This is a genomic window from Mycobacterium sp. NGS62, from assembly GCF_059812285.1.
Genome location: NZ_JCALCK010000004.1, coordinates 282,696 through 340,366 on the forward strand (window position 1 = coordinate 282,696; position 57,671 = coordinate 340,366).

Sequence of the window (57,671 nt, forward strand, 5' to 3'; positions counted from 1 at the left end):
GGCGCTGTATGCGAGGGCTCCGGAGCCCACGCTGGCGTTGGCCGAAACGTCAAGGTAGGCCGGTGCGATGACGTCGTGGTTCACCTCACCGGTTCCGGGATCTTGCGCGTAGGCCAGCGCCGCGGTTGACGACGCGAACAGGGGTGCGTTGGCCGACGCCAACGCCGCCCCCCGCGCCAGCGCCATATCCGGTTCTTCAGGCGCGCTCACCGGAAGCGAGACCAGCTCTTCCAGGCCGTGTTTGACCGGCACGATGTCTACGCCGCAGCCGACGATGAACACACCGCCCGGGCGCGACTCCAGCTCCTCCAGGCGCCCGATCATCTTGGCGAGCGCGGAAACCCCGGCGGGGCTGGGCTGCACACACCGGATCTGCTGACGCTGCAGATCGACGATCGAACCGTCGGTGACTTCCACCACGGCCACCGTCGCGCTGTCCGCCTCGGCGAATACCAGCGCGATGTACTCGTAGCCGACCGCCTGACCGACGGTCTGGGTCAGCGCGGCGGCCGCCAGCAGCGGAGATACCAGCATGACGTTGCGGGTTTCCCGGACGGCCAGTGCATCGCGCAGCGCGCGGACTTCGCTGGGCTCGGTCCATGTCACCCCGGTCGACATCAGCCGGTGGCCCCCTTCGGCGGCCGCTTGCCTGGTACCGAGGATCGCGCCGATCACCTGTTCGGGCGCCCTGAACGTTGCTCTATCGTCGGCGTCGGCAACTGCGAAGCTGTCTTCCTCGACGGTGACTCCGTCGGCGTTCTCGCCTTCGACCAGCACCATGCGGACCGTCGTGGGCGCCATCGACACGCCGAGTACGATGTCCACTGCTCCTCCAAAATTCTTTGCTGGCCAGAATCTGGGCGGAGGAGCACACCGTTTGGGCTGTCATCCACAAAACTTCCTGCTTATGAAGTTCTGCGCGGACCAAGACGACGGCACGGCGGCGTCAGCCTCCACCAAGCTTGGCCCTTCCACCCTACTCGACGTGCGCGAAACGCAAACCCGGATCGATTCACGGGCCACGTGGTCGGGCGGATTCCCGGGTCGACCCTACGGTCCGGGGTTCAGAAACGGATTGTCCGGAGCCGGGGCCTGATTCTGCGGGACTTGAATCGGAATGGGCACCGGCACCAACGGAATCCTCAGGTACTCCGTCGTCATGGGCACCGTCGTCGTCGTGGTCGTCGTGGTGGTGGGCGGCGGAGTCGTGGTCGTCGTCGTAGTGGTCGTGGTGGTCGTCGTCGGCTGATGCGTGGTCGTGCTCGGCGGTGGCCGATGCGTGGTGGTGACCGGCGGCGGAGGAGGTGGTTCGGCGCTGGTCGGTGGTGGCGGCGGCGCCACACTGGGCGTCGGCGCGGCGCTGGGCGGCGGTGGCGGTGCTGGGCTCGGCGACGGCGGCTGGGTGTTGGGTAATTGAGGCGGAGGCGCGACGCTGCTGGGCGCCGGCGGCGCATGGTGTCCGGTGACGCTGGTCAACGAATACGCCACCCCGCCGATCGCGAACATCGCGACCAACGCGCCGAAGCCAAACAGCAACTGCGGCAGGCGGTACCCACGTCGAGGACGGTCGTCGGGCGGCGGCTGCAGCGTCAGCAGGTACTGCGACGGCGGCGCACCGCCGCGATCGTCGCCATAGGGTTCGCCGAAGTAGGCGAGCGGCCCGTCGTCGTCGTCGGCTTCCGACCAGGCCAGCTCCCGTCGCGTCACCGGCGGGTCCTCGACAAGCACATCACCGGCGGGGATTCCGAAGTCGCCGGTGGGCGCGTCGAACGCCCCGCTGTGCGCGGCGAAACCACCGGTATTCGCAGCGAAACCGCCGGTGGCTGCGCTAGCCACCGGGGCCATCGCCGTCGATGTCTGGGCCTCGTCCGCTTCCTGCTCGCCCGGCTCGCGCGACGACAGCATCACCGCACCGACCGCCATAGCCAGCGCGGGCCGCACAGCGGTCACCACCGAGGCCTTCGCGTGTGATGAGAAACGTTGAGCGACAAGAGGAATGCTGGCGCCGCCGCCGGCCATCGCTACCGCCGCAAGATCCCCGCGGGCAATCTTGTGGCGGGACAACATCTCGTCGAATGCGGAGAACACACCGCTCAACCGCTCCTCGACGAGATGCTCTAGCTGGGTGCGCATTACCGCGACGACGGTGCGCCGTCCCGGAAGTTCGACTATCACTTCAGTCGCCGTCTCGGTCGACAACTGCTCCTTGGCGGTACGACACGCCTCGCGCAAGTCGGCGAGTTGACCGACCGCGGCAGTGCCGGCGGGATCGGCCTGGGCGGCATGGCCGATATCCGAAAGGACGTGAGCCAGGAGATCTTGGTCGATCTGGTCGCCGGAAAACGCTGAGTAGCGAAGTGTTTCACCGATCGGGATGAAGTCCGACTCTGCGTCGGCCAACGTGATGCTGGTTCCACCGCCGCCGAAATCCAGCAGGCCCACCACGCCATGGCCGGGCAGGCGCGCATCGGAATTCAACGCCGTCAATGCTGCAACGGCATCCGACACCAGCCGTGGTGCCATGCCGCTTCGAACGAAACCGGCGTGAGTACGCAGTGCAGCCCGTAACGATTGCACGGAGCCCGGACCCCAGTAGGCCGGAAGCGCGATCGTGATCTCGGATGTCGAGGCGTCGCCCCCGGCCGCAGAAATGATCGCATCCAGCGCTTCGACCAGCAACAGCGCGGGATCATGAGTAGAGCCGTCGGCGGACACCAAAGCCCGTGAGTCACCGACGCGTTCGACGAAGCCGCCGACCAATGTGCCGTGATCGGTCGACCTCGTGTCCGGCATAGGCGCACCGAGTTGTGGTTCGCGATCCGAAAACAGCGTCAACACCGAGCGGCGCGTAACGGGCGGACTTCCGTTACGCACCGCCACTAAGTTCGTGGTCCCGATCGACAACCCCAACGGGTCGTACATACAGTGAATACCTCGCATCGATAGCGGTCGGCGGGCAGCGTTCACGATAGCCGCGCTTGGACTGGATCGAGACCGGGTAAACCACGATCGAGACGCGGTGGATACGGTCTTGTTATCTAATGCCCTCGGGCCGTGCGAGTTACACCACTGTCAGCGGCAACGATTTGCGCGGCTGGAACTGGAACGTCGATCCGCCGCTGACCTTGGCTATCTGCACCTCCGGCAATTCCGGTGCGATGGCGTCGGTTTCGATCAATTCAGCTGTCCAGCCGGTACTGGTCCCGCTGACGCGCACCTGAAGATGTGGATCGACGGCAGTGGCGATCGCCTGCAGCGGTTGCACAGACTCCGGCGAACACAGCGAGATCCAGGCTCCGTCGTCGTGGGCGGGCGACTGATGCACCGTCACGTGGTTGTCGGGCAGCTCGGCCCGCACGTAGCCGGCGGGGTTGAGCAGCGGATGCAATTCGAAAACCTTCAGCGCGCCGTCAATGCCGTCGGGCAATGACAATGCGTGGTGGATGCGCTCGGCGGCCAGGCCGGCCAAGCCGATCAACTGACGGGTGCCCACGGACGCGGCTAACGCGGCGTCCGATCCGGCCCGCGCGCGCACCGCGATCGCGAACGACAGGTACAGCAGGTGCATCTGCAGGCACACTTCGTCGGCCATGCGGACCAGCGCCGAATGCGAGAAGGCACCGAAGTCGAGGTCGGAGAGCAGCGGGCCGGAGTAGTCGGCCAAACCCTCGTCGGCGGCATCGATTGCTTCGAGTTCCCATGTCGCAGCGCCGGTCTGGCGTACCACGTCCAACGCCGGAATGCCGTGGACGGGCGGGTAAGACTCGTCGATGATGACGGTCCACGCGCAGTGCGGATGCCGATCGGCCGGTTCGCGAGGCGGGCGGTGGATGGGACGCATCTGTGCCCGGGGATTGGTCGCCACCGCGGTGGCGTCGAAGGTCGGGTCCTCGATCGTGTGACACATACCGAAGACGTAGTCGTCGCCCATCGGTTCCACGTCGAGCAGCGCACCGCAGTGGTCGAGCTGGAATTCGCCGTGCCAGCGGTCGTGCACGGTATAGCGGAAGTCCATGAACTGCGGCGGCGCACCGATGTCGAGCTGCAAGCCCTTGAAGATGGTGGGCACGTCGTCGCCAACGTAATTCAGCGCCCGCTGCATCCGTTGGGTGTAGATCGGGCTGGCGCCGGCCCACTCCTCGATGGCGATCTGCAGCATTTCCTCGCGGCCGAATTCCTGGATGCACCAGGCCATGCCGGACCGGTCGATCATGTGACCGATCAGCAGCAGTTCCGGAACCAAGACGGCAAGTTGCTCACGGGACAATCGCGCGTACCGGGATGCGACCACGCTCCAAAAATAGTCGTGACTATGTTATAAAGTCAACTATGGCAGTTAGCGCCGGTGTCAGCCCTACCCGGCGCACCACTGCGCCACGCAAACGCGGCGACGACACCCGCGCGAAGATCATTGACGAAACGATTAGCTGCATCGTCGAAGAAGGTTTCACCGCGGCGACGGCCAAGCACGTCGCCGAACGCGCGGGCGTGACCTGGGGCGTGATCCAGTACCACTTCGGCGACCGCAACGGCCTGCTGATGGCCGTGGTCGACGAGGGCGTGACCAAGCTGCTGGAGAGCCTGGCGGCGGCCGACGTCGGTGAGTTGACGCTGCGCGAACGCATCGAGGTCGTCGTCGACACCGCCTGGCGTTGTTACAGCAGCCCGACATCGATGGCAGCCTTTGAAATCCTGCGGGCAACGCGTTGGGAGGAGACCTCACGACGGCATCTGCTCGAGATGAACTCCGCGATCGCCCAGCTGGGCAGGCTGGTCACCGATGACCCCGCCGATAGCGGTGTGGCCGAAGTCATTTGGGCCACCCTGCGCGGTGTGGTGCTGGCACAGATGATCGTCGGTGTGCCGGTCGACTGGCAATCCGAACGACGGGCGCTGATCGACATGGTCAGCCACTACCTGCAGCGCTGAGGCGCTGCAGGTCAGCGCTTAAGCTCGGCGCATGGAACTGCGGCAGCTGCGCTACTTCGTTGCGGTTGCCGAGGAGTTGCATTTCGGTCGTGCCGCGGAGCGGATTCACATTTCCGGGCCGGCCTTGTCTCAGCAGATCATTGCGCTGGAACGGGAACTCAAAGCTGAGCTGTTCATCCGCGACCGACGCAGTGTCCGGCTCACCGAGGCGGGACGGTCCCTGCTCGAGGACGCCCGCAAGATTCTGACGATGGCCGACGGCGCCGCGGAGCGGCTGCGCCGCGCTGCCGCCCAGTCGGCCCCACTGCGCCTGGGCTATGTCAGTTGGTTGCCCGACAATTTGGTCGCGTTGGTGGGCTCCGCGGTGACGTTGCGTATCGACGAGTGGGTGCTGCCGTCGCATGCGCAGGCAGCCAGGGTCGCCGAGGGCAGCCTTGATTTGGCGCTGGCCTGGGTGAGTGGTTCCGACGCGGCTGCAAATGGTTTGGCGGCGCATCTATTACGCGCGGAGCGCCTGCGCGCAGTTCTTCCGGGAGCCGGCTCGGGTGTTCCCATCGCCGCGCGAGACGTCACCGTGTTGCTCGACATCGACGAGTCGGCCTGGTCATCATGGAACCGATTCGCTGAGGGTTTCGCCGCCGAGTCGGGTGCCCGCATCGCCCACATCGAAGACGGTGGAATCGTCGGCGACGCGTTCTATGCGCACGTGCGGCGGCTGGGCGCACCGGTGCTCGCCTCGCCCAAACGTCACACCGCAGCCATCCCACCGCGGTTGGGCCAGCGGCCGGTGGCCGAACCGGCACCGCTGTGGACCTGGTCGCTGCTGCATCGCAGCGCCGACGACCGGCCCGGTGTGCGTGCGGCGGTCGAGTCGCTGCTCGCCTTCGCCGACAGCCAGGACTGGAGAAGGCCGCCGGCCGAGCGCTGGTGGACACCGGCCGACGACCCGCACCGCGACACGCTGCTGTCGTAAGGCGCGCCTACGACAGGTAGCAGATTCGTCGTGGACGGCTGGTCATCGTCGCGCTTCACTGATCACATGAACTATGTCGTGGATCAGCTGGGCCAGTTCGTCGTCGATGCGCGCTTGGGGGATCTGAGTGAACCCAACCTGGCGCTGATGAAGCGAAATGTGCTCGACAGCATCGCCTGTGCGCTGGGCGCACTCGACGGCGAACTCATTCCGGCGTTGCGCGCCCATGCCGAAGAATTCAGCAGCCGCCCGACCGCGACCTTCATCGGTGGTGGACGCGCATCGGTGGACCAAGCGGCGTTCTTCAACGCCGTCCTGGTGCGCTACCCCGATCTGCTCGACACCTACCTGACGCCTGGCGGACTGTGCCACCCGGCCGACAACTTCGGAGCGATCCTGGCGATGGCCGAACATGTCGATGCCAGTGGAGCGGATTTCCTGCTGGCGCTGGCGATCGCCTATGAGATTCAGTGTCGGTTCAGCGCGCAGGTTCCGGTGATGGCTCGTGGCCTGAATCACGCACTGCAGCTGGCGATGTCGGCCGCCGCTGGCTCAGCCAAACTGTTGAACCTCGACTCGGCGCGCACCGCCGACGCGATCGCCGCCTCGGCTGTCGACAATGTGTCATTGGCGGCGGCGCACACCGAGCCGGTGTCGAACTGGAAGGGCATATCGCCGGCAATCACCGGGATGCGCGCGGTCTATGTCACGAAGCTGGCCGAGCGTGGCATCACCGGTCCCAGGGCGCTTTTCGACGGGCCCCACGGCCTGACGCAGCTATTCGACCAGCCCATCGACCTGCACACCGATGACCCAGCGCTGGTCGCCGTCGAACAGACCTACCTCAAGCAGTACTGCTCGCTGATCCATGGCCAGGCCGTCATCGACGCCACGTTGAACGCCCGCGAGGAACACAGCTTCACCGGCGCTGACGTTGAGCGCGCCAGTGTGGAGGTCTTCCAAGGTGCATTCGACTTCGCCGGCGGCGGCACCTACGGCGACAAGGACCACCCGCTGACCAAGGAGCAGGCCGACTACAACTTGAAGTACCTCACCGCCGTCGCGTTGCTTGACGGGCAAGTGGGGCCCGAGCAGCTGGAAACCGAGCGTGTCCGACGGGCCGATGTGCAGGACTTGCTGACCCGGATCGCTGTCAAACCCGCATCAGACTTGACGGCCGCCTATCCAGAGCGCACCTCGACCCGCATACACATCGCCCTGCACGACGGTCGTGAATTCGACCGCGAGCAATCCGATTTCGAAGGATCACCGACGCGACCGATGTCCTGGGAACGGGTCGTCGACAAGTTTCACTGGCTCGGTGAGCCAATCGCCGGCGAAGCGCTTCGCGACGAGATCATCACCGCAGTGCAACGCCTGGACGAGATACCTGCCGCCGAACTGACCGGCCTGCTGTCGTCGGTGAGCCCGGTGCGACAGCGTCCTCGAACCCGCGCGCGGCTGTGAATCGCGATGTGCTGCAATGACCTGGTGAGCCCCCACGATCTCGCGGCCGACATCGAAGCGATCAAGCAAGTCAAGTACCGCTACCTGCGCGGGCTGGACACCAAGCACTGGGACGACTTCGCCGGCACGCTGACCGACGACATTGCCGGCGACTACGGGTCCTCGCTCGGTGAGGAACTGCACTTCACCAACCGCGTGGATCTGGTGGATTACATGCGCTCGGCGCTAGGCCCTAATGTCATCACCGAACACCGGGTGACTCACCCCGAGATCACGGTGACCGGCGACGAGGCGTCCGGCACCTGGTATCTGCAGGACCGCGTGATCGTCGCCGAGTTCGACTTCATGCTGATCGGTGCGGCGTTCTATCACGATCGCTACCAGCGTACCGCTGAGGGTTGGAAGATCAGTGCGACCGGCTACGACCGCACCTACGAAGCGACGATGTCGTTGGCGGGCATGGACTTCAAGGTGAAACCCGGTCGCGCGCTGGCCTGATTACTTGGCGATCGCGATGAGCGCGCCGGGGCGCAGCCAGCGGATGATCTGCACCAAGGTGTCGTCGTCGATGGCCACACACCCCGCAGTCGGCCCGCCGTCGGTGGTATGGAAAAAGAACGCGGCGCCGTCACCGGGAACGCGCGCCTTATTGACGCCCATCACCACCGCATGCTTGTACTGCGGAATCGGCAGGTTCTCGCTCGCAGAGGTGTCGAAGGGGCACTGCGATTTCTTGCACACCTGCATGGTGTTGAACGTGGGGCTCTTGTCATCGCCGTTCCACCAATGGTCCGGCCCAACTTGGGTATACGGCAGCCCGCCGCCCGGATTGGGCGCAGTGCCGAAGGCGGAGTCGAGCGAATAGATCCCCATCGGCGTGGCGGGATAGCCACTCTTGGCCTTCGGTGCCAGGCCCGCCGACCCGATGTGGGTGGGGATCCCGACGCCGATCGGCTGCCAGCCGGTGGCGCCGCGCTGGTAAACATCCATCTTGGCCGTCGAACCGCCCACGCCGACAACTGAAACCACCTGACTGGCATTGCCGACGGACTGCGCGAACCAGGGTGTGACGACCGCGGCGCTCAACGGCGCGTCTGCCAGCGCCAGCAGGGCCGCACCCACGGCAGCACAAAGCAAACCCAGCAGTCGGCGCACCATTTCATGATCAACTCCGCTCAACTTCAGGGTCAAGTAAAGGTTTAGCTTCAATTCGGTCTCTGGGCGGCCGCAAACCCACGCTCTCATCCTGCGGATCGCAGCGAACGCATATATGCTCGGCGCCGATGTCCTTGTCGGTCTACGACGAAATCGCTTGTTCCCCAATAATCCTCACGGCTATCTGAGAGCGCCGATGACATTTGACGAACAAAACACAACGCCACTCGCCGTACTGGACAAGGTCAGCGAACCGCCGTTGACGGTGTCGCTCGGGTCGGCGCTGTACACCTTCCCCGCAGGTTGCGACGTCGTCGTCGGCCGGGACCGCGATTGTGACATCTGCCTGCGCGACGGCGACCCCGCCAACCGCACGCTGATCTCACGCAAACATGCAATCCTGCGGTTCGCCGACCGTCAGTGGATGGTCGTCGACACGAGCCAGAACGGTGTTTTCGTCGACGGTGTCCGCGTCCGACAGCTCGCCATCCACGACGGCCAGATCATCAGACTCGGCAGCAAGCGCGGGCCGCAGTTGACGCTCAGCGTGCCGCCAGGACCTAACCGCACCCAGACGCAGCCCAGCGAGCCGGCTTTCATGGAGCGCACGATGCGGCTGCTGCTGCCGCCGCGGCCCACGCCGGTGCCGGCGGGCTCAGTAACGGTCGGCCGCGCCAAAACCAACGGCGTCGTCGTCGACGACGCTCTGGTATCCCACGTGCATGCGGCGCTGGTTGCCACCCCGGCCGGCGTCGAGATCCGCGACAACAACAGCAGCAACGGCACTTTCGTCAACGGCGCGTTGGTTACCCGAGCCTTGCTGCGGGACGGCGACATCGTCACCGTCGGAAACACCGACCTGGTAGCGCGCGGCCAGAGCCTGGTGCCGCGAACAGCACCGGCACACAACAGCGGGCTGACCGCGCACCAGCTGGCGCTGACCATCGACGGGCACCCGCTGATGGCCGACGTGTCGCTCACCGCGAAGCCCGGAACCCTGACCGCGGTGATCGGACCGTCCGGTGCAGGAAAATCCACGCTGGTCAAGCTGATCGGCGGTACGACACCGCCCACCGGCGGCGTCGTCACGTTCGACGGGCACGACGTGCACGCCGAGTACGCGTCGATGCGCTCCCGGATCGGGGTGGTGCCGCAGGACGACGTCGTGCACCGCCAACTGACCGTCGAACAGGCCCTGGGGTATGCGGCCGAATTGCGGCTGCCACCGGACACCTCAGCCGATGACCGTCGTGAGGTGATCGATCGCGTACTCGACGAGCTGGAGCTGACTTCGCACCGAAAAACCCGAGTCGACAAGCTCTCCGGCGGGCAGCGCAAGCGCGCGTCGGTGGCCATGGAACTGTTGACCGGCCCGTCGCTGCTCATTCTCGACGAACCGACCTCCGGGCTGGATCCGGCGCTGGATCGCCAGGTGATGACGATGCTGCGTCGGCTGGCCGACGCCGGCCGGGTGGTAATCGTCGTTACGCATTCGCTGACCTACGTCGACGTGTGCGATCAAATTCTGCTGCTGGCGCCCGGCGGCAAGACGGCGTTCGCCGGGTCACCCGCCGAAGTCGGGCCGACGCTGGGCACCACCCAGTGGGCCGACATCTTCGCTCAGGTCAGCATCGACCCCGACGGCGCGCATCAGGCATTCCTGATGCGACATCCGCCGGCCCCGGCGCGGTCACCGGCGACGGGCGCGGAACCGTTGGCCGCTGCGCCACGCACCAGGCGCGGGCATCAGATATTTACGCTGGCGCGCCGCCAAACCCGGCTCATCGCCGCCGATCGAGGCTACTTCGTGTTCCTGGCGCTGCTGCCATTCGTGCTGGGCGCGCTGTCGCTGGCAGTTCCCGGCGACACCGGGTTCGGTTATGCCGACCCCCGCGGGTCGGCGTCCGACGAGCCCAACTCGATTCTGATTCTGCTGAACCTCGCCGCGGTGTTCATGGGAACCGCGCTGACGATTCGAGATCTGGTCGGAGAACGCCTGATCTTTCGCCGCGAGCGCGCCGTGGGCCTCTCGGCGACGGCGTATCTGGCGGCCAAGGTGGCCATCTTCAGCATCGCGGCACTGATCCAGACGGCCATCGTCATCGCGATTGTGATGATCGGAAAAGGACTGCCGACGCGCGGAGCAGTCGTGCTGGGCCAGGGCGCCTTTGGGGCTGCCGCGGAACTGTATGTGACGCTGGCACTCACCGCGATCGTCTCCGCGATGGTCGGGCTGGCGCTGTCGTCGCTTGCCCGTTCCAGCGAGCAGATATTGCCGATGCTGGTGGTGACGATCATGGCGTCGATGGTGCTGGCCGGCGGTTTGATCCAGGTGACCGGGCGCATCGGCCTCGATCAGATCTCGTGGCTACTGCCGGCGCGGTGGGGTTTCGCGGCGGCCGCGTCGACCGTCGACCTGCGCGCCGTCGAACCGCTCTCACCCCCCGACCGGTTCTGGTCGCATTCGCCGCACTACTGGGCGTTCGACATGGCCATGCTGGTAGTCCTAGGTGCCATCGCCACCAGCCTGGTTCGGTTTCAGTTGCGGCTGGGGGGTGCGCGGCGGAAACACTGAATAGCGAGTACCGCGCCACGGTCTTACCATCGGCCGATGTCGGACTTTCCGCCGGGCCGGTATTCGCACGTGCTGGTCGGCCATGTGTGGCCGTCGGGTTCGAACCTTGCCGCAATCGGCAATGCATCGACGGATTTCGGCAGTACCGCTACCGCCTATCAAGATCTGCAGGATCAGCTGCGCCAGACTCGTTTTGGGCCACTGGCCGGCCAGTCCGGTGTGACCGCCGACGATGTCCGCGATGCCTTCCAGCGGGGCGAGACGCACGCCGGCAATGTCGCAGAGAAGAACGCAATCAAGCGGGCTGCTTACACCTCGGTTCGCGATGCGCTCAGCGAGCTGCGGTCGGCACTGACCACGATCGCCGAAGACGGCGGCACCGACATCGCGCGGATTCAACAAGGTAACGAGTCGTCGACGACAAAGCTGGACAGCATCGGCGACGTCGTGCTGGCTTGCCAGACTCGCGCCAACGTCAAGGCCGCGGCGTGTGGCGAGGCCATACTCAGTGCGGTCCAACAGGTCCTCGATGCCGAAGGCGCCGGCAAGTCGGCTCGTCAGTTCGCCGCAGAACACGGGATCGACACCGGGCGCATCTTCGGTCACCCCAGCCCAGACAGCGCCCGCGCGCAGGCGGCCGCAATAGTCAATGAAGACAACGCTTTTGACGCAGCGACGAGATGAGCGGCGAGTTGTGGGCCACACCGGCCGATTACGCCGCCGCGGCCGCGGCGAACACACCGCCGCCACCGATCATGCCGACCGTCGTCCCGCTCGCCGGCTCGTTCGTCGACAACCTGCTGGCGACTCTGGGTGCTGCCGCCAACATCGGCGTCCCGACCGACAACATCGACGCCCAGCTCGGACAAGCCGAACGCGCCCTCAAAGCCGCTGACGCGGAGACGAAATTCCCTGCCAACGAGAACGATTCGGCCGCGCAGCTGGCCGTGCTACCGCAGCTGGCATCCGGTCTCGCGGGTGCCATCGCCGGTGCTCTGGGCGGGGCGTTGCAGCCGCTGAGCCAGGCCCCGCAGCAGGCGGCCCAAGCCGGCCAGCAGGCGCTGCAATTGGGCATGGGCGGGCTGCAAGGGGATCACGCCGACGTGCTGCCTGACGAGGCGCTGGGCGAACCATTGGTCGTCGACGGTGGGCCGACCGTATTGTCCGGCGGCGGCGGTTCCCAGGGCAGCGAATTCGAGGGCACCGCACCGACCGCGGTGCTCGGACCGCCGCCCGCGCCGTCTGCGGCTACCACACCCGCGTCGGCACCGACCATGCCGACAAGACCGAGCGCGCCGGAAACAGCGAATACGCCGAGGGCCGGAATGGGCGCCGTGCCGATGGTGCCGCCGGGCGCCGTTTCTCCGACGAGCGGCCCAGTCGGCGACCCCAAAACCGATGCCAAACGCGTCGTCGTCCCGTCAGTGCGCAACGGCGCCCCAGTGCAGGGCCGTATCACCGCGCCGGCGCCCGAGGTGACAAAGCGACTGGCGGGCAAGCTGGTTGCCACCAGGCGCGTCGTCGTACCGGATGCGACATCCGACGACCCGACCTAGCGCCGCAGCAGCCACGCGCACGCCAGGAAGTACAGGTATCCCAGCGCCCAGCCGGCCAGCACGTCGGACAGGTGGTGCACATTCAGCGCGACTCGGCCGAACCCGACCGCCACCACCACCAGCGCCCCCGCCGCGCCGGCCGTTACCGCCAGCGGCCGACTCAGCATCGGCCACACCACGGTCAGCAATGCCAGCACCCCGACCAGCACGCCGAGGGCGTGCCCGGACGGGAAGGACGACGAGGATTCGGTGACCAGCGCCGTCGTCGGCCGCGGCCGATCGGCCAGATCCTTCGCCGCCTGGATGAGCAATCCGCTGAACTCCACAGTGACGAGCAGAAAAACCGCCGTCCGCAAGCTGCGCCTGACCAGCGCGACCACTGCGGCGGCCGCGGCCAGCAACCGAAACGCCGCGGGGCCGAACACGGTACACAGCACCTGCCAGAACCGCACCCACGCCGGGTGATGAACCCCGACGTCGTAAAGCGCGGTCAGCGACGCCGCGTCGGGCGAATCCAGCCAGCCCCACGCTTGCCGGTGCCCCAGCCACATCACCGCATACACCACCACGGCGGCCGCTGCGGCAGCCGTCGGCCGGACCGATACCACGGCTACACCGATACCACGGGCCACCGTCATACTGGGCTCATGTCGGTCTTTGTCCGCAGACTGTTCGGCATCGGCAAGTTGCCGGCCGATCTGCGCGCGGAGGTGGAAGCGGAGGGCGTGATCTACCTCGCCGACTACGTCGCGGTCACCCGGCGGTTCAGCGGCGCCATCCCCGGCCTGCGCTCGGCGCACAGTGTCGCCAGTTACGTCGGCTCGCTGGTGCTGACGTCACAGCGGGTGCTGGCCACCTTGTCGTCGCTGCCCAAGCTGGCCGGTCCCACCGTGGACGCCCGCTGGGATGCGCCGCACACCGGCGCCGCCACGGCCCAGATCGGGTCGACCGGCGTCCAGGTCGAGCTGGACCTTCCCCGCGTCGACCCCGCGTTCAGCGGTCACCTCTCGCTGCATTACAAGGCGGCGATCCCCGGCGACGTGCTCACCGGGTTGCCGCAGCGGTCGTTGTCCTTTGACATGCCGCCGGAATACGTTTTCCGCGCGGTGGGTGTGACTTACCGGCCGTAGTTGCCGAGCGCCTCCTTATCGGGCGTGCTCACCGGGTTCCTACGATGGCCCTGTGCACGATCACGCGTTCAGTCCGGACGAACGGCGAGCTGTCTATCGCGTGATCGCCGAGCGACGAGACATGCGCCGGTTTGTGCCGGGCAGCACTGTTCCCGAGGACGTGCTGGCGCGCTTGCTGCAGGCTGCGCACACGGCGCCCAGTGTCGGGCTGATGCAGCCGTGGCGCTTCATCCGTATCACCGATGACTCGCTGCGACGACGTATTCACGAACTGGTGGACGACGAGCGCCTGCTCACTGCGCAAGCCTTGGGCCGGCGAGCTCAGGAATTTCTCGCATTGAAGGTCGAAGGCGTCCTGGATTGCGCGGAATTGCTGGTCGTGGCACTGGGCGACGGCAGAGACGACCACATCTTCGGGCGGCGCACGCTGCCACAGATGGATCTGGCGTCGGTTTCGTGCGCAATCCAAAACCTCTGGCTGGCAGCACGTTCCGAGGGCCTGGGCATGGGCTGGGTGTCGTTGTTCGATCCACGACGGCTGGCGGCCCTGCTGTCCATGCCCCCCGACGCGGAGCCGGTGGCAATACTGTGCCTTGGTCCGGTGCCCGAGTTCCCGGATCGGCCGGCGCTGGAATTGGACCACTGGGCATATGCGCGGCCGCTGGCCGATTTCGTAGCGGAGAACACCTGGGGCACACCGGTGCCGATAACGTCTCCGAGTGAACCAGACGACCTGGGAAGGTGACGGCGATCAGCGACAGCGACGAAACACACCGGCAACCCGACAACGTCTTGATCGTGCATTGGCACGACTTGGGGCGCTACCTCGGCATCTACGGCCACGCGGATGTGACGAGCCCGCGACTGGACCGGTTGGCCGCCGAGGGCATTCTGTTCACCCGAGCGCATGCCACCGCACCGCTGTGCTCACCGTCACGCGGGTCGCTGTTCACCGGACGCTATCCGCAGAGCAACGGACTCGTCGGCCTGGCTCATCACGGCTGGGAATACCGCTCGGATGTTCGTACGCTGCCACGGATTTTGTCCGAAGCAGGTTGGCATTCAGCACTTTTCGGTATGCAGCATGAGACGTCGTATCCGTCCCAGCTGGGTTTCGACGAATTCGACGTGTCGAATTCCTATTGCGAGTACGTGGTGGAGCGCGCTCAGCAGTGGTTGCACGCCTACGACTCCAGCCGACCGTTTTTGTTGACGGCAGGGTTCTTCGAGACACATCGGCCTTTCCCGCGGGACCGCTACCAGCCGGCCGACCCTGCGGCTGTCGCGCTGCCCGGCCACCTGCCCGACACCCGCGAGGTCCGCGAAGATCTGGCCGACTTCTACGGGTCGATAGCCACCGCCGACGCCGCAGTCGGCCGGCTGCTGGACACGCTGGCCGACACCGGACTCGACGCTACGACGTGGGTGGTGTTCTTCACCGATCACGGAGCGGCATTCCCCCGCGAGAAATCCACGCTGTATGAGGCCGGCACCGGCATCGCGATGATCATCCGCCCGCCTACCCGAATGACCGCCGGTCCCAAGGTTTACGACGAACTATTCAGCGGCGTCGACCTGGTACCGACGCTGCTGGACATGCTCGGTGTCGACGAGCCGGCCGACGTAGAGGGCATCTCACATGCGCAGGCGCTGCTTGCGGCGAACACCGACACGCCGGTGCGTGAGCACGTCTACACCGCCAAGACGTATCACGACTCGTTCGACCCGATCCGGGCAATCCGCACGAAGGAATACAGCTACATCGAGAACTACGCGCCCCGCCCGCTGCTGGATCTGCCGTGGGACATCGAGGAAAGCCCGTCGGGTCACGCCGTCGGGCCATTGGTCACCGCACCGCGCCCCGAACGCGAACTCTACGACCTGCGCGCTGATCCCACCGAGACCAACAACCTGTTGGCCGGCGACGACACCGGCCAGGCCGACGCCATCGCCGGGAATCTGGCTGAGCTGCTCAACGAGTGGCGCGTACAGACCGGCGACGTCATACCCTCGGATTTCGCCGGCAGCCGCATTGCGGCTCGCTACACCGAAACCTATCTGCAGATCCATGCCCCCAAGGTGCCGACCAGCCGGTCGGCGATCGCCGTCGATCGCGGCATCGAGGACGAAGTCAAGAAATAGGCTCACCTGGTGTCCACGCCGACGTCGTATCTGGTGCTCGCTTCGCAACGCAGTGGCAGCACGCTGCTGGTGGAATCGCTGCGCGCCACCGGATGCGCCGGCGAGCCGCAGGAGTTCTTTCAGTACTTGCCCACCACCGGCATGGCGCCCCAGCCGCGGGAATGGTTCGCCGCGGTCGAGGACGAGACGATCCTGCGCCTGCTCGATCCGCTGGATCCCGGTACGCCGGACACCGCGACGCCGGTGGCCTGGCGTGAGCACATCCGCAGCTCCGGCCGCACCCCCAACGGCGTGTGGGGCGGCAAGCTGATGTGGAACCAGACCCCGCTGCTTCAGCAGTGGGCCGCGGGGCTACCGGATCGCTCCGGGGGGAGTCTTCGGGCCGCGATCCGTGACGTGATCGGCAGCGAGCCGGTCTACGTGCACGTCTACCGGCCCGATGTGATCTCGCAGGCGGTGTCGTTCTGGCGCGCGGTGCAGACAAGGGTGTGGCGGGGCCGGCCCGATCCGGAACGCGATTCGCGGGCCGTGTACCACGCGGGCGCGATCGCCCACATCGTCACGACGTTGCGGGATCAGGAGAACGGCTGGCGCAGTTGGTTTGCCGAGGAGAACATCGCCCCGATCGACGTCGCCTATCCGGTGCTGTGGCGCAACCTGACCCAGATCGTCGCGACCGTGCTGGAGGCAGTCGGGCAAGATGCCCGGCTGGCGCCCGCGCCGGCATTGGAACGCCAGGCCGATCAGCGCTCCGACGAGTGGGTGGACCGCTACCGCACGGAGGCCGAGCAGCTCGGCCTACCGGTTTGACTGTGCATCCTTGGCGTTGCTCGATGCGCGCACACTCACGACGCGCCCACCTGCGCGACGACGAAGATCCGCCGGAACGGAAAGAACGTCGTCCCGTCGGGGCGGGACGGATAGGCATCGGCGAGCAGCGGGATGAGCTCGGAGCGGAACTGCTGCCAGTCCGCGTCGCTGAGCCGTTCGCGCACTGCCAACAGCACGGTGCCACTGATCCAGTCCAGCACCGGGTGCTCGCCGCGCAGTTGGTGCAGGTAAGTGGTTTCCCAGGCGTCGACCGTGCATCCGGCGTCGATCAGTTGCTCGGCATAATGCGCCGGGGTGTCGACCACCCCGCCCACTCGAAACGGTATGTCGCTCAGTGCCTTTGCGAAGGGTTCGCGACGGGCCACCGCCCGCACCGCCGCGTGCGAGGGCGTGTCGAATGCGCCCGGTACCTGAACGCCGATCCACGCCCCGGCGGGCAGCTCACCGACCCACCGCACCATCAGCTCGGCGTGCTCAGGTACCCAGTGCACGGCGGCGTTGGACAGCACCACGTCGGTGTCGGGCCGCGGCGCCCAGGTCCTCAGGTCACCGACGGTGGCATCGACGCCGCGTTCGCGGGCGGCGGCGACCATCTCCGGCGAGTTGTCCAGCGCCTCGATCGCCGCCTCGGGCCAACGCCGCGCCAACTCCACGGTGAGGTTGCCCGGACCGCAGCCGAGATCGACCACCCGTCGTGGCCGCTCGGCGCCCACCCGGGTCAGCAGATCGTAGAACGGCCGGGCACGCTGATCGGCGAATGCCAGGTAGACATCTGGATCCCACATATGTCCTCCGATCAGCAGTCCGCGAGCCGACTGATATAGACAACCTATTACTGGTGACGATTCGAGGGTGGACGATGGCCGACGAAGACGAGGCCGCTCGCGTTCGGGAGATCTGGTCCGCATTGGGCTTGCCCGGCATGATGGACGTGCACACCCATTTCATGCCGAGACCGGTGATGGACAAGGTGTGGAAGTACTTCGACTCCGCCGGCCCGCTGGTCGGGCGTGAGTGGCCGATCACCTATCGCGCCACAGAGGCGCGACGGGTGGAGGTGCTACGGCAGTTCGGGGTGCGCGGCTTCACCGCACTGGTCTATCCGCACAAGCCGCAGATGGCGGCATGGCTGAACCAGTGGGCCGCCGAGTTCTCCCGGACGACACCGGATTGTCTTGGCACCGCGACGTTTTATCCCGAGCCCGACGCCGATGACTACGTCGAGGCCGCGATCCGCGGCGGAACGCAGGTCTTCAAGTCACATCTGCAGGTGGGCCGCTACGATCCCAACGACGCGCTGCTCGACCGGGTTTGGGGAATGATCGACGACGCCCGGGTGCCGGTCGTCATTCACTGTGGCTCGGGACCGGTTCCCGGTGAGCACACCGGCCCGGAACCGATACGCCGCTTGCTGCGTCGTTATCCGCGCCTGCGGTTGGTCATCGCCCACATGGGAATGCCGGACTACACGGAGTTTCTCGACATTTGCGAGAGCTCCGCCGACGTGCGACTGGACACCACGATGGCCTTCACGCCGTTCGTGGAGGAATCGATGCCGTTCCCACCGACGCAACTGGGCCGACTTCGCCGGCTGGGTGATCGCATCGTATTCGGTAGCGACTTTCCCAACATCCCCTACAGCTACGCCGACGCCCTGCGGTCGATCACCGAATTGCCCGGTATTGACGACGACTGGTTGCGGCGGGTGTTCTACCAGAACGCGGCTACACTGTTCTCGCCGCCCCATACCGGAGAGGCCAGCCGACAATGACGTCCGACGCCACCCCCGTCGATCCGCCTATCCCCGTTCCCGACGTGCCCGGCGCCGATGCGAGCGCCAACGGGTTGCCCGAGCGGTCGACGCTGCCGCCGCGGCAACGCGCGATCGTCGAGGCGTCCGCGGTCAGCGATGTCGGACTGCGTACCGCAGTCGCCACCATGCTCGGTGCCGCGATGCTGCCACCGGTGCTCGGGACTGCGGTGCGCCGCAGCGAATCCCACCGCGAGCGGGACAACCTGGGCTTCTACGCCGAACTGGCCGCCGAGCCCGATCCGGCGAAGTCGTTCCCGGCGCCGACGACGTCGCCTCGGGTGTCCTCGCGACCGGCCAGCCACCTGGCGGAGTGGCTCGCGCACGGCAATGTCGAAAACATCGCGTTCGCCAGCAGTTTCGAAGCAGTCAACCCCGCGATGCGCCAGCAGTGGCGAACATTGCGCCGCAACAATATTGTCCGGGCGCAGCACTGGCGGCATAACGATGGTCCGCGCCCGACGCTGTGTGTCATTCACGGTTTTCTGGGCTCGTCCTATCTGCTGAACGGCCGGTTTTTCTCGCTGCCGTGGTACTACAAGTCCGGCTATGACGTCGTGCTCTACACTTTGCCGTTTCACGGACGACGGGCCGAAAAGTATTCCCCGTTCAGCGGTTACGGCTACTTCGGGCGCGGCCTGACCGGTTTCGCCGAAGCAACCGCCCAGGCGGTCCACGACTTTCGTTCGCTGCTGGATTATCTGCGCTCTACCGGTGTCGAACGGATCGCGCTCACCGGGATATCGCTGGGCGGCTATACCTCGGCGTTGGTCGCCTCGGTCGACGACCGGCTCGAAGCCGTCATCCCCAACTGCCCGGTGGTCACCCCGATCGCGGCGTTCGACGACTGGTTCCCCGCCAGCCTGCTGGTGGCGCTGGGGATGCGGATGAGTGACATCAGCCGCGACGAGTTGGCCGCCGCACTGTCCTACCACTCTCCATTGAGCTACCAACCGCTGGTGGCCAAAGACCGCCGGCTGATCATCACCGGTCTCGGCGACCGGTTTGCGCCGCCGGGTCAGGCCGAAATGCTGTGGCAGCATTGGGGTCGCTGCGCGCTGCATTGGTTCCCCGGCAGCCACCTCATGCATATCAGCCAACTCGACTACCTGCGTCGGATGACTCAATTCCTGCAGGGGGTCATGTTCAGCTGACCGCTGCGTGGCGCGCCCTGGACTGCCGTTGGGCGCTGCTCGGCCAGCGCAGCCGGGTGAGGAGGTCGGTGGGTAGCTCGTTGTGCCCGTCGAGCCGCTGCACCGACGACGGGTGCAGCGTCGCAAGCGCGGGCCGCTGGTTACCGGCTTGCGGAGTCAGCCCCGCCAGCGGTCCCGCCCGGCCCGGCCGGCCGTCAGTGCGGAATGCGCATGCCACCGCCAGCGTGCGGCCTCCCGGACCGCCGGCGATCTCCAGCGCCGTCCACGTTTCGCGCGCCGGGTATGACCGGATCACCGCGAGCGTCTCGGGCAGCTCCGCGTCGGCCTTGACGCGGTACGCCGCAACGTATTCCGCACTGCCGACTCGGATTCCGCGCCAGGTCTCCCGAGCGGGCCGCGCGAACAGCTCGGGAACGTCATCGGGGTCCACGGTGCTCGCCGCCCAGCCGGCCTCGCGGAGATGGTCGGCGAGTCGGCGCACGGCCACCTCGACCGTCTCATGCAACGGGATCTTCGACGAGCGGGCCTGCAACGCGCCAAGGTTATCGGCGGCCGACAAGGTCAGCCCGATCCAGGTGTCCCGCTGCGGCGCTGCGGCATCGGATGCGGTGTCGCGGCTGGTGATACGCACCGCGTCGGCGCGAATCCCGTAGCAGTCCAGGTACCGGGCGATCAGCGGAAGCGGCAGCACATCGGGGTCGGTGTCCGATGCCGTGATGCGCAGCAGCGCGGTAGCCCGCACGTCGGTGGCTGATCGGCGGCCTCGGCCCCAACCCCGGTTGCGGCGCAGCACCGCGACCCGGCGGCGCAGCATGGTCGTCGCGAACAAACCCCGCCACCAGGCCAACAGGGCGATCACCACCGCGACGGCGATGCCGAGCACCCAACGCTCGCGTGGGGACTGCCACGGATAAGCCATGGCAGCAGGCACGATGGCCAGCAGGACGAGCACAATCCGTCCGGTCGGTAGCGATGCGAGAGCTGATTGCCTCACGAGGTGAGTTCCTTTCGTCGGCGCGCGGCGATCGCGGCGACAACCACGACGGCCAGGATGAGCGCCGCTGATCCGGCGAACGCGACGATCTGCGGGGTGCGGTCCTTCGGGGCCGGTTCGGGCGGCGCCGCGAGTTGTTTCACCGGCGCCGCATCGTGATCGGCGGTGGCGGGCAGCTCCCAGGTCAGGGCTGCCACCGGGTCGAGCGTGCCGGCGCCGACAATGTTGGACGGCGCGCGGGCGCCGTTGTGTGCGGTCGCGGTGATCCGGTGCACCACCTGGTCGGCCGTCAACTCCGGATACTTACTGCGCACCAGTGCCGCCACTCCCGACACATAACCGGCCGCATAGCCGGTGCCGCTCAGTGCCAGCAGTTGCTGGCGATCATTGGGCAGTCCGTTGGCCAGGCCACCGTCGTCGCGGTTGCTCACCGACACGATGTTCTGCCCGGGTGCGGCGATACCGACCCACGGTCCGGCCATGGTGAACTTCGACGGCTGGCCGTTGGGTGACAGGGAGCCAACCGAAAGCACGTATGGCTGCCACCACGACGGGATCGACACCGAGGTGACGGCTGCCCAGTTTCGGGCGTCGTCGGGCCGACTCATATCGGTCAGCGCGTTGGATTCACATGCGGATCCACCGGCCATCGAACCGGTCGAGCCGCTGTCGCCGGCGGCGGCGATGATGACCGCGTCCTTGTCGACGGCGGCGTACCGGATCGCCGCCCCGAGCGCGGACTGGTCGACGCCACGGTCGGCCGGTAGGCAGGTGACCGAGGAGATGGTGATCACGCGAGCACCGAGATCAGCCGCGTGCACGATCGCTCGTCCCAGGGCCGTCACGTCGAAAGTCGCACGCGCCAATGTCGGGTCGCCCCCGGGCATTCGGGGCGAGAACTTCGCAGAGGCGGTGCGCAATGACAGCAACTGCGCGCCGGGAGCGACTCCGGCGAAGCCGTCGTCGCCGGGTTGGCCGGCGATGATCCCGGCGACCAGGGTGCCATGCCCGTCGCAGTCGGTGAGGCCGTCGGTCGCCTCGATGTAGTCGCCACCGGGTTCGACGCTGGGCAGCCTCGGTCCCGGCTGCACTCCGGTGTCCACGACCGCCACCAACTGGCCATCACCGCGGGAAATCCGCCATGCATCAGGCAGATTCATGGCGAGTTGGTTGGGGCTGGTCGCACCGAAATCGCTGCCCGGGATGATGCCCGAGACGCTGCATTCGCCGCGCTGCTCCATCGGCTGAACTGGCCCCGGGGCACCGCTCGGCGGCTCGGCGCCCGGATCGACCGTCGGCGGGCTGATCGCCACCGCCGACGGGCAGACCCACACCCCGGCGGCCAAGACCGCTGCGAGACAGGAGAAACCGGCACGAATCATCGATTGAGTACCCAGCTGAAGATCCCGACCAGGTAGGCCATCACAGGAATCAGTGATGCGTCGATGCCGGATGCGACGAAGCCCAGCAGCCGGCGCAGCGGCAGTGAGTAGCTGTCCGGTGAGCCGATCGGGGGGTTCAGCGCAACCACAAGCCAGGCCAGCACCAGCACCGCCAGCACCACGATCGCGCACAGCGCGGCGAGATACCGCGCGGTGGCGGTGTAGAGCACCAGCAGTACCACCGACACCAGGTAAGGCTGGGCAAGCAGCCACGCCTTGCAGGCGGCTGAATCCCATACCCGGGCCCGAAGGGCCGCGGCCGCCGCAGTTCCCGCCACCACGTACCAGCCCCACCCGGCCAATGTTTCGGGTCTCAACGCGATGGCCACCGAGCCGAGCACGCTGAGCAACACAGCGGCGGCGATGAACCCGGTTTGATGCGCATCGCTGATCCGCACCCGCCGCGGCAGGTCCTGCAGCACCCGCAACGACGGCGCGGACGGGGTGGGATCCCCGGGTGCCGGGATCACCGGCAGCGGGAACCGTGCCCACAGCGCGGACAGCTGTGCGGCTTCAATGGTCACCAGCAACGCCAACACGATCAGCCCGCAACCGACGCTGAGCATCGGTAGCTCCCAAAGAATTTCAGCCAGCGCGGCCAGCAACACGCCAGCCCCGAGAACGGCTGTGGCAGTGAAGAATCCGGTGGCTCGGCCATGGTCGCGGCGGGGAAGGACAATGCTGATCAGTGACCATGCTGCGACGCCGGCTGCGCCCAGCATCAGCTGCGCCGGTCCGAAGTCACCGGGTACCGCCAGCATCAATGCCGCAGCGATCGGCACCAGCGCGACAATCGACACGGCAGTGGCCGCACGCGGTGATCGGACCGCCAGGCCGGCCACCGCGGTGAGCACGGCAAGCGCGGCGACGGTGATCAGCCCCGCTGCCGCGCCGGTGACCAACCGATGCGTGACCGCCAAACCGGTTGCAGCGACCACCAAGCCGATCACTGCGGCCAGCGCGCCGCGCTGGATGTGGCTGATTCCCCACGGCTTCAATCGGGATGTCGAGAAGATCACCGCGGCGTCGGCGATGTCTTCGACGATCCCGGGGGCAGCCGCTCCGGCCGGGACGGGCTGCAGCGCCAATAAGTCACCATCGACGACGCCGACGGTGTCCAGACTGGCATCCAGGCTGAACGGCGCACCACCGATCGGCGCAAGGCTGAGCCGGGCGGGGGTTACCGGCCCGGTGTCTTCGGCGGCGTCGGCTGCCTCGGCACCGTCGCTACCGGCACTGGGAACCACCAGCCGTTGGACCGCGGGCAGGATTTCGCGCAGCGGCAGCTCGGCGGGCAACGCCATTTCCGTCAACCGGCTGTCGGCGAGGATGGCGACCCGGACGATCGGCATCACGGCGCTGGACATCAGCGGATCCTCAGACTTTGGGGGGACATTGCTTCTCTTTCTTTTCGTAGAACAGCGGTTGTTCGGTTCTGGTAGGGCTCGTCAGCTGGATTGGGTCTGGAAGTCTCGGGAGAGTCGCTGCCCGGGGAACCACTGACCGTCCGGCAGCGTCGCGGTCAGTTGGTCGATCGCGACGGCGATCGAAAACGGTGTTCCGGGGCTGAATGTCGAGATCCATTCACCGTCGAATGCGCGGGAGGGACTGACCAGCACCCGGCCCGCGGTGGTGTCCACGATGCTCATCCCGACTTCGGTAGTGGCGTGTTGTCCGTCGTGGCGGCACCCGGCGACGATCTCGACGTAGCTGCGCGGGCCGGTGAACACCGACTCCACCACGGGTCGTGCTGTTTCTGGAATCCCCAGGAAGTCAAGCACTTCGGCAAGCGATGCGCCGGCGCGCAGCCGCTCGTCGGCTCGGGCGCCGACCCGGGCGGGCATGCTGAACTCGTCGAACCGCGCCGGCGGCCGATGCGCAAGCCCGACGCCGAGGACCGGCACCAGTGCCCGCGCGTCACCGATGTCCATCGATGTGAAGGTGACCAGCTGCGCGTTGCGCAGCGCGACAACGGTGTTGTCGCCGCGCCGCGCGACGATACCGCGCAGTAGGTCGCCTGCTCCGCCGGATTGATCGGGTCCCACGTAGCGCAAATCCAGCCATCGGTCCGGAAAGCACACCACTCGTACCCAGTCGGCCACCGCCAGGTTGATCGTGCCGTCGGCAGACATCAGACCCATCCGAGTCAATTCGGCGGTCCGCCGAGCGATGAACGCGCCTCGCTCCCCGGCGTCGGTGTAGGGCGTCGTGATCGCCAATACCCACGGCAAACTTCCCGCGCCACTGGTCTCGGCGATGAACCACGCCTGGTCGACGGTCAGTTCGACGGCGTTAGGGCCGGTGCCCATTTATCCCTAGCCGCCCCATTTGGCGGCTTCGGCTTGGTCGCGGGCCAGCATGGCCATGGTGTTGGTCTCATGGGTGCCCGCCATCGCGTGATAGGCCCGCACCAACTCTTCCATCGCCTGATTCCACTGCGCCTGCCACGCCTGATAGGTCATCCCGGTATCACCTTGCCAAGCACCCGACAACGCGGCCTGCTCACTGGAGATATCCGCCCCCAACCCCTGCATGGTCGCCGCATACGACGCCATATCCCCGGCATGCGCCAACATCGCCGGGTAGTTGTACATAATCTGCGACATCGCCTTACCCCTTCGCCTCAGAACCCGCTATAACCACTGGCAGCAGCCGCATCAGCCGCCACATAAGTGCCCGCGGCATCACCCAAATTGGCCTGCGCGATATCCAACAACGCATTCACCTTGGCCGCCACCTCCACAAACCGGGCATGCGAAGCCTGAAACGCCGCCGAAGACTCCCCGACATGAAACGCCTGCGCCGAGAGCGCCTCCTGCTCAGCCTGACCAATCGTGGACCGCATCAACCCCGCCTTAGCCCCAAACGCCGACTGCGACGCCACCAACTGCGGAATATGGGCATCCAACAAACTCATCACTCACATCCTTTGCTCATCGATTTCCAGTCATCGTGATACACCGTTCTGCTTCAGTTGTGCTCTCCCCCTTCGCCGTTGGAGCCAGGGGACCCGTCGGGCTGCCAGCTGCCCGGCACCATCGGCATCGCCGGTCCCCCGCCGAAGCCGTTGCCGGACAGTGTGGTCAGCCCTGCCGCATCGCCGATGGTGTCTTTACCCACCGTGCCGGCAAACCCCAACCGTCCCGCTCCGTTTTCCGACGCCACCGCCGCGGCGACTGGCTGCTTAACCGGCTCCGCATCCCAGTCCGGGTCGACCTCGACGTTCATATCGGCGAACTCGTCGGCGTGGTCGTACAGCGCGGCCCGTCGCCGCCGCCTGGCCCGTGTTTTCTGTCGACTCGACACTCCCGCGGCAGCGGCGGCCGGAATGTGGGACGCCGGCGACTTGGCACCCTCACGGTCATGCAACGTCGGACCGGGTCCACCCGGTGAGCCGAAACCGGCCACCGCATAACCGAAACCGGCAGCCGCCGGCGCGGCCGCCGGCGCGGCGCCGGCCGCCGCCCCGGCTGCGGGAGCCGAAGCCGGGGTCGCCGCGGGTGTGGCCACCCCGGGAGCCAGCCCAACGACCGGCATGGACCGGGCAGCGGCGGCGACGGGAGGTCCCACGACCGCGGGTGTCGTAATGGGCGCCGGCGGCGTTGCCGTCATCAGTGAATTGACGCCCAGTCCGATGAGCAGCGGCAGCAGGATCGGAGCGCTCAAAATCATTGCCCAGGTCGGCCAGCCGATCAGGTTGAAGAACACCTGATACCCGACAAAGAACGCGAGCACCAAGGGATTCGCCAGTAAGAACGGGAATATGTCCTTGAGCTGGTTGAGCATATCCCGGAGAGATTTCAGCAGATCCGAGAGCCAAGACTGCGCCTGCACGGGTGCGTTGTTCTGCAGCGTCGAAGCGTTGCTGCTCTCCCCCACACCGGGTTTCATCACGTGCGGCGCGGGTGTGGTGCGCGGCGCGGATGCCAATGCCGTGCCGGAGACTGCGTGATAGGTCGTCATCGTGGTGGCGGCCTGAATCCACATCCGCACGTAGTCGGCCTCGTTGACTGCAATCGGGATCGTGTTGATGCCGAAGAAGTTGGTCGCCACCAACACGCCGTGGATCATGTGGTTGGCGGCCAGTTCGGGCAGCGTCGGCATCACGGCCAAGGCGGCGGTGTAGGCGGCCGCCGCGGTCTCGTGCTGTGCAGCCGCGCCTGCGCTGTTCGCACTGGCCAGCGCGAGCCACGCCAGGTAGGGCGCATGGGCGGCGACATACTGTTCAGCGCTTGGGCCTTGCCAGCTTCCCGCCTGTACCCCACCCAGCACTGTGGTGAGTTCTCCTGCCGCCGACGCGTATTCGGTGCTCAATGATGTCCATGCCGCCGCGGCCGCCAGCAGTGACCCTGGACCCGGACCGCTGCTCAGCAACGCCGAATGCACTTCCGGCGGTGAGGCCATCCAGATCGGCGCGAACATGTGTCAGCTGCCGGCAACCAGGTAGGACGAGGCCGCGGCGGCATCTCCAACGGCATAGCCGACCCCGGACTGACCGACACCGACACCGGACCGGCCCAGCTCTTCGACACCCTCGGCGGCCACTGCGGCATGTTCGCTGCCTTGGGCGCTGAATCCCACTGCAGTCTGCAGCGATACCGGGTCAGCCGCTGAAGGCACCACCGCGGTGATCAGCGGGGCCGCGCCCGCGTGCGCCGCTGCCAGCCGGGCGGTGATCGCTTCCACGGCAGCGCTGGCCGCGGCTAGACCTTCGGGAACAACTTGCAGCGTCATGGCAGGTACTCCTTTCGACGAATCTCATCGACCATCAACGGCCACCCTCTCGTCAACCAGAGGATTGACCAACTGCACATATGTGGGGGTATCGCTGTCGCCCAACAGGATTGCCCGGCCGGCTGGCAACCGATCGAATCGCTGACCGCGGATCTTGCCCCCGTCAGCCGGATTACCGGACAGCATCAGTGTGGTCGCCTGCAGGTCGTTGAGCCGGCGCATCAGCGGGCTGGTCATCAGTGCGTGCGCCGATCCGGTGGCCCGGGCAGTGACGATCACTCGCAGACCCAGATCGCCGGCTTGGGCCAGCAGTCCGATCAGGTTGGTCCAGGGCCGCTGCCCGATGTAGGGCCCGGCCATCGCCGGGGTGTCCGGGATCTGGTCGACGTCGTCGATGATCAGGTAGTGGGTGTGCCCCTGATATGACCAGCCGCTCAGTTCGGCTGCCGACATGCCCGCCGGCGGCCGGCGCTGCTCGATCAGCGCCGACAAGCCGAGCATCGCCGGGATGACGCGGTCGATGTTGGCGGTGTACTCGTTGTCCGGGAACAGCGGCTCGTCGACCAGGTGCAGTCGTCGGTCCAGCACGGTGAACGCAACCCGGTCGGGCGTGCTGTGCTCGCGGACCGTGCGGATGATGTGACGCAGCAGCGTGGTCTTGCCCGTCTTCGTGTCACCGAGGACCAGCAGCAACGGGTTGTCGGCGAAGTCGAGTTCGACTGCGGCCAAGTCCTCTTCGCGCTGGCCGATGACCACACGATCAGGACCTCGAGAGGTGGCGCCGATCGCGGCCGGCGCGAGGTTGGTGGGCAGCAGCCGCACCGGTGGCGCCGACATGCCGGGATGACGCGCGTTGATCTCGCCCACTTGGACCAGATTCGGGGCCGCGAACAGGAAATGCTCGGCAGCCATCGTCAGACCACGGCCGGGTTGATCGGGCGGCACCGCCTCGGCCGGGCGGCGCAGCGCGCCGATCACGCGGACGTTGCTGTCGCGCGGGTCGTGCAGCTTGAGCTCCAACCGCAACCCGAGCCCGTCCCGCATCGCCAGCGGCACCTCCAGCCAGCTCGGGGTGGTGATGATCACGTGGATGCCGTAGGCCAGGCCCACGTTGACCAGCTCGGTCACCTTGGTCAGCAACGGGTTTCGGGTGTTGAACTGATCGGTGTTGTCCCGGCTGAAGGCATAGAGGTTGTCGATCACCAAAAACACCTCGCCGAACCCGTCATCGGGGGCGGACTCGTGCCGGTTGCGGAACACCTCTCGCTGTTGCCGCAGCCGCAGCAACTGCTCGAGCTCACCGAAGGTGCGACGGATGCGCTCTGGTTCCAGTGGCGAGGCCACACTGCCGACATGCGCGAGGTCCTCGAGGGCCCGCAGCTGCCCACCGCCGTAGTCCAGGCAGTAGAAACTCACCTCGGCGGGTGAGTGCAGGTTCGCGGCCGACAGGATAAACGTCTGCAGCGCGGTCGATTTGCCCGACTTCGCGCCGCCGTGAATCACCATGTTGCCCGCGGCCGAACGCGCATCGAACACCAGCGGGTCCCGGCGCATCTCGAACGGCTTGTCGATTTCACCCAGCGGCCAGCGCCACTGCCGTTGCGGCACACCTGCGCGTGCCAGCACGGTGCCCAGTGGGATCGGGTCGTCGAGCGGCGGCAACCACAACTCCGGCGCGCGCGGCCCGTAGCGCGCCAACTGGTCGCCGATGGTGGCGATCAGCTTGCGCGGCGGCCCGGTCTGCTCCTCGTCGTCACTGCTGGCGATCACCGTGTTCTGATCCGGCTCCACCCGGCCCGCGGGGAACAGCTTAGGCTCGGGAACAGCATGCACCACAAGGGTTTTCGCAGCTCGCGGCGGATCGTAGATGCCGTCGACGTAGGTGCTGCGGAACTTGATCGGCGCGGCCCCCGGCGCCGGCACCAAGAAGCCGACGCCTTTGTGCTCCTTGCCGGATTCGATGTGATAAGCGTCCTCCACACCGATGATCTGGCGGGACACGGCCGGGCTGGCCACCTTCAGCCCGATCCGGTAGGAGGTGTTCTTGTCGATGTCCTTGATCTTGCCGATGTCCAGGGTCTGCGAGGCGAACAGAATGTGGATTCGGAAGGAGCGACCTTTACGCGCCACGTAGTCGAACAGTTCGGCGTACTCGGGATGGTCGGCCAGCATCAAGGTGAACTCGTCGGCGACCACGAACAATGTCGGGATCGGAGCCAGGTCGTGTCCGGCCGCGATCGCGTTCTCGTATTCGGTCACCGAGTTGAAGGCGCTGCCCTGGACCGCTCGCCCCGCCTCGCGCAGCAACATTTCCCGACGAGCGACTTCGCCGCGCAGCGTGTCGGCGAATCGGTCGGCCAGCGCCTTTTTCTCGGCCATGTTGGAGATGACCGCGACCACCTGCGGGAAGTGCCGGAAGATGTCAGCACCGGCCTCACCCTTGAAGTCGGCGTAGATCACGATCAGCCGATCGGCTGAGTGAGTCGTCAACAACGACAACAAGATCGACATCAAGGTCTGGGATTTCCCGGCACCTGTCATACCGATCATCAGGCCGTGCGGGCCCATCCCGCCTTCGGCTTCGTCCTTGAGGTCGAAGATCAGCGGTTCACCGGTAGCGGTGACCCCGACCGGGACCCGCAACTCGTCGTCGCGGCGACGGGGTGCCCACAACGTCGGCACGTCGAGCCGTGACGCGTCCGGAATTCCCAGCAGCGTCGTGAACGTCGCACCGCGGGTGGCGGCCGACTGCAGGCCGCTGTGGGTCGGGTTGGAATCCCACCGGGACAGCCGGCGAGCCAGATGGCCGGCGTCGTCGGCACCGAAACCGTCGGCGGTGTCGATGTAGTGCTGCCAACCACCGGTCTGCCAACGCTCGACGACACCGTTGGCGATCCGCAGGATCGGCCGTTCGGGGTCGGAATACTGCTCGCGGTGCGGTGCCTTGCTCGATCGGTGCACCACCGTGACGCCGACGCGGCCGAAGGCCAACGGCGAGGCGTTCAGGTCGTAATCGGGATCATCGACGACAATCAGCAAGTGCCGCAACGTATCAGCTGGTGTGCCGGTGAACGCCGGACGATCCGCCAGTGCTGGAGCCAGTAGTGCGATCAGTTCCTCCGGCCGCGCCGACAGGTAGCGGGCGGGACCGACGCCGTCGAGCTCGCCGGGAACGTCGGCGTGTGGCAACCACTTCAGCCACGACCAGTGCGGCGCCTCCAGTTCGGGTGTAGCCACCGCGATCCCGAGCACTGTCGGGTCATGCCAGGTCACCGCCTGAGCAATCCACGCGCGCAGCGCGGCGTGCACCTCGTCCTCGTCCCCGAGCACGGTGATCCGCGCGACCTTGGTCAGGTCGATACCGGCTGGAATGTCGGAGACGGTCCGCTGGGTGTCCAGCAGGCTGCGTAACGCGCTGTGCGACACCGGTTCCAGATCGATTTCGTCGGCGGTGTCGTTGACGCGCAGTGCCGTGTCCAGCGGTGCCGAGTGCAGTCCGGCCCGCACCACCAGGAAGTCGGCGTCGTGGGGATCGCGTTCCCACTGGCGTCGTGAGCCGGGGATCGCGGCCAGTTCGGCCGGGTCGGGGTGCGACCACTCGGCAGCCGCCCGCTGCTCAGCGGCCTGCGCCCGGATGTTGTCGCGGACCACCGAAAGGTAGCGCAGGTAGTCAGCCCGCTCGGCGTCGACTTCCTCGGTGCGCATCTTGTTGTCGGTGCCGCGGTACAGCGCAGTTGCGGCCAGCAGCAGTACAAACGGAAAGAACAGGGTCTGCGGGGAGATCACCCGCATCCCGGTGGCGACCATCGCGACGATCATTCCCACGATCAGGATCACGATGACCACCGGCAACGCCCTCCGCAGCATCGACGGCGGAATGGCCCGCTGCAGTTCGGGCGGCGCCTCGATGTTGATGGCGCCCTTACGGGTTGCCGGCGGTGGCAGCCGACGGCGGGCCTCGAAGATCAGTCGGCTCATCGTGTCTCCAGCTCGGCTTTGGTGGTCCGACCAGGCTTGGCGTCGGGCGCCAAGCCGTCGTGGGCCAGCAGCGCATCGGCCCGCGACAGTGTCGGGCCGGGCGCAAACAATGACAGCACCGACCACGGGATGGGGGTTGGCGGCGGGTTCAAACCAAGTGCTTCAACGGTTTTCGCGCGTCCGGTGGCATCGGTGGCTTCGTTGTCGATGCCGTAGCGCACACCGGTGTCGGCGATCCAAAATAGTGATCCGGCAGCCGGTGACGCCGCATCCTGGCCGACGGTCTGGGTGAAATAACCGCTGCCGGGCGCCAACGCGACGCGGGTGGCGATGCCGTTCGTCCCGGCGCCGACCAGATCCCCGGTGTGCATCGCCTCGGGTATCGGGAGTGCCGAACCCGACAACAACGTCAGCGAATTGGTGGCGGCCCCGGCCGCCTTGCTCCAATTCACGCAGGACACCGGGTCACGGGCGGCGTCGACCAGGCTGATCCGCTGGTTGGGGTAGCGGTCGGTGTCGAGCATCCGCGACACCGGCAGCCTGGCGACCTCGTCGGCGCCCAGTCGCGGCGGCTGACCCAGGCCGTAGGAGTTCGCGTTGCGCAGCACCGCGGCCAGCACCGGCGAAATCGGCTGCAGCCCATCGGGCAATACCGCGTAGTACAACACGGAGTTGTCCGCCGCGTAGGCGACGACGACGGCACCGATCGGCGCCGGGGCGGACAGACCGAATGCCGGTGGGTTGCCTGCCTCCGGGATCGCCGGGGCAGTCAGCGCCGGCGCTTCGGGAATCGCATTGAACAAGCCCGCGGCGATCGGCCGTGGTTTAGGCACCTCCGCGCCGAAGCCCAGCGCGCCGGTGACGGCCCGGTCGGCCAGATCGATTCGGCTGCGTCGGCCCTCCCAAAGCAGCCAGGTGCCAGTGGGATTGGCAGCCAAGATCGCACGTCCCGCCGGCAGCAGCGCGGCGCGCGCGCCGGTGGTTTCCAGCGTTCCTGCGATCACCGTGACGCCGGTGGCCGGACCGCCGACGGCGTCGCACACCGTCCAGTCGGCGTCCTTGGCGGTGTTTTGCACCATCCGCTCGGGGGCGCCCGGGATGCCAATCAGGTTGCCACGCGGAAACTGGTCCAGCTCACTGCTTTTCACCGTGGTGGGGTTGACAGGCCGACCGGCGATGAGTCGGGCCGAAGTCAAGTTGAGCACTGGGTGCAACCGGTCACCGACCCGCACATACAGCGCGGCGGTGGACCGGTCGGCCAGTACAGCGTTGTTGGCCGCCGACCCGTTGGGCCGGATCAGCGAGAACACGAAACAGCCCACCAGCAGGGTGACCACGATCAGCACGCCCATCATCACCGCACGGGTCTGGGTGCGCAGTGGGTCGACGAGCATCCGGGTGTCGTGCAGGGCAACACCGGAGGCGATCCGGCGCATCACGAACCGCCAGCCAGTCACCTGGTGGCGGGTGACAAAGCCGCGCCGGTAATCCACCTTGTCGGGGTTGTCGTTGACCGGGGTGCGCGACGCGAACGAGCGCCGCTCGTCGTCTGATGGAGTCGTCATGCCGACTCCCACAGGTTCAGGCCACGCAGCAGCGGCTCCACCGAGTTCCTGACGTCAGGGGCAGTAATGGTCATCAATTCCTCGTCGGTGAACTCACCGCTTTCGGCTTTCTCTGAATGGTCCAATCGGAATTCGCGTTCCTCTTCCGATCTTTCGACGGTGTTACGAACGAAGCGGCCGTTACCGGCGATGTCGAGGCTGCGCCGTTGGACACCCGCAGCGTCGGGTCTCGTCGAGTTCGCCAACCGGTCGAACAGTGCCTCGAGATCGTCGAGGGCGGGTTGTTCGAAGACACTGTCGCGCTTGCCCGCCATGTGGTTGGCGATTTCGACCAGCTCCGACGCCGAGTAGGACGGGAAGTCGATATTGCGGGTAAACCGTGATCGCAGACCTTCGTTGGTGTCGAGGAACCGATCCAGGTCGGCCCGGTAACCGGCGACGATGACGACCAGGCGATCGCGGTCGTTTTCCATCCTGGCCAGCAGTGTGTCGATCGCGACCAGGCCGAAATCGTTCTTGGCGCCGGTGGCCACCAACGCGTAGGCCTCGTCGAGGAACAGCACCCCGTCCAAAGCGCTGTCGATGATCGCGTTGGTCTTGGCCTCGGTCTCACCGATGTGCTGGCCGATCAAGTCGGCGCGGTGCACCTCTTTGATGTTCTCTTTCTTCAAAAGCCCCAGGCCGCAATAGATTTTGGCCACCACGCGAGCGATGGTGGTCTTGCCGGTTCCGGGCGGCCCGGTGAAGACCAGGTGGTAGGTGCGTTGTGCCACCTCCAGCCCGCGTTGCTCGCGCAGCAGCCCCATGGCCACCGAACTCTTGAGTCGCTGTACCTGGTTTTTGACCTGGTCCAGACCGATGAACTCGCTGAGCTCGTGTTCGGCCTCCGCCAGCAGTGCGGCCTTGCGCTCGTGGGCTTCGGGGTCGATGAAATCTTCGGCACCGGGTTCGGTGTGGGGATCCCACGGGTCAGTGCGGGCGTCGATGCGGGCCCCGGTGGTGGTGACGATGCCGAACGTGGGATCGGACAGGGCGTGCTCGACCTGGTCGTTCTCCGGGTTGGCCGCGTAGAGATCCTGCAGCACCTCCCGGGCGGTGTCCTCATCCTCGTCGGCGCGCAGCGTCAGCGCTTTGGCCAGCGCACCATCGACCGAGGCGACCGGGACCGGGCCATCGGGCTCTTCGAGGTACGACAATGCCGGGGCGAACATGCCCAGCCGGGCCAACGCGATCCCCAGGGTGATCTTGGCGGCGTGCGCGTAGGTCTCATCCAAGCCGGCGTCGTTGACGATCGGGGTCAGCAACTTGACGACATCCGACCACCGCTCGGCGCGGTATTGGATGGCGACGGCAACCCACCGGGCGTCGAGCCAGCTCGGCCGGCGTTCGGTGACTGCGGTGACCACCTGGTGCGCCTCGGCGTATTTCCCGTCGGCTGCCAGCGCCGCGGCGTAGGCGAGGTGGAAACCGTCGGGCTCGGTGGCGCGGAACTGTAAATACAGTCCGGTGTCGTAGCGGAAGCCCAGGGCGCCCGGCGTCAGCTCGACCTGCCGCTGCAGGACGCCGGCAGTGGCCGCGGTCCGTGAAACCGCTTCCAGCACATGGGCTGACACGTCCCCGGCGGCGGCCAGCCCGGTCCAGGCGTCGCACTGGTCGTACGCGATGCGGGTCAGCGCGGTGAACCCGGATTTGGCGGCAGTCAAGTCGGCGGGGCGACGCCGGTCGTACACGGTGAGGCCCAGCGCCCGACAGCAGGTGGCGAACCGGCTGATGACGTCATCGTCGACGCGGACCGCTGTGGACCGGGTCGCGAGCGTGCCGGTGTCAGCGCTTTCCACGACCCCGTCGCCTCCCCTCGGTAATAGCATTGCCTAAGCTAACTTCGCTGAAGTTAGCATTGGATAAGCTAAGTGTCGAGATGGCCCCTTGGGGCCAGGACGTGGCCTCGGTCACCCGCAGGCGGGGACGGTCCTGCCGCACATCAGCAGACATGGCAGCCTCCTTTCGAGGTGCGTCGGGGTTCCAGGTCGACGCTCGTCCGGGAAGGTCCCGACCCTCGTTCGGGACGGCACGTTACTCCGTCACGAGCGTTAATGAAAATGAGTGTCATTAGCGACGAGGCGCGCGGCAAAGCGGGCACAATGGTCGGCGTCCTCAGAGTCGGTGGCGCATCGGGAATCACCAGGAGGTCAGGGGCAGTCATCGGCCGGTTCCAAGCCGTCGCGGACCGGCCGAACAGGTAGTCGGCTGCGGGGGCCCCTCGGTTCCATCGCGTTCCTATTCCTTCTCCGGCTTCGCACTGGCCGGCGCAGTGGTCGGCGACCTGAGGGTAGGCAGCGCCGCCGGGGAAACCCCGGATGGGTATCGCGGCGAGAATCTGATCGGCAAGAGCGGCCAGAATCGCCATTTAGAACTGCAACTAGCGGATCATATACCGCCTACACGCCGCATCTACGGAGATGGGCTCGATCCGCAGCAACCGCCAAGGGATCGACGGCTTATGTCTTGACGGCGCTGACCAACGTGTTGCGAGCGATCATGGGTCCAGCCTCGGAATCGGGCTCGGGCACCCGACGGCCCACCTCGCGCAGGTAATCGGCTAACGGGGTCGGCGTCGCGGTCCAACCGCGCTCGCCGAACCACTGCTCAGCCGGTGCGCACTGCTCGTTGTAGACAAGCTGGAAGAACAGCCGCTGGTCACCTTCGGCCCTCGCGGCCTTCTCTTCTTCGACGGCGGCGGCGAAATCATCGGCCGGCAGCGGAGCACCGTCCTCGACGGCAAGATGAGAACCCGGCGCGGCCATTGCGTCGATCCCGGTGAACAACTGGTGCTGGGCGGCGGCCGGAAGGTAGAGCAGCAGACCCTCAGCAATCCAGGCGGACGGCTTGCCCGGATCAAACCCGCTGTCCTGCAATGCGTGCGGCCAGTCTTCACGCAGGTCAACGGCGACCTCGCGGCGCTCGGCACGCGGACTGGCGCCGCGCTCGTCGAGCACGTCACGCTTGAATTCGAGAACCTCGGGGCGGTCCAGCTCGAAGATCGTCGTTCCGTCGGGCCAGGGCAGTCGGTAGGCGCGGGAATCCAGTCCGGCCGCCAAAATGACCACCTGGCGGACACCGGCATCGGCCGCGCGCCGGAAATAGTCGTCGAAGTACCTCGTTCGCGCGCCCTGGAAGTTGACGAAATGCTCACCGAACTCGGGTGTTTTCAGTTGGTGGTCGGGGACATGACTGTCGAGCACACCGGCCCAGTCACCACCCGCCGCACGGCAGAAGACCTCCGCGAACGGGTCGACAACCAGCGGATCGGGCTTTTGTGCCTCCAAAGCTCGAGCGGTGGCCACGAATAACGCGGTCGAACCGACACTCGTTGTGATGTCCCAGCTGTCGCCTTCAGTACGCACTCAACCGACCTTACGCTCGTGCGCGAGGCGTCAGTCCCGCTGGGACTCAAGCCCAATCGGTCAGACCAATGGGCGGCCAGACTTGATCCGCCGGTCCACGTCCCAGAGCAACACGTTGAACGGGAATCGCCGGATGAAGCCAGGCAGAAGTTTGTTGACAGTGCGCAGCACGGCCATCAAGCGGTCGAACCGCCGCTGCTTGGCGGCGTCCCACGGTAGCTGCATCTCGTCGCGGAAGCGTTGTGGCAAGAAGCCGGTGGTGATCAGCAGTGCGGGCTTCTCGGCCCATCGTTGCAGCGGACCGGGCAACGTCATCCCCCGCACCCTGGATGCGGCGATCGGATACAGGTAGTCGCGCACAGTGTCGTCGATGTGCACCTTGTCCACCGACTCCTGCCAGTACTTGTCGAACGCGGCGCGGTCGGCCGGCCACATCTCCGGCGGCACCTGCAGCGTGGTACCGAGCACCATGCCCTCGCGGTAGTGCTGTTCAGCATCGTCTTCGTCGATCTCGCCGATGAAGGTGCGATAGAAATCGACACCACCCTTGTAGAGGCAGGCCGCCACCCACATCTGCAACTCCGGGTCGAAGGCGTTGTATTTGACCGGGCTCTCCGAGGTCGAGTAGACCTCGGCGTGAGCACGGTTCACCGCCCGACGAAACGCCGCTTTCTGATCGTCACTGCCGGCCATCGCCACCGCGAGGTAGGTGAACGTGGTGCGAGCCCGCTTGATCGGGTGCAAGTCGACCCGGCCGCTTTCCACCCGGCTTTCCACGACTCCGTAGCCGACGCCGGGCCGGGCCAGTTGCATGATCACGTTGGCCGGGCCGAGCAGCAGCGCCATGCCCATCAACTGGTCGTCAATACGGGCCGCGCGCTTGGGTCGGCGGCGCGCCAGAGCTGGTATCGGCGGATCGCTGACCGCTCGTTCGACGTGTTGGGTTGTCATTGCCTTACCTGCTCCGCTAATTCTGATAACACTTGTTTCCTGATATTGCCGCCCAGCTCCCTGCGATGTCAAGATGGGACGCATGGCTGCGACGGAGACGACGAGCGTGCGCCCTTACCGCGGGGTCGAGCCGGCCGACCGGCTGGCCGAGCGGCGGGGCCGGCTGCTTCGGGCCGGCTTGGACTTGCTCGGGGCCAGTGAGCGGGATTGGTCCGAGTTGACGGTGCGCGCTATCTGCCGGCGGGCCGGGGTGACCGCCCGCTACTTCTACGAGAGCTTCGCCGACAAGGATGCGTTCGTCTGTGCGGTCTTCGACTGGGTGGTGGCCGATCTCGCGGCGGCAACGCAGGCTTCCGTCGACGCCGTGCCACCGGACCAGCAATCGCGTGCCGGGATGGCCAATATCGTGCAGACCTTCTCCGGCGATCCGCGTGTCGGGCGCCTGCTGTTCAGCGCGCACTTGACCGACCCGGTGCTGATGCGCAAACGCGTGGAATCCACCGCGCTGTTCGCCACCCTGCTGGGCAGGCACGCCGGTCAGCTCTCGCGGATCCCGGAGAACGACCGCATTGCCGCCGCCGCGCACTTCGTGGTCGGCGGCGTCGGGCAAACCATCAGCGCCTGGTTGGCCGGTGCGGTGTCGCTGACCCCCGACGAACTGGTCGAGCAGCTCACCACGACCCTCGACCGGCTGGCCGATCCGGCGTTGTATCGCGACTAAGCCGCGGCAGCGCCGCTAGTTGCCTACCGGCACCCGTCGGTCAGCGGCCGTCTTGGGTTCTGCCCGCGCATCGCTCTCAGCGAATTCTCTCGTCCAACAAGCGAACTCGAGCGTGATGCCGTCGGGATCCTGAAAGTAGAACGAGCGCACGTACACACCGGGGTGCACGGTGGCCGAGACCTGCATCTCGCTCTCGTCGTGGTTGAGCACCGGACCGACCCGCACGCCCTTCTCCTTGAGTCGCTTCCGGTAGTCGTCGAACTTCTCGGCCGGCACGTGGAAGGCCAGATGGTTCATCGTGCTGACCGCACTGGTGATCTCGCCGATCCCGGGGATCGCGGCCGGCGACGAGACGCCGGGCACCCGGTCGGCGGCCTCGGCGAACCAGAAGAAGGCGACGCAATCGCCGTTGCCGGCGTCGAAGAAGAAGTGCTGGCCCTGGCCACCCGGTAGATCCAGCGATTTGATCAACGGCATGCCCAGCACATTGCTGTAGAAGTCCACCGTGCGCGCCATGTCCGAACACACCAGCGCGACGTGATTGATGCCGCCGAGTTCGAATTCAGTGTTGGTGTTGTGCGGCTTGATCATCTTCCGACTCCCGTTCGTCGGCGGGTGGATTGCCGATCCGTGGCGAATACCCGAAACTGAATCTAACATCAGATTCAGTTCTCTTCCAGGGGTCGCAGGGTCGCAGGGTCGCAGGGAAAGGAGCCGTCCGGTGTCAGCCGTGTCCGAGCAACCCGGCCAACGCGTCGAATTACCGACACATCGCGGGCGCCGGACACAGGCGGCCATTGACGCCGCCGCCCGGTCCGTCATCGCCCGCAAGGGCATCCTGGCTGCGACCATCGCCGACATCGCTACCGAAGCGGGCCGATCGACGGCGTCGTTCTACAACTACTACGACTCCAAAGAGGCAATGGTCCGCCAGTGGGCGTTGCGTTTTCGCGACGAAGCCAATGACCGCGCGAAAACCATCACCCGGCATGGTCTTTCGAACCGCGAACGCGCCCAGCAGGCCGCGGCCGCGCACTGGCACACCTACCGCCATCGGCTCGCGGAGATGATCGGGGTGTCACAGCTGGCGATCATCAACGACGACTTCGCGCAGTACTGGGCCGAAATCTGCGCGGGCCCCATCGCCTTCATCGCCGAAACCGTGCGACGTGCGCAGAGCGAAGGCTACTGCCCAGACGATGATCCCCAGCTGGTCGCGGTGGCAATCGTGGCGATGTTCAACCAGTTCTGCTACTTGCAGCTGAGCGGCGCTCGGTCGGATGAGGTCGGTGAACCCGACGACGAGGCCTGCATCAACACGCTGGCCAACATCTTCTATCGAGCCATCTACTCCAAGGAGGTCGACTGACGTGACTCGCAATACCGGAGCAGCGGGCGTTCTCCGCGAATTCGTCGGACTACCGTCACCGACCGCCCGGCGCGCCGGCGCCGGCGGGCACCCCTGCCAAGGCCTGTATCACCGCGGTGTGGGCCGCAAGCCCAAAGTGGCGATGATCGCCACCCACTACCAGATCGACTTCTCCGAGCACTATCTCGCCGACTACATGGCCACCCGCGGCATCGGATTTCTGGGCTGGAACACCCGGTTCCGCGGTTTTGAGAGCAGCTTTCTGCTCGACCATGCTCTCGTCGACATCGGCGTCGGCGTCCGCTGGCTTCGTGAAGTGCAGGCTGTGGAAACCGTTGTGTTGCTGGGTAACTCCGGGGGTGGCTCGTTGATGGCCGCCTACCAGTCCCAAGCGGTCGACCCGAATGTGACTCCGCTGCCGGGTATGCGGCCCGCGGCCGGGCTGACCGAGTTGCTGCCCGCCGACGGATACATCGCCAGCGCTGCCCATCCCGGCCGCCCCGACGTGTTGACCGCATGGATGGACGGCGCCGTCGTCGACGAGAACGACCCCGTCGCCACCGATCCAGACCTCGACCTGTTCAACGAAAACAACGGCCCACCTTATTCACCGGAGTTCCTCACCCGCTACCGCTCCGCGCAGGTCGCACGCAACCGCACGATCACCGATTGGGCCGAAAAGGAGCTGAAACGTGTTCAGGCCGCGGGTTTTTCCGACATCCCCTTCACGGTCATGCGAACCTGGGCCGACCCCCGGATGGTCGACCCGAGCATCGAGCCCACCAAACGGCAGCCGAACATGTGCTATGCCGGAATCCCGGCCAAGGCGAATCGTTCGGCGCACGGCATCGCGGCGGCATGCACGCTGCGCAACTGGCTGGGCATGTGGAGCTTGCGAACCGCGCAGACCCGGGCCGAGCCGCATCTGAGGCGCATCACCTGCCCCGGGCTGGTCATCAACGCCGAAGCCGACACGGGCGTCTTCCCGTCGGACGCTCAACGCATCTGCGACGCGCTGGCCGGCACCGACAAGATGCTGTGCACCATCGATACCGATCACTACTTCACCACTCCCGGGGCGCGCAGCGAGCAGGCCGACGTGATCGCCAAGTGGATTGCCAAGCGGTGGCGCTGAGAGTCCTCGCCCACTTCGTGCCCGGTGACAAGGTGTTGGACTTCGTTGCGCCGGAGGCGGACTGGCTCGATATCCGATGGTGTGCCGAGGACGACGACGACACCTTCTACCGTGAGCTGCCCGAAGCCGAGGTCCTTTGGCATGTGCTGCGGCCCCTGTCTGGACCCGATCTGCGGCGCGGACCGCAGCTGCGCCTGGTGCACAAGCTGGGGGCCGGAGTCAACACCATCGACGTCGAGGCCGCTACCGAGAGCGGCATCGCGGTGGCCAACATGCCGGGCGCCAACGCACCCTCGGTGGCCGAAGGAGCGGTGCTGCTGATGCTGGCCGCCCTGCGCCGGCTGCCGGCGCTGGACTGCGCCACCCGCGACGGTCGCGGCTGGCCGGCCGATCCGCGGCTGGGCGAAACCGTGCGCGATATTGGCGGCTGCACCGTCGGCCTCATCGGATACGGCAACATCGCCAAACGGGTCGAGAATATCGTGGCCGCGATGGGCGCGGTCGTTCTGCACACCAGCACCCGCGACGACGGACAGCCGGGCTGGCGGCGGCTGGACGAGCTGTTGGCCGCCAGCGACATCGTCTCGCTGCACCTGCCGTTGACGGTCGACACCCGTGGTCTGCTCGACCGCGGCCGGCTGGCCCGGCTGAAACCGGAAGCGGTGCTGGTCAACACCTCCCGCGGCGAGATCGTCGACGAAGATGCCCTGGTCGAGGCGTTGTGCGGCGGCGGGCTGGCCGCCGCGGGCCTGGACGTCTTCGCCGTCGAACCGCTCCCACCCGACAGCCCATTGTTGAGCCTGGCCAACGTCGTACTGACACCGCACGTCAGCTGGTACACCGCCGACACCATGCGTCGCTATCTGGTCGAGGCGGTCGCCAATTGCCGGCGGCTGCGGGCCGGGCAACAACCCGCGCATGTAGTCAATCAACCAACCGGTTATTAAATTAAGGGGACGAAGGTCCCGAAGGAAGGCGAGCAATGCCGATCGCGATAACTCCTGAGCATCAAGACCTGGCCGACTCGGTGCGGTCCCTGGTAGCGCGGGTAGCACCGTCGGAGGTGCTGCATGCCGCGCTGGAAACACCGATCGACAACCCGCCGCCCTACTGGCAGTCCGCCGCCGACCAAGGCTTGCAGGGCGTGCACTTGGCCGAGGCTGTCGGCGGCCAGGGTTTCGGCATCCTCGAGCTTGCCGTCGTGCTCGCTGAGTTCGGCTACGGCGCGGTGCCCGGCCCGTTTGTGCCGTCGGCGATTGCCAGTGCGCTGATCTCGGCACACGATCCCGACGCCAAAGTGCTGGGCGAGCTGGCAACGGGCGCCGCCGTCGCCGCCTACGCGCTGGATTCCGGGCTGACCGCCACCCGCCACGGCGACGGATTGGTGATCCGCGGCGAAGTGCGGGCGGTGCCGGCCGCGGCTCAGGCGTCGGTCCTGGTGCTACCGGTGGCGATTGACAGCGGCGAGGAATGGGTGGTGCTGCGCGGCGATCAACTCGAGATCGAACCGGTGCAGAGCGTGGACCCGCTGCGCCCGATCGCCCACGTCCGCGCCAATGCCGTCGAGGTGGGTGACGACGCAGTGCTGAGCAACCTCAGCATGACGCTCGCGCACGCGCTGATGTCGACTTTGTTGTCGGCCGAAGCCGTCGGGGTCGCGCGGTGGGCCACCGACACGGCGTCGGAGTACGCCAAGATCCGCGAGCAGTTCGGCAGGCCGATCGGTCAATTCCAGGCCATCAAACACAAGTGCGCCGAGATGATCGCCGACACCGAGCGGGCCACCGCCGCCGTCTGGGACGCCGCCCGCGCGATCGACGAAGCACGCCAAAACAATTGGGACGTGACGGGGTCCGCGGTCGAGTTCGCCGCCGCGGTGGCGGCCACGTTGGCGCCGGCCGCCGCTCAGCGCTGTACGCAGGATTGCATCCAGGTGCACGGCGGCATCGGCTTCACCTGGGAGCACGACACCAACGTCTACTACCGGCGCGCGCTGATGCTGGCTGCATCCTTCGGCCGCACCTCCGACTACCCGCAGCGGGTGGTCGACACCGCCACCGGCACCGGTATGCGCAAAGTCGACATCGACCTGGATCCCGACACCGAGAAACTGCGAGCTGAAATCCGGGACGAGGTGGCTGCGCTCAAGGCGATCCCGCGCGAGGAACGCAACGCCGCGATCGCCGAAGGCGGATGGGTGCTGCCGTATCTGCCGACGCCGTGGGGCCGCGCGTCCAGCCCGGTCGAGCAGATCATCGTGGCCCAGGAGTTCAGCACCGGCCGGGTCAAGCGGCCACAGATCGGTATCGCGTCGTGGATCGTCCCGTCGATCGTCGCGTTCGGCACCGAAGAGCAGAAGCTACGGTTCCTGCCGCCGACCTTCCGCGGCGAAATGATCTGGTGTCAGCTGTTTTCCGAGCCCGGCGCCGGTTCTGACCTGGCCGGGCTGACCACCAAGGCAACCCGGGTCGAAGGCGGCTGGCGCATCACCGGCCAGAAGATCTGGACGACCGCTGCGCAGTTCTCGCAGTGGGGGGCGCTGCTGGCCAGGACCAACCCCGACGCTCCGAAACACAATGGGATCACCTATTTTCTGCTGGACATGAACAGTGAAGGCGTGGAGGTCAAACCGCTTCGCGAGCTCACCGGCGGCGCGATGTTCAACACCGTGTTCATCGACGACGTGTTCGTGCCGGACGAGTTGGTGCTCGGCGAGGTCGACCGGGGCTGGGAGGTGAGTCGCAATACGCTGACCGCAGAGCGGGTTTCGATCGGCGGCAGCGAGGCGCCGTTCTTGGCCAACCTCGACCAGTTGGTCGATTTCGTTCGCGACGGTCAGTTCGACCAAGTCGCGCAGAACCGGGCGGGCCAGTTGATCGCCGAGGGGCACGCCGCCAAGCTGCTCAACATGCGCTCGACACTGCTGACGCTGGCCGGGGGCGACGCGATGCCCTCGGCGGCCATCTCCAAGCTGCTGTCGATGCGCACCGGCCAGGGCTATGCCGAGTTCGCGGTGTCCACCTTCGGCGCCGACGCCGCGATCGGCGACCCGGAGGAGCTGCCCGGCAAGTGGGCCGAATACCTGCTGGCCAGCCGAGCCACCACGATCTACGGCGGCACGTCGGAGGTGCAACTCAACATCATCGCCGAGCGGCTGCTGGGGCTCCCCCGCGACCCGTAGGTCTTTTCGGCGCAACCTCCCCTCTGGGCCGAGCGTGCGTGTCCCCGGTCGACACGCCGAAGCTTTTACCGTTTCTGCGCACGCTCGCGCCGAACGCAGGCTGTGGCGTCGATGCGCGCGGTCCGGTGCTAGGTTCGCCGGCATGACCGAAGCCCCGCCGGCTCGCCGCGACCGCGCGGATGGCGGCGAGCGTGAAACCCTGGAGTCGTTCCTTGACGACTACCGAGACATCGTGGTGCGCAAGGTTTCCGGCCTGTCTGACGCCGACTCCCGTCGCCGCCTGGTTTCTTCGCCGACGACGGTGGGCGGGCTGGTCAAGCACCTGCGCTGGGCGGAATACGGCTGGTTCGACCAGCTGCTTCAGGAGCGAATCAGCGACAACCGTCGCACGCATGACCGTGCTTGGGAATTCGAGTTCCTTCCTGAGGAATCAGTGGCCACGTTGATCGCGGAATATCGAACGCAGTGCGACGAGTCGCGACGGATAGCAGCACGCTATCCGCTGGATCACGTGGTGCCACATGTCCGGCTCGGACAGGTGTCGCTGCGCTGGATCTACGTGCACATGATCGAGGAGACCGCCCGTCACACCGGGCAACTGGATATCCTGCGCGAACAACTCGACGGCGCAACCGGTTTCGACGGGTAGCCGCCGACCGCGAGGGTGCGCAGAAACGGTATTGCACCCGGCGTGTCGGCCGGGGACACGCACGCTCGCGCAGAAGGGGACCCACGCTCGCGCGAATGGTGGGCCGGCTAGACGTCCATCTCGCGCAGCTCGCGCTTGAGGATCTTGCCGGTTGGGTTACGGGGCAGCTCGTCGAGGAAGACCACCTCGCGCGGCACCTTGTACTTGGCCAGCTGGTCTTTCACGTACTTCTTGATGGTGTCCTCGTCGACATCGGCGCCCTCCTTCTTGACGACGAAGGCGCGCAACCGGTGGCCCCACTCCTTGTCCTCGACGCCGATCGCGGTGGCCTCCATCACCTCGGGATGCCCGGTGATGCAATCCTCGACTTCGGCGGGGAAGACGTTTTCGCCGCCGGAGACGATCATCTCGTCGTCGCGACCGCTGATGAAGAGCAGGTTGTGCTCGTCGAAATAACCGACGTCCCCGGATGACAACAGCCCATCGATGATCTGCTTGTTGCCGCCGCCGGTATAGCCCTCGAACGGGAAGGCGTTGCCCACGAAGATCCGCCCGACCTCGCCCTGCGGCAACTCCTTGCCGTTGTCGTCGTAGATCTTGACCTTGACGCCTTTGACAACCGGTCCCACCGTCGAGGAATTGAATTCCAGATGGTCCGGTCCCGCGATGGTGGCGAACGCGATCTCAGTCGAGCCGTACATGTTGTAGACGACGGGCCCGAGGTCCTTGAGCGCACGCTCGGCCAAGTCGGCGCCCAGCGCCGAGCCGGAGATGAACACGATCCGCAAGCTGGACAGATCAGGCTTCTTGTCCATCTTCTCCACGGCCTCGAGCATCCGCGACAACATCACCGGGACGACGACGATCGCCGATACTTTGTGCTTCTCGACGTCTTCCAGCACCACCGCCGGCTTGAACTTGCGGTGCAGCACCAGCGTCGATCCCAGGAATGTCCCGATCGTGGCGTGCAGGAAGCCCAGCGCGTGGAACATCGGCGCCGGCAGCGATGTCACCTCGCCGGCCTTGAACGGCACGTGCGACAAGATGCCGCCGATCGGCGCGAGCGTCGGCGGAGTGCTGCGGTTCGCGCCCTTCGGGGTGCCGGTGGTGCCGCTGGTCAGAATGATGATCGAGGAATGCTTGCCGGCCTTGGGCGCGGGCTCGCCGCTGCTGCGTTCGATCAGGTCGGCAAGCGTCTCGTCCTCGCTGCCCGACGGCTCGTCCGAGTCGGGGTTGGTGCCCAGCGCGCGCAGCTTGCCCAGCGGCGGCTCGGCTTTGCTGACGTCCTTGGCGTATTCGTCGTCGTAGATGATCAGTTTGGCGTCTTCGCGCTCGGACACCTCCTTGATCTGCGGGCCGGAAAACGAGCTGTTGAGCAGGATGATGCGGGCTCCAACCCGCGCGCAACCGAACTCCGCGATCGCAAACCAGCGGCTGTTGCGTGCCAGGATGGCGACGCCGTCGCCGCCCTTGACACCTTTGTCCAGCAGCCCGTGGGCCACTGCGTTGGCGGCGTCGTCGAGTTCCTTCCAGGTGAACTCGCCCTCGTCGTCGATGATCGCCACCTTGTCCGGGGTGCGGCGCGCGTGCAGCGCGGGCAGCATGCCGATCTCGCCCCACTTGCGGATGTCGTTCGCCATCGCCGCCACGTTCTGTGGCCGCTCGATCGGGAACCCGCCTGCTTCGAAGATTTTGCGGACATAATGCAGTTCGGCCAGGCCACGCTCGGCGTATTGCTGGACTTTGGCCGTGGCCCCGAACGGGTCAGGAAGGTTAGGCATAACCCCACCATATGTGAGCCAGGTCGCACCGCGACGGGCAAATTACGATGAAGTGCATGGTCCGTCCGCTGTCATTGGAAGTGGGCGGCCGCCACGTTGAGATCACCCACCCCGACAAGGTGGTATTCCCAGAACACGGCTACACCAAGCTCGACCTGATCCGCTACTACCTCGCCGTCGCCGAGGGGGCGCTGCGGGGCGTGGCCGGACGTCCGATGATCCTCAAACGCTTCGTCAAGGGCATCGAGCAGGAAGCCATCTTCCAGAAGCGAGCGCCCACGAAGCGGCCGGACTGGATCGGGGTGGCCGAACTGCGCTATGCGTCCGGAACTTCGGCCAAGGAGGCCGTCATCGATGACGCCGCCGGGCTGGTGTGGGCGATCAATCTGGGCTGCGTCGACCTCAACCCGCACCCGGTGCTCGCTGGCGATCTCGACCATCCCGACGAGCTGCGCGTCGACCTGGACCCGATGCCCGGCGTGGGGTGGCCGCAGATCGTGGATGTCGCCGCCGTTGCACGAGAAGTACTCGAGGACTACGGCCTGACCCCGTGGCCGAAGACATCAGGGTCGCGCGGCTTCCACATCTATGCGCGCATCGCGCCGGACTGGCCGTTCCGGCAGGTCCGGCTGGCCGCCCAAACGGTGGCACGCGAGGTCGAGCGCCGCGCACCCGACCTGGCGACCAGCCGGTGGTGGAAGGAAGAACGTCAGGGCGTGTTCGTCGACTTCAATCAGAACGCCAAAGACCGCACGGTCGCCTCGGCGTATTCGGTGCGGGCCACATCGGATGCCCGGGTGTCCACGCCGCTGCGCTGGGACGAGGCCGCGGACTGCGACCCGGCGGCGTTCACGATGGCCAGCGTGCCCGATCGGTTCGCCGACGTCGGCGACCCGTGGGCGGGGATGGACGACGCCACCGGAACGCTGGACCAACTGCTCGCGCTGGCCGAGGAGCTCGGCCCCGCCGAGAAGGCTCCGAAAGGGGCGCACAAGACCCGGGACGGCCGGCGGGCCTCGACGATGCCGCTGATCGAGATCGCCCGCACCAAGACCAAGGACGAGGCGATGGCTGCGCTGGACACCTGGCGTGACCGCTATCCCGATGTGGCCCAGCGACTCCAGCCGGTCGACGTGCTCGTCGACGGCATGCGCGGACCGAGTTCCATCTGGTATCGAATCCGGATCAACCTGCAGCACGTACCGGCCGATCAACGGCCGCCGCAGGAGGAGCTGATCGCCGACTACAGCCCTTGGCCGAGCCGTTAACGGCCCACCACCGCGGTACATACGCGACAATCGCTGGATGCAGGCGGCGGAGGACTGACGCGATGGACCGACGATGGAACCGGCGCGCATTCCTGGGTCTTACCGGCGGTGCCGGACTGCTCGCCGCGGCCGGCTGCTCGTCGCACAAGACCACTACCGAGGGCGGCGGCGCGGTAACGATTCCACACGCGTTCGGCGAGACGACAATCCCCGCGCCACCCACGCGGGTGGTCAGCGCCGGCTTCACCGGGCAAGACGATCTGCTCGCGGTGGGAATCGTGCCGATCGCGGTGACCAACTGGTTCGGCGATCAGCCGTTCGCGGTGTGGCCGTGGGCGCAGCCGAAACTCGGCGACGCCAAACCCGTTGTCTTGAGCCTGGACAACGGAATTCAGATCGACCAGATCACCGGCCTGAAACCCGATTTGATCGTGGCCACCAACGCCGGAGTAGACGCCGACACCTACCAGAAGCTGGCCGCGATCGCCCCGACCCTCCCGCAGTCCGGCGGCGACGCGTTCTTCGAGCCGTGGAAGGACCAGGCGACCGCGATCGGCCAAGCGGTTTTCCAGTCCGATCAGATGAAGTCGCTGGTCGACGGCGTCGACCAGAAGTTCACCACGATCGGTGAGCAGCATCCGCAATTCAAGGACAAGAAGGCGCTGCTGCTGCAGGGCACGTTCTACCAGGACAATGTGGTGGCGACGATGGCGGGCTGGCGCACCGAGTTTCTGACCCGGATGGGTCTGGTGGTCACCGAGGGCATCAGCCAGTTCGCCGTCGATCAGCAGCGGGCGTTCATTCCCCGCGACAAGGTCAAGTCAGCGCTCGACGCCACCGACCTGCTGATCTGGACAACGGACAGCGAAGACGACCAGCGGGTGCTGCTGGCCGATCCGGGCGTGGCGGACCTTCGGCCGCGCAGTGTCTTCACCACCAAGGACCTAGCCGGGGCGCTTGCTTTCGCCTCACCGCTGAGCTACCCGGTGGTGGCCGGCCAGCTGCCGTCGCTGATCACCAAAATCCTGGGCTGAGCTCGCCGAAAACAGCGGCCCTCTGAGCGTTCGCTAAGGCACCTCTGGCAGAGCACCAAAATTACTGGCAGCCGCCGAAATCCGAGGTTACCGTCGAGTAATGAGCGTGGCAATGGACCTGAAGGTAACCGACACCGTTCTGGATTACGGTGATCAGGCACTGCTTTTGCAATTCGACAGCAGCGCCGACGTCTTGGCGTGGGCAGCTGCCCTGCGCGAGGCGGCGCTGCCCGGTGTGCTCGACATCGTCGCCGCCTCCCGCACGATCCTGGTGAAAGTCGACGGGCCGCGCTATCAGGGGGTCACCCGGCACCGGTTGCGCCGCCTGCAGGTGACATCCGAGGCGGCGCAGACTGCACCGCCCGACGGACACGTCGACGTGGTGATCGACGTCGTCTACGACGGCGCCGATCTTGCCGAGGTCGCCGAGCGCACCGGGCTGAGCACCGCACAGGTCATCAACGCCCACACCTCCACGCCCTGGCAGGTCGGATTCGGCGGATTCGCTCCGGGTTTCGCCTACCTCGTCGGCGGCGACCCGCGGCTGGCGGCGCCGCGGCGCTCCGAGCCGCGGCAGTCGGTGCCGGCCGGTGCGGTGGGCTTGGCCGGAGAGTTCAGCGGAATCTATCCGCGGCGCTCCCCCGGCGGTTGGCAGCTGATCGGCCACACCACTGCGGTCCTGTGGGATATCGACCGGCCCGACCCGGCGCTGCTTACGCCGGGCAAGTGGGTTCAATTCCGAGCTGCCTAGGAGAGCACCGATGACCACGCTGGAAATCCTGCGCACCGGGCCGCTGGCACTCGTCCAGGACCTCGGGCGAGTCGGTCTGGCTCACCTCGGAGTCACCCGGTCGGGAGCGGCGGATCGCGGTTCGCACACGCTGGCCAACCGGCTGGTGGCCAACCCCGACGACCGCGCCACCATCGAAGTGACCTTCGGCGGCCTCTCGGCTCGAGTCCGCGGCGGTGACGTCGACGTTGTCGTGACCGGTGCCGACACGGACCCAGCCGTTAATGGAATCGTGTTCGGCACCAACAGTGTTCAGCATGTTCGCGACGGGGACGTGATTTCGCTGGGTGCACCGTTGGCGGGCTTGCGCAGTTATCTGGGAGTGCGTGGCGGTATCGACGTGACACCGGTGCTCGGCTCGCGGAGTTACGACGTGATGTCAGGAATCGGCCCGCTGCCGCTGCAGCCTGGCGACGTGCTGCCGATCGGCGAGCGCACCGATGACTATCCCGAACTCGATCAGGCCCCGGTAGCGGCGATCGACGAGCATCTGGTGGAACTGCTGGTGGTGCCGGGCCCGCGCGACGAGTGGCTCGCCGATCCCGACGCGCTCGTGCGCACCATCTGGATGGTCTCCGACCGCAGCGACAGGGTGGGGATGCGGCTGGAAGGCCGTCCGCTGCAGTACCGCTGGCCGAATCGACAGTTGCCCAGCGAAGGAGCCGCTCGCGGCGCAATTCAGGTGCCGCCCAACGGTTTGCCGGTCATCTTGGGGCCGGATCATCCGATCACCGGCGGCTACCCGGTGATCGGCGTGCTCGCCGAGGACGACATCGACAAGGTCGCCCAGGTGCGGCCCGGCCAGTATGTGCGGTTGCACTGGTCGCGGCCGCGGTCGCCGCTGACTGCTGCTGCCGCGGGCCAGTCGGCCTGGTAAACCGGTAGGTGTGTACACCCAGGTCCACACCGCTCGCCTGGTCCACACCGCCGATCTCGACTGCGAGACCCGGCACAGCGCTCGCCAGATGGTCATCGACGCGTTCGGCGGGGGTTTCACCGACTGCGACTGGGACCACGCGCTAGGCGGGATGCATGCCCTGATCTGGCATCGTGGCGTGATCATCGCCCACGCTGCAGTGGTGCAGCGGCGGCTCATTCACCGTGGCAGCGCGCTGCGCTGCGGCTACATCGAAGCTGTGGCGGTGGCCGAGGAGTGGCGCGGCCAAGGACTGGCGATCGCGGTGCTCGACGCTTGCGAGCAGGTCATCCGCGGCGGCTACCGCATTGGCGCGCTGAGCGCTTCCGAGCGCGGACGGCGACTCTTCGTCGTGCGCGGCTGGCTGCCGTGGTCCGGGCCGACGTCGGTGCTGGCTCCCGCCGGGACACTGCGAACCCCGGACGACGACGGCTCGGTGTTCGTGCTTCCGGTCGCGACCACGGTGGACACCTCCGCGGAGTTGACCTGCGATTGGCGCGACGGCGACGTTTGGTGACCGGCCGCGGCCGCTGTGATCGACCGCACATTTCCTGCGTCGCGAGGCGGTTTTAACTGTTATAGGCGAAGCCCATTGTGGCGCAACCTAACTGCGAAACAATGATTTAACAATCTTTGCAGCGTCCTTTCAGCTAACCGGAACACAATCTTAAGCCGGAATGCCCGGATCTGACTTGACCCGGTTCGAATCCTCATGTGTGATTGCCGAATACAGCGTTGTATGCCTCGATAGAGGCACCTGTACCCGTACAGCTAGCGAAATATATTCCGGCTCGGGATAACTCGGGGCCGTAGGGCGCCGACCACTCTGCCAGTGCAACGGTGTTTGGCGCACCTGAAAGCCGAAAGGTTATGTCTGCATGGCCCGCTCGCATCGCATCTCCGACTGGAATCCCGAGGACACCGTCGCCTGGGAGGCCGGCAACAAAGCCATCGCTCGACGTAACCTGATTTGCACGGTGGCCGGCGACCACGTCGCGTTTTCGATCTGGTCATTGTGGTCGGTGATGGTGCTGTTCATGCCGGAATCGGTCTACGGCTTTTCGCCGAGCGACAAACTGCTGCTGGGCGCAATCGCAACGTTGGTCGGGGGGTGCGTACGCATCCCCTACACATTGGGTATCGCGAAATTCGGTGGCCGCAACTGGACGACGTTCTCGGCGCTGGTGTTGCTAGTGCCCACCGTGGGCACGATCCTGCTGCTGGCCAATCCCGGACTGCCGTTGTGGCCGTACGTGTTGTGTGCCGCGGCCACCGGTTTGGGCGGCGGCAATTACTCCGCCTCGCTGGCCAACGTCAATGCTTTTTATCCCCAGCGGCTCAAGGGCTGGGCGTTGGCAGTCAACGCCGGCGGCGGCAACCTGGGGGTGGCGGTCGTTCAGCTGGTGGGACTGCTGGTACTGGCCACCGCGGGCAGCCGGCAGCCCTACTGGGTGTGCGCGTTTTATCTTGTGCTGCTGGCGATTGTCGGCATCGCGGCGGCGGTGTTCATGGACAATTTGGACCACAGCATCGAGGTCGGCAATTTGCGGTCGATCCTGTTCGTGCGACACACCTGGGTGATCTCACTGCTCTACATCGGTACGTTCGGGTCGTTCATCGGATTCTCGTTCGCGTTCGGCCGGGTGCTCTACATCAACTTCATGACCAGCGGACAGACTGCCGCGCAAGCATCGCTGCACGTCGCCCAAATCGCCTTCCTGGGGCCACTATTGGGATCACTCTCGCGAATCTACGGCGGCCGGTTGGCCGACCGCATCGGAGGAAGTCGTATCACGCTGGCGGTGTTCGGCGGGATGATCCTGGCTACCGGGCTATTGGTCGGCGTCAGCAGCTACGACGAATACAGTCACGGCTCTGCACCGGGGGCAACGCTGGTCGGATACGTCATCGGGTTCATTGCGCTGTTCATCCTGTCGGGGGTCGGCAACGGGTCGGTATTCAAGATGATCCCGTCGATCTTCGAGGCGCGCAGTCGTGCACTGGACGTGAGCGAAGCCGAGCGCCGGCACTGGTCCCGCGCGATGTCGGGGGCGTTGATCGGGTTCGCGGGAGCCGTCGGAGCACTCGGTGGTGTGGCGATCAACCTGGCGCTACGGCAGTCCTACGAGAGCACCGGCACCGAGACCTCGGCGTTCTGGATTTTCCTGATCTTCTACCTTGTCGCTTCGCTGCTGACCTGGGCCATGTACGTGCGCCCTCCTGTTTCGGCCACCGCCGTGCCCGACGCGGAAAGCGAGCCGGCGCGCGCCCGCGTGTGACCGATGGCCCCACCGGTGTGACGACGGGGCAACTCGGCGGAAATTGCCAGGTAATGCGGCGGCAATCTATCAGGCATACACACTTCATATGGACCAGCCAGACTCGCCGCCGCTGGTCGGCTACCGGGTCGCGGTCACGTCCGCGCACCGTGCCGACGAGCTGTGTGCGCTGCTGCGCCGCTCCGGTGCCACGGTCTACAGCGCCCCGGCCATCACCAAAGTCGGCCTGTTCGACGACGACGAACTGCGCCGTCACACCGAAGCTCTGATCGCCCGTCCGCCAGACATCCTGGTCGCTACCACCGGCATCGGCCTGCGCGGCTGGCTGGCCGCCGCCGACGGTTGGCGGCTGGCGACCAAGTTGACCGCAGTGCTGAGAGACGCCCGGATCGTGTCGCGCGGACCGAAAGCGACCGGCGCGTTGCGCGGCGCCGGCCTGTATGAGGAGTGGAGCCCTGGCTCCGAGTCGTCGCGCGAGGTGCTGCAGTACCTGCTCGGCGGCGGTGTACACGGGCAGCGGGTCGCGTTGCAGCTGCACGGCGCCAGCGACCACTGGGATCCGTTCCCGGAGTTCGTTGATGAGCTGCGCGCTGCGGGCGCCGAGGTGGTACCGGTGCGGGTGTATCGCTGGCTGCCGGCACCGGCCGGGGGGTTCGACCAGCTGGTGACCCTGATCGCCCAACGCCAGGTTGACGCCGTCAGCTTCACCTCGGCGCCGGCCGCGGCGGCGACACTACTGCGGGCTCGCCAGCTGGGCATCGGCGACCAGTTGCTGGCCGCGTTGGGCGCCGACGTGCACGCGATGTGCGTCGGCCCGGTGACGGCCCAACCGCTACTGGCGGCCGGTATTCCGACCTCGGCGCCGAAGCGAATGCGGCTGGCGGCGCTGGCCCGCCACATCGCAGACGAGTTGCCGTCACGGCGATCCCGCATCGTGCGCGCCGCCGGTCATCTGATCGAGATCCGCGGCTCCTGTGTGGTGGTCGACGGGACCATCAAATCACTCTCCCCGGCGGGAATGGCTACCTTGCGGGTGTTAGCTCAACGGCCGGGAGACGTCGTCGCCCGCGCCGCGCTGTTGCGGGCTCTGCCGGGCAACGGCTCCGACACCCATGCCGTCGATACGGCGGTCCTTCGGTTGCGAACGGCGCTGGGCGACAAGAGCATCGTGGCAACGGTGGTCAAACGTGGGTACCGGCTGGCCATCGACGAACAGTCGGGAGTGGCATGAGCCTGATCATGGTGGCGCATGGCACCCGCAGATCGGCAGGGATCGCCATCGTCGGCGGCCTTGCCGAGCAGGTGAGCGCGGTCGTGGGCCAAACCGTGCAGGTGGGATTCGTCGACGTGCTGGGACCCTCGCCGAGGGAATTGCTGTCCGACGCGGCGGCGGCCACCGACCCCGCGATCGTGGTGCCTGCGTTCTTGTCTCGCGGATATCACGTTCGCACCGATCTGCCCGCGCATGTCGCTGCCAGCGGACACCCCGACGTCACCGTCACCCCGGCGCTGGGACCGAGCCCTGACGTGGCAGCGATCGTTACCCGCCAATTGGTTCGCATCGGTTGGCGTTCAGGCGATTCGGTGATCCTGGCGGCGGCCGGCGCATCGGATCCCGCGGCTCATAACGACCTGGCGACCACCGCGGCGATGGTGTCGGCGCTGATCGACTCACCCGTGGAACCGGCGTTGGCTGCCACCGAGCGCAGCATCGCCGGCGCCGTGGCCAGGGCGCGTGCCCGGACCTCGCGTCGGGTTGTGGTGGCGTCCTATCTGTTGGCCGATGGCCTTTTCCAGGGACGGTTGCGACGTAGCGGCGCTGATCTGGTCACCGAGCCGCTGGGCACCAACCCGGCGTTGGTGCGGCTGATCGCCGGCCGATTTCAGGCGGCCGCGATGTGCGTGGCTGCTTGACCGGCAGACTTACCGCGGCCCACCTGCACGACACCGTCCACCACTCGCGTCGGGTAGACCGGCACCGCGACAGCGGGATCGTCAAGGCAGCGGCCGCCGTCAAAGGCAAAGGCCTGCTTGGCAATCGGTGATTGCACAACCGGTTGTCCATCGCGATCCCCGGCGATGCCGCGAGACAGCACCGCGGCGCCCGAGAACGGGTCGATGTTGCCGATGGCGTGCAGCGAGCCGTCGTCGAGCCGGAACAGCGCCACTTGCGATCCATCGTCGAGCAGCACGCCGACACCGCGGCCGGGAATGAGGTAGTCGTAGGCGCAGGCCGCCGTCCAAGCCTGGTCATCGAAGTTCGACAGGGTGGTGATGTCGTCCAGTAATGTCATGAGAACTCCTTGGTGCCTTGGTTATTCACGCCCGCGGCATCGAGGGCATACCGATGGAAACTGAGCTGTCGGCGCGGACCGGTACCGGTACCTTGCGGCCGGCGTGTTCGGTGAATGTCACGGTGGCGTCGACGGCACCAGGAGCGTTGACGAAGGACACGAACCGCGACAGTTTGTCGGGATCCTCCAGCACGCCCTTCCACTCACACTGGTAGGTGGCCACGTGCCGCTCCATCGCGGCCTCCAACTCGTCGGCCAGGCCCAGCGAGTCGTCGCACACCACGCTGCGCACGTGATCCAATCCGCCTTCGATCGACTCGATCCACGGCGCCGTGCGCTGCAACCGGTCGGCGGTGCGGATGTAGAACATCAGGAACCGGTCGATATAGCGGACCAGCGTCTTTTCGTCGAGGTCGCTGGCCAGCAGCTGGGCATGCTTGGGCGTCATACCGCCGTTGCCGCCGACGTAGAGGTTCCAGCCCTTTTCGGTCGCGATCACGCCGACGTCCTTGCCGCGCGCTTCAGCGCACTCCCGCGCGCAGCCCGAGACACCCAGCTTGATCTTGTGCGGTGCCCGCAGTCCGCGGTAACGCATCTCCAGGTCGATGGCCAGCTGGACCGAATCCTGTTGACCGTAGCGGCACCAGTCGCTGCCGACGCAGCTTTTCACCGTGCGCACCGCCTTGCCGTAGGCGTGCCCCGACTCCATTCCTGCATCGACCAGCCGCTTCCAGATCGCCGGCAGCTGGTCGACCCGGGCGCCGAACATGTCGATGCGCTGACCGCCGGTGATCTTGGTGTACAGACCGAAGTCCTGGGCGATCTGGCCGATGAGGATCAGGTGTTCGGGTTTGATGTCGCCGCCGGGAACCCGCGGCACCACCGAGTAGCTGCCGTTGCGCTGAATGTTGGCCAGGAAATGGTCGTTGGAGTCCTGCAAGGACGCCTGCTCTCCGTCGAGGATGTGCTCTGAACCGGTTGACGCCAGGATCGATGCGACGACGGGTTTGCAGATGTCGCAGCCCTTTCCGGTGCCGAAGCGGTCCAACAGCGCCGAGAAGGTGCGGATCGAGGTGGCGCTGACGATCTCGAACAGCTCGGCACGTGACTGGCTGAAGTGCTCACACAGCGCCTTGGACTGCTCGACGCCCTCGGCTTCCAGGAGCTGCTTGAGTAGCGGCACGCAGGAGCCGCACGAGGTGCCGGCGCCCGTGCATGATTTCAGACCCGCCACGTCGGTGCAGCCGGCGGCGATCGCGTCGGTCAGCTGGGCCTTGCTGACGTTGTTGCACGAGCAGATCTGGGCCGAGCCGGGCAGCGCGCCGACCCCCAACACCGCTGCCCCATCACCGGATTGCGGTGAAATCAGCGCCAGCGGATCACCGGGCAGCTCGGAACCGACCATCGGCCGTAGCACGCCATACGACGAGGCGTCGCCGACCAGGATGCCGCCCAACAGCGTTTTGGCGTCGTCGGACAGCACCACCTTGGCGTAGGTCTGCTTGACCGCGTCGTTGACCACGACCTGAAGGCAGTTCTCGGTGGTGCCCATCGCGTCACCGAAGCTGGCAACGTCGACGCCGAGCAGTTTCAGCTTGGTCGACATGTCGGCCTCACCGAACTCGGCCGCGCCGTCCAGCAACCGGTCGGCGACGACTTCGGCGCTGGCGTAACCCGGGCCGACCAACCCATAACAGCGGCCTTCGATGGCGGCCACCTCGCCTACCGCGTACACGTCGGGGTCGGTTGTCCGACAAGACAAGTCGGTGAGCACACCGCCCCGGTCCGCGATCGCCAAGCCAGCCGCGGCAGCCAACTCGTCACGCGGTCGGATACCCGCGGCGAAGACCACCAATCCGGCGTCGATGACGCCGCCGTCCGACAGGTGCACTCGCACCGACGGCGGGCCCTGCGAATGCTCAACGGCTTCAATTGAATCCGTGGACACGTCGACGTGCACCGCCAGACCCAGCTCGGTGATCATCCTTGCCAGCAGCGCGCCACCGGCCTCGTCGATCTGCTGTGCCATCAACCGCGGCGCCATTTCGACGACATGCGTCTGCAGCCCGAACTGACGCAGGGCATTGGCGGCTTCGAGGCCCAGCAGCCCGCCACCGATCACCACACCGGCGCTGACGTTGCCCGCATCCAGCGTGCGCTGGACATCGGCGCGGATGCCGTCGAGGTCGTCGAGCGTGCGATAAACGTGGCACCCGGGCAGGTCATGACCCGGAACCGGCGGGACGAACGGGTAGGAGCCCGTCGCCAACACCAGCGTGTCGTAGCCATACCGCTGGCCATCCGCGGTCAGCACCGATTTAGCGGTCCGGTCGATCTCGGTGACCCGAGTGTTCAGCAGCAGTCGGACCCGCTCGTCGCCGGCGTAGTCGTTACCCGGGAGCGCCAGGAGGTCCCGGTCCCATCGCTCGGTGTAGGCAGTCAGCCCCACCCGGTCGTAAGCCGCATCGGGCTCCTCGGCCAGCACGGTGATTTCACAGGCCCCGTTGGCATCCCGGGCACACAGTGCCTCGACAAACCGGTGCCCCACCATGCCGTGGCCGACGACCACGATCTGGCGCGGGGTCTCGAGTGGAGCCATGCCACGAGGCTAGGAACGCGATATTGCCAACATGTTTCGTCTGATGTGCCATCTCCGTGACGCTGATCTCACAGGCCGCTGTGAGGCTGGTGAGAAGAATTCGCTCAGGGCGAACGCCCAGGTGGAACTTAAGCGTGGGCGACTCATGTTTACCGGATAGCAGGCCGATACCGTGTCGGCCGCATCACGACGAGGAGACAACAATGAGCAACGTCACACTGTGGTCGCGTCCGGCCTGGAACACCGACCGTTGGCTGCGTGAATTCTTCGGCCCCGCAGCGGCTTCCGACTGGTTCAAGCCGGTAGTCAGCGACGGCGGCTTCAGTCCCGCCGCGGAGATCGTCAAAGAGGGCGACGACGCGGTGGTCCGCCTGGAGCTGGCCGGTGTGGACGTCGAGAAGGACGTCAACGTCGAACTGGACGAAGGCCGGTTGGTCATCCATGGCGAGCGCCGCGACGAGCACGCCGAGGAGAAGGACGGCCGCACCTTGCGGGAGGTTCGCTACGGATCGTTCCGCCGGTCGTTCCAACTGCCCGCCCACATCACCAGCGAGGCGATTTCGGCCTCGTACGACGCCGGCGTACTGACCGTCCGGGTCGTGGGTGCTTACGCGGGAACCGGCACGCAGCGCATCGCGATCACCAAGTAACACCTCTCCCGGCGAAGGCCCCCGCACGCCCAGCGTGTCGGGGGCCTTCGCGATCGGCCAGCGGCTCAGCCCCAGCGGGCCAGGATCTCCTTGGCCCGGGCCCCCAGCGCGGCCTGGAAGAACGGCCCGAAGCTGATCCGCCCCACGCCCAGCGGACCGAACGATGCCGGATCGTCCTGGTCAGGCAGTGCGATCGCGTTGACCGGAAGCGGCAG

Annotated in this window: 52 protein-coding genes (2 of these 52 cut by a window edge); 28 read left to right on the forward strand and 24 right to left on the reverse strand. The window is 66.5% G+C overall.

Annotated features, from left to right (window positions below; all coding sequences use genetic code 11):
• The 3 genes from AC5Y49_RS13455 to AC5Y49_RS13465 all read right to left on the reverse strand — a co-directional run.
• Positions 1 to 825: the 5' portion of a DUF7159 family protein gene (locus AC5Y49_RS13455; RefSeq protein WP_499887710.1), read on the reverse strand. The gene continues 612 nt to the left of window position 1, outside the view; the window shows 825 of its 1,437 coding nt (coding positions 1–825); its start codon is at positions 823 to 825; its stop codon lies beyond the left edge, outside the window.
• A 225-nt stretch (positions 826 to 1,050) separates the two neighbouring features.
• Positions 1,051 to 2,922, reverse strand: coding sequence for an Hsp70 family protein (locus tag AC5Y49_RS13460; protein ID WP_499887712.1), 1,872 nt, complete (start codon positions 2,920 to 2,922; stop codon positions 1,051 to 1,053).
• Between the two features lie 139 nt (positions 2,923 to 3,061).
• Positions 3,062 to 4,291 carry a hypothetical protein gene (locus AC5Y49_RS13465; RefSeq protein WP_499887714.1) on the reverse strand — a complete coding sequence of 410 codons (1,230 nt, stop codon included), beginning with the start codon at positions 4,289 to 4,291 and terminating at the stop codon, positions 3,062 to 3,064.
• Between the two features lie 38 nt (positions 4,292 to 4,329).
• On the opposite strand from AC5Y49_RS13465, the gene AC5Y49_RS13470 reads away from it, so the two are divergent.
• The 4 genes from AC5Y49_RS13470 (at position 4,330) to AC5Y49_RS13485 (ending at position 7,867) form a co-directional block, all read left to right on the forward strand.
• A complete protein-coding gene (locus tag AC5Y49_RS13470; protein ID WP_499887716.1) occupies positions 4,330 to 4,929 on the forward strand; it encodes a TetR/AcrR family transcriptional regulator in 600 nt (199 codons plus the stop codon).
• Between the two features lie 31 nt (positions 4,930 to 4,960).
• On the forward strand, positions 4,961 to 5,902 hold the full coding sequence (locus AC5Y49_RS13475; protein WP_499887717.1) for a LysR family transcriptional regulator: 942 nt from the start codon (positions 4,961 to 4,963) through the stop codon (positions 5,900 to 5,902).
• Positions 5,903 to 5,968: 66 nt separating this feature from the next.
• Positions 5,969 to 7,369 carry an MmgE/PrpD family protein gene (locus AC5Y49_RS13480; RefSeq protein WP_499887719.1) on the forward strand — a complete coding sequence of 467 codons (1,401 nt, stop codon included), beginning with the start codon at positions 5,969 to 5,971 and terminating at the stop codon, positions 7,367 to 7,369.
• Between the two features lie 6 nt (positions 7,370 to 7,375).
• Entirely contained in the window at positions 7,376 to 7,867 is a 492-nt protein-coding gene (locus AC5Y49_RS13485; protein WP_499887720.1) for a nuclear transport factor 2 family protein, read from the forward strand.
• Here AC5Y49_RS13485 and AC5Y49_RS13490 read toward each other — a convergent pair whose 3' ends face one another.
• Positions 7,868 to 8,524 (reverse strand): L,D-transpeptidase family protein, encoded by a 657-nt coding sequence (locus AC5Y49_RS13490; RefSeq protein ID WP_499888011.1) that lies wholly within the window; start codon positions 8,522 to 8,524, stop codon positions 7,868 to 7,870.
• 196 nt (positions 8,525 to 8,720) lie between these two features.
• Between AC5Y49_RS13490 and AC5Y49_RS13495 the strand changes: the two genes are divergently transcribed.
• From AC5Y49_RS13495 to AC5Y49_RS13505, 3 genes are read left to right on the forward strand one after another with little or no spacing between them, the layout of a single operon-like run.
• Entirely contained in the window at positions 8,721 to 11,099 is a 2,379-nt protein-coding gene (locus tag AC5Y49_RS13495; RefSeq protein WP_499887722.1) for an ATP-binding cassette domain-containing protein, read from the forward strand.
• Positions 11,100 to 11,135: 36 nt separating this feature from the next.
• On the forward strand, positions 11,136 to 11,783 hold the full coding sequence (locus tag AC5Y49_RS13500; protein WP_499887724.1) for a hypothetical protein: 648 nt from the start codon (positions 11,136 to 11,138) through the stop codon (positions 11,781 to 11,783).
• A complete protein-coding gene (locus AC5Y49_RS13505; protein WP_499887725.1) occupies positions 11,780 to 12,655 on the forward strand; it encodes a hypothetical protein in 876 nt (291 codons plus the stop codon). Before AC5Y49_RS13500 ends, AC5Y49_RS13505 begins: the two co-directional genes overlap by 4 nt.
• On the opposite strand, the gene AC5Y49_RS13510 is transcribed toward AC5Y49_RS13505, so the two are convergent.
• Positions 12,652 to 13,293 carry a phosphatase PAP2 family protein gene (locus AC5Y49_RS13510; RefSeq protein WP_499887727.1) on the reverse strand — a complete coding sequence of 214 codons (642 nt, stop codon included), beginning with the start codon at positions 13,291 to 13,293 and terminating at the stop codon, positions 12,652 to 12,654. The two genes, AC5Y49_RS13505 and AC5Y49_RS13510, sit on opposite strands and share 4 nt — an antisense overlap.
• 9 nt (positions 13,294 to 13,302) lie before the next feature.
• Here AC5Y49_RS13510 and AC5Y49_RS13515 point away from each other — a divergent pair, with 9 nt between their 5' ends.
• The 4 genes from AC5Y49_RS13515 to stf0 are packed head-to-tail and all read left to right on the forward strand — an operon-like array spanning position 13,303 to position 16,737.
• The gene (locus tag AC5Y49_RS13515; protein WP_499887729.1) at positions 13,303 to 13,785 is read left to right on the forward strand and encodes a hypothetical protein; all 483 of its coding nucleotides are present in this window, start codon (positions 13,303 to 13,305) and stop codon (positions 13,783 to 13,785) included.
• A gap of 52 nt (positions 13,786 to 13,837) precedes the next feature.
• A complete protein-coding gene (gene bluB, locus AC5Y49_RS13520) occupies positions 13,838 to 14,530 on the forward strand; it encodes a 5,6-dimethylbenzimidazole synthase (protein WP_499887730.1) in 693 nt (230 codons plus the stop codon).
• Between the two features lie 5 nt (positions 14,531 to 14,535).
• Positions 14,536 to 15,927, forward strand: a complete 1,392-nt coding sequence (locus AC5Y49_RS13525; protein WP_499888013.1) for a sulfatase family protein — start codon at positions 14,536 to 14,538, stop codon at positions 15,925 to 15,927.
• Between the two features lie 6 nt (positions 15,928 to 15,933).
• On the forward strand, positions 15,934 to 16,737 hold the full coding sequence (stf0, locus tag AC5Y49_RS13530; protein WP_499888014.1) for a trehalose 2-sulfotransferase: 804 nt from the start codon (positions 15,934 to 15,936) through the stop codon (positions 16,735 to 16,737).
• Between the two features lie 35 nt (positions 16,738 to 16,772).
• On the opposite strand, the gene AC5Y49_RS13535 is transcribed toward stf0, so the two are convergent.
• Entirely contained in the window at positions 16,773 to 17,543 is a 771-nt protein-coding gene (locus tag AC5Y49_RS13535; RefSeq protein ID WP_499887732.1) for a trans-aconitate 2-methyltransferase, read from the reverse strand.
• Positions 17,544 to 17,617: 74 nt separating this feature from the next.
• Here AC5Y49_RS13535 and AC5Y49_RS13540 point away from each other — a divergent pair, with 74 nt between their 5' ends.
• On the forward strand, positions 17,618 to 18,529 hold the full coding sequence (locus AC5Y49_RS13540; protein ID WP_499888016.1) for an amidohydrolase family protein: 912 nt from the start codon (positions 17,618 to 17,620) through the stop codon (positions 18,527 to 18,529).
• Positions 18,526 to 19,722, forward strand: a complete 1,197-nt coding sequence (locus tag AC5Y49_RS13545) for an alpha/beta hydrolase family protein (protein ID WP_499887734.1) — start codon at positions 18,526 to 18,528, stop codon at positions 19,720 to 19,722. Before AC5Y49_RS13540 ends, AC5Y49_RS13545 begins: the two co-directional genes overlap by 4 nt.
• On the opposite strand, the gene eccE is transcribed toward AC5Y49_RS13545, so the two are convergent.
• The 13 genes from eccE to AC5Y49_RS13610 form a co-directional block, all read right to left on the reverse strand.
• Entirely contained in the window at positions 19,715 to 20,716 is a 1,002-nt protein-coding gene (gene eccE, locus AC5Y49_RS13550) for a type VII secretion protein EccE (RefSeq protein ID WP_499887736.1), read from the reverse strand. The genes AC5Y49_RS13545 and eccE overlap by 8 nt on opposite strands.
• On the reverse strand, positions 20,713 to 22,098 hold the full coding sequence (gene mycP, locus AC5Y49_RS13555; RefSeq protein ID WP_499887737.1) for a type VII secretion-associated serine protease mycosin: 1,386 nt from the start codon (positions 22,096 to 22,098) through the stop codon (positions 20,713 to 20,715). The genes eccE and mycP overlap by 4 nt, the downstream gene beginning before the upstream one ends.
• Entirely contained in the window at positions 22,095 to 23,525 is a 1,431-nt protein-coding gene (eccD, locus tag AC5Y49_RS13560; RefSeq protein ID WP_499887739.1) for a type VII secretion integral membrane protein EccD, read from the reverse strand. Before eccD ends, mycP begins: the two co-directional genes overlap by 4 nt.
• A gap of 81 nt (positions 23,526 to 23,606) precedes the next feature.
• Complete coding sequence (locus AC5Y49_RS13565) at positions 23,607 to 24,467, reverse strand: ESX secretion-associated protein EspG (RefSeq protein WP_499887741.1); 861 nt, start codon at positions 24,465 to 24,467, stop codon at positions 23,607 to 23,609.
• Between the two features lie 6 nt (positions 24,468 to 24,473).
• Positions 24,474 to 24,764, reverse strand: a complete 291-nt coding sequence (locus AC5Y49_RS13570; RefSeq protein ID WP_499884703.1) for a WXG100 family type VII secretion target — start codon at positions 24,762 to 24,764, stop codon at positions 24,474 to 24,476.
• A gap of 17 nt (positions 24,765 to 24,781) precedes the next feature.
• Complete coding sequence (gene esxG / locus AC5Y49_RS13575) at positions 24,782 to 25,075, reverse strand: type VII secretion system protein EsxG (protein WP_499884702.1); 294 nt, start codon at positions 25,073 to 25,075, stop codon at positions 24,782 to 24,784.
• A 53-nt stretch (positions 25,076 to 25,128) separates the two neighbouring features.
• Positions 25,129 to 26,580: a PPE family protein gene (locus tag AC5Y49_RS13580; RefSeq protein ID WP_499887743.1), complete on the reverse strand. Its 1,452-nt coding sequence runs from the start codon at positions 26,578 to 26,580 to the stop codon at positions 25,129 to 25,131.
• Positions 26,581 to 26,583: 3 nt separating this feature from the next.
• A complete protein-coding gene (locus AC5Y49_RS13585) occupies positions 26,584 to 26,892 on the reverse strand; it encodes a PE family protein (protein ID WP_499887744.1) in 309 nt (102 codons plus the stop codon).
• A 24-nt stretch (positions 26,893 to 26,916) separates the two neighbouring features.
• The gene (gene eccCa / locus AC5Y49_RS13590) at positions 26,917 to 30,870 is read right to left on the reverse strand and encodes a type VII secretion protein EccCa (protein WP_499887746.1); all 3,954 of its coding nucleotides are present in this window, start codon (positions 30,868 to 30,870) and stop codon (positions 26,917 to 26,919) included.
• Positions 30,867 to 32,435, reverse strand: a complete 1,569-nt coding sequence (gene eccB, locus AC5Y49_RS13595) for a type VII secretion protein EccB (protein ID WP_499887748.1) — start codon at positions 32,433 to 32,435, stop codon at positions 30,867 to 30,869. The genes eccCa and eccB overlap by 4 nt, the downstream gene beginning before the upstream one ends.
• Positions 32,432 to 34,273, reverse strand: coding sequence for a type VII secretion AAA-ATPase EccA (eccA, locus tag AC5Y49_RS13600; protein ID WP_499887749.1), 1,842 nt, complete (start codon positions 34,271 to 34,273; stop codon positions 32,432 to 32,434). Before eccA ends, eccB begins: the two co-directional genes overlap by 4 nt.
• Before the next feature lie 660 nt (positions 34,274 to 34,933).
• Positions 34,934 to 35,839 (reverse strand): class I SAM-dependent methyltransferase, encoded by a 906-nt coding sequence (locus AC5Y49_RS13605; protein WP_499887751.1) that lies wholly within the window; start codon positions 35,837 to 35,839, stop codon positions 34,934 to 34,936.
• A 60-nt stretch (positions 35,840 to 35,899) separates the two neighbouring features.
• Complete coding sequence (locus tag AC5Y49_RS13610; protein WP_499887753.1) at positions 35,900 to 36,790, reverse strand: oxygenase MpaB family protein; 891 nt, start codon at positions 36,788 to 36,790, stop codon at positions 35,900 to 35,902.
• 73 nt (positions 36,791 to 36,863) lie between these two features.
• On the opposite strand from AC5Y49_RS13610, the gene AC5Y49_RS13615 reads away from it, so the two are divergent.
• Positions 36,864 to 37,511 carry a TetR/AcrR family transcriptional regulator gene (locus AC5Y49_RS13615; protein WP_499887755.1) on the forward strand — a complete coding sequence of 216 codons (648 nt, stop codon included), beginning with the start codon at positions 36,864 to 36,866 and terminating at the stop codon, positions 37,509 to 37,511.
• 15 nt (positions 37,512 to 37,526) lie between these two features.
• On the opposite strand, the gene AC5Y49_RS13620 is transcribed toward AC5Y49_RS13615, so the two are convergent.
• Positions 37,527 to 38,102 (reverse strand): VOC family protein, encoded by a 576-nt coding sequence (locus AC5Y49_RS13620; RefSeq protein WP_499887757.1) that lies wholly within the window; start codon positions 38,100 to 38,102, stop codon positions 37,527 to 37,529.
• A gap of 139 nt (positions 38,103 to 38,241) precedes the next feature.
• On the opposite strand from AC5Y49_RS13620, the gene AC5Y49_RS13625 reads away from it, so the two are divergent.
• The 5 genes from AC5Y49_RS13625 (at position 38,242) to AC5Y49_RS13645 (ending at position 43,845) form a co-directional block, all read left to right on the forward strand.
• Positions 38,242 to 38,880 (forward strand): TetR/AcrR family transcriptional regulator, encoded by a 639-nt coding sequence (locus tag AC5Y49_RS13625; RefSeq protein ID WP_499888017.1) that lies wholly within the window; start codon positions 38,242 to 38,244, stop codon positions 38,878 to 38,880.
• Between the two features lies 1 nt (position 38,881).
• Positions 38,882 to 40,015: an alpha/beta hydrolase family protein gene (locus tag AC5Y49_RS13630; protein ID WP_499887759.1), complete on the forward strand. Its 1,134-nt coding sequence runs from the start codon at positions 38,882 to 38,884 to the stop codon at positions 40,013 to 40,015.
• On the forward strand, positions 40,012 to 40,962 hold the full coding sequence (locus AC5Y49_RS13635; RefSeq protein ID WP_499888018.1) for a 2-hydroxyacid dehydrogenase: 951 nt from the start codon (positions 40,012 to 40,014) through the stop codon (positions 40,960 to 40,962). The genes AC5Y49_RS13630 and AC5Y49_RS13635 overlap by 4 nt, the downstream gene beginning before the upstream one ends.
• 35 nt (positions 40,963 to 40,997) lie before the next feature.
• Positions 40,998 to 43,196: an acyl-CoA dehydrogenase family protein gene (locus AC5Y49_RS13640; protein ID WP_499887761.1), complete on the forward strand. Its 2,199-nt coding sequence runs from the start codon at positions 40,998 to 41,000 to the stop codon at positions 43,194 to 43,196.
• Between the two features lie 142 nt (positions 43,197 to 43,338).
• Complete coding sequence (locus AC5Y49_RS13645) at positions 43,339 to 43,845, forward strand: DinB family protein (protein WP_499887763.1); 507 nt, start codon at positions 43,339 to 43,341, stop codon at positions 43,843 to 43,845.
• Positions 43,846 to 43,952: 107 nt separating this feature from the next.
• Here the strand turns inward: AC5Y49_RS13645 and fadD2 are convergent, their stop codons facing one another.
• Positions 43,953 to 45,626, reverse strand: coding sequence for a long-chain-fatty-acid--CoA ligase FadD2 (gene fadD2 / locus AC5Y49_RS13650; protein ID WP_499887765.1), 1,674 nt, complete (start codon positions 45,624 to 45,626; stop codon positions 43,953 to 43,955).
• Positions 45,627 to 45,673: 47 nt separating this feature from the next.
• Between fadD2 and AC5Y49_RS13655 the strand changes: the two genes are divergently transcribed.
• From AC5Y49_RS13655 to AC5Y49_RS13690, 8 genes are all read left to right on the forward strand, one after another.
• The gene (locus AC5Y49_RS13655; protein ID WP_499887767.1) at positions 45,674 to 46,894 is read left to right on the forward strand and encodes a DNA polymerase domain-containing protein; all 1,221 of its coding nucleotides are present in this window, start codon (positions 45,674 to 45,676) and stop codon (positions 46,892 to 46,894) included.
• Between the two features lie 62 nt (positions 46,895 to 46,956).
• The gene (locus AC5Y49_RS13660) at positions 46,957 to 47,928 is read left to right on the forward strand and encodes an ABC transporter substrate-binding protein (RefSeq protein WP_499887769.1); all 972 of its coding nucleotides are present in this window, start codon (positions 46,957 to 46,959) and stop codon (positions 47,926 to 47,928) included.
• A 100-nt stretch (positions 47,929 to 48,028) separates the two neighbouring features.
• The gene (locus AC5Y49_RS13665; RefSeq protein ID WP_499887771.1) at positions 48,029 to 48,679 is read left to right on the forward strand and encodes a 5-oxoprolinase subunit B family protein; all 651 of its coding nucleotides are present in this window, start codon (positions 48,029 to 48,031) and stop codon (positions 48,677 to 48,679) included.
• Between the two features lie 10 nt (positions 48,680 to 48,689).
• A complete protein-coding gene (locus AC5Y49_RS13670; RefSeq protein WP_499887773.1) occupies positions 48,690 to 49,595 on the forward strand; it encodes a 5-oxoprolinase/urea amidolyase family protein in 906 nt (301 codons plus the stop codon).
• Between the two features lie 10 nt (positions 49,596 to 49,605).
• Entirely contained in the window at positions 49,606 to 50,151 is a 546-nt protein-coding gene (locus tag AC5Y49_RS13675; RefSeq protein WP_499887775.1) for a GNAT family N-acetyltransferase, read from the forward strand.
• A gap of 361 nt (positions 50,152 to 50,512) precedes the next feature.
• Positions 50,513 to 51,913, forward strand: coding sequence for a nitrate/nitrite transporter (locus AC5Y49_RS13680; RefSeq protein ID WP_499887777.1), 1,401 nt, complete (start codon positions 50,513 to 50,515; stop codon positions 51,911 to 51,913).
• A gap of 88 nt (positions 51,914 to 52,001) precedes the next feature.
• Entirely contained in the window at positions 52,002 to 53,144 is a 1,143-nt protein-coding gene (locus AC5Y49_RS13685) for a uroporphyrinogen-III synthase (RefSeq protein ID WP_499887779.1), read from the forward strand.
• Entirely contained in the window at positions 53,141 to 53,827 is a 687-nt protein-coding gene (locus tag AC5Y49_RS13690; protein WP_499887781.1) for a sirohydrochlorin chelatase, read from the forward strand. Before AC5Y49_RS13685 ends, AC5Y49_RS13690 begins: the two co-directional genes overlap by 4 nt.
• Here the strand turns inward: AC5Y49_RS13690 and nirD are convergent.
• Entirely contained in the window at positions 53,797 to 54,207 is a 411-nt protein-coding gene (gene nirD / locus AC5Y49_RS13695; protein WP_499887783.1) for a nitrite reductase small subunit NirD, read from the reverse strand. The genes AC5Y49_RS13690 and nirD overlap by 31 nt on opposite strands.
• Before the next feature lie 25 nt (positions 54,208 to 54,232).
• Positions 54,233 to 56,806, reverse strand: coding sequence for a nitrite reductase large subunit NirB (nirB, locus tag AC5Y49_RS13700; protein WP_499887785.1), 2,574 nt, complete (start codon positions 56,804 to 56,806; stop codon positions 54,233 to 54,235).
• Between the two features lie 203 nt (positions 56,807 to 57,009).
• Between nirB and AC5Y49_RS13705 the strand changes: the two genes are divergently transcribed.
• Positions 57,010 to 57,456 (forward strand): Hsp20/alpha crystallin family protein, encoded by a 447-nt coding sequence (locus AC5Y49_RS13705; RefSeq protein ID WP_499887786.1) that lies wholly within the window; start codon positions 57,010 to 57,012, stop codon positions 57,454 to 57,456.
• A gap of 65 nt (positions 57,457 to 57,521) precedes the next feature.
• Here the strand turns inward: AC5Y49_RS13705 and AC5Y49_RS13710 are convergent, their stop codons facing one another.
• Positions 57,522 to 57,671: the final stretch of an isocitrate lyase/PEP mutase family protein gene (locus AC5Y49_RS13710; RefSeq protein WP_499887788.1), read on the reverse strand. 612 nt of this gene lie beyond the right edge of the window; 150 of the gene's 762 nt are visible here — the last part of the coding sequence; its start codon lies off the right edge, out of view; it ends in the stop codon at positions 57,522 to 57,524.

Excerpts from the sequence above, each read along its gene's own strand:
- AC5Y49_RS13460 (WP_499887712.1), bottom strand. The coding sequence starts at position 2,922 with ATGTACGACCCGTTGGGGTTGTCGATCGGGACCACGAACTTAGTGGCG.
- AC5Y49_RS13470 (WP_499887716.1), top strand. The coding sequence starts at position 4,330 with ATGGCAGTTAGCGCCGGTGTCAGCCCTACCCGGCGCACCACTGCGCCA.
- AC5Y49_RS13475 (WP_499887717.1), top strand. The coding sequence starts at position 4,961 with ATGGAACTGCGGCAGCTGCGCTACTTCGTTGCGGTTGCCGAGGAGTTG.
- AC5Y49_RS13480 (WP_499887719.1), top strand. The coding sequence starts at position 5,969 with ATGAACTATGTCGTGGATCAGCTGGGCCAGTTCGTCGTCGATGCGCGC.
- AC5Y49_RS13485 (WP_499887720.1), top strand. The coding sequence starts at position 7,376 with ATGTGCTGCAATGACCTGGTGAGCCCCCACGATCTCGCGGCCGACATC.
- AC5Y49_RS13495 (WP_499887722.1), top strand. The coding sequence starts at position 8,721 with ATGACATTTGACGAACAAAACACAACGCCACTCGCCGTACTGGACAAG.
- AC5Y49_RS13500 (WP_499887724.1), top strand. The coding sequence starts at position 11,136 with ATGTCGGACTTTCCGCCGGGCCGGTATTCGCACGTGCTGGTCGGCCAT.
- AC5Y49_RS13505 (WP_499887725.1), top strand. The coding sequence starts at position 11,780 with ATGAGCGGCGAGTTGTGGGCCACACCGGCCGATTACGCCGCCGCGGCC.
- AC5Y49_RS13510 (WP_499887727.1), bottom strand. The coding sequence starts at position 13,293 with ATGACGGTGGCCCGTGGTATCGGTGTAGCCGTGGTATCGGTCCGGCCG.
- AC5Y49_RS13515 (WP_499887729.1), top strand. The coding sequence starts at position 13,303 with ATGTCGGTCTTTGTCCGCAGACTGTTCGGCATCGGCAAGTTGCCGGCC.
- AC5Y49_RS13535 (WP_499887732.1), bottom strand. The coding sequence starts at position 17,543 with ATGTGGGATCCAGATGTCTACCTGGCATTCGCCGATCAGCGTGCCCGG.
- AC5Y49_RS13540 (WP_499888016.1), top strand. The coding sequence starts at position 17,618 with ATGGCCGACGAAGACGAGGCCGCTCGCGTTCGGGAGATCTGGTCCGCA.
- AC5Y49_RS13545 (WP_499887734.1), top strand. The coding sequence starts at position 18,526 with ATGACGTCCGACGCCACCCCCGTCGATCCGCCTATCCCCGTTCCCGAC.
- mycP (WP_499887737.1), bottom strand. The coding sequence starts at position 22,098 with ATGATTCGTGCCGGTTTCTCCTGTCTCGCAGCGGTCTTGGCCGCCGGG.
- eccD (WP_499887739.1), bottom strand. The coding sequence starts at position 23,525 with ATGTCCAGCGCCGTGATGCCGATCGTCCGGGTCGCCATCCTCGCCGAC.
- AC5Y49_RS13565 (WP_499887741.1), bottom strand. The coding sequence starts at position 24,467 with ATGGGCACCGGCCCTAACGCCGTCGAACTGACCGTCGACCAGGCGTGG.
- AC5Y49_RS13570 (WP_499884703.1), bottom strand. The coding sequence starts at position 24,764 with ATGTCGCAGATTATGTACAACTACCCGGCGATGTTGGCGCATGCCGGG.
- esxG (WP_499884702.1), bottom strand. The coding sequence starts at position 25,075 with ATGAGTTTGTTGGATGCCCATATTCCGCAGTTGGTGGCGTCGCAGTCG.
- AC5Y49_RS13580 (WP_499887743.1), bottom strand. The coding sequence starts at position 26,580 with ATGTTCGCGCCGATCTGGATGGCCTCACCGCCGGAAGTGCATTCGGCG.
- AC5Y49_RS13585 (WP_499887744.1), bottom strand. The coding sequence starts at position 26,892 with ATGACGCTGCAAGTTGTTCCCGAAGGTCTAGCCGCGGCCAGCGCTGCC.
- eccCa (WP_499887746.1), bottom strand. The coding sequence starts at position 30,870 with ATGAGCCGACTGATCTTCGAGGCCCGCCGTCGGCTGCCACCGCCGGCA.
- eccB (WP_499887748.1), bottom strand. The coding sequence starts at position 32,435 with ATGACGACTCCATCAGACGACGAGCGGCGCTCGTTCGCGTCGCGCACC.
- AC5Y49_RS13610 (WP_499887753.1), bottom strand. The coding sequence starts at position 36,790 with ATGACAACCCAACACGTCGAACGAGCGGTCAGCGATCCGCCGATACCA.
- AC5Y49_RS13615 (WP_499887755.1), top strand. The coding sequence starts at position 36,864 with ATGGGACGCATGGCTGCGACGGAGACGACGAGCGTGCGCCCTTACCGC.
- AC5Y49_RS13620 (WP_499887757.1), bottom strand. The coding sequence starts at position 38,102 with ATGATCAAGCCGCACAACACCAACACTGAATTCGAACTCGGCGGCATC.
- AC5Y49_RS13640 (WP_499887761.1), top strand. The coding sequence starts at position 40,998 with ATGCCGATCGCGATAACTCCTGAGCATCAAGACCTGGCCGACTCGGTG.
- AC5Y49_RS13645 (WP_499887763.1), top strand. The coding sequence starts at position 43,339 with ATGACCGAAGCCCCGCCGGCTCGCCGCGACCGCGCGGATGGCGGCGAG.
- fadD2 (WP_499887765.1), bottom strand. The coding sequence starts at position 45,626 with ATGCCTAACCTTCCTGACCCGTTCGGGGCCACGGCCAAAGTCCAGCAA.
- AC5Y49_RS13655 (WP_499887767.1), top strand. The coding sequence starts at position 45,674 with ATGAAGTGCATGGTCCGTCCGCTGTCATTGGAAGTGGGCGGCCGCCAC.
- AC5Y49_RS13660 (WP_499887769.1), top strand. The coding sequence starts at position 46,957 with ATGGACCGACGATGGAACCGGCGCGCATTCCTGGGTCTTACCGGCGGT.
- AC5Y49_RS13665 (WP_499887771.1), top strand. The coding sequence starts at position 48,029 with ATGAGCGTGGCAATGGACCTGAAGGTAACCGACACCGTTCTGGATTAC.
- AC5Y49_RS13670 (WP_499887773.1), top strand. The coding sequence starts at position 48,690 with ATGACCACGCTGGAAATCCTGCGCACCGGGCCGCTGGCACTCGTCCAG.
- AC5Y49_RS13680 (WP_499887777.1), top strand. The coding sequence starts at position 50,513 with ATGGCCCGCTCGCATCGCATCTCCGACTGGAATCCCGAGGACACCGTC.
- AC5Y49_RS13685 (WP_499887779.1), top strand. The coding sequence starts at position 52,002 with ATGGACCAGCCAGACTCGCCGCCGCTGGTCGGCTACCGGGTCGCGGTC.
- AC5Y49_RS13690 (WP_499887781.1), top strand. The coding sequence starts at position 53,141 with ATGAGCCTGATCATGGTGGCGCATGGCACCCGCAGATCGGCAGGGATC.
- nirD (WP_499887783.1), bottom strand. The coding sequence starts at position 54,207 with ATGACATTACTGGACGACATCACCACCCTGTCGAACTTCGATGACCAG.
- nirB (WP_499887785.1), bottom strand. The coding sequence starts at position 56,806 with ATGGCTCCACTCGAGACCCCGCGCCAGATCGTGGTCGTCGGCCACGGC.
- AC5Y49_RS13705 (WP_499887786.1), top strand. The coding sequence starts at position 57,010 with ATGAGCAACGTCACACTGTGGTCGCGTCCGGCCTGGAACACCGACCGT.